The sequence below is a fragment of the Rubrobacter calidifluminis genome (genome assembly GCF_028617075.1).
Lineage (GTDB): Bacteria > Actinomycetota > Rubrobacteria > Rubrobacterales > Rubrobacteraceae > Rubrobacter_E > Rubrobacter_E calidifluminis.
The window spans coordinates 1-56,995 of sequence record NZ_JAQKGV010000008.1; the positions used below are offsets into that span (position 1 = coordinate 1).

56 protein-coding genes, 2 pseudogenes and 2 riboswitches (1 of these 60 cut by a window edge) are annotated in these 56,995 nt (G+C 68.1%); of the genes and pseudogenes, 41 read left to right on the top strand and 17 right to left on the bottom strand.

All coding sequences use genetic code 11. From position 1 onward, the window contains the following. Positions 1-4: 4 nt before the first annotated feature. The 3 genes and pseudogenes from PJB24_RS07780 (at position 5) to PJB24_RS07790 (ending at position 3,005) form a co-directional block, all read left to right on the top strand. A pseudogene (locus PJB24_RS07780) lies at positions 5-847 on the top strand (ABC transporter ATP-binding protein). Then, positions 844-1,677, top strand: a complete 834-nt coding sequence (locus PJB24_RS07785; protein ID WP_273844510.1) for an ABC transporter permease subunit — start codon at positions 844-846, stop codon at positions 1,675-1,677. Before PJB24_RS07780 ends, PJB24_RS07785 begins: the two are co-directional and overlap by 4 nt. A gap of 35 nt (positions 1,678-1,712) precedes the next feature. Further along, positions 1,713-3,005 carry an ATP-binding protein gene (locus tag PJB24_RS07790; protein ID WP_273844512.1) on the top strand — a complete coding sequence of 431 codons (1,293 nt, stop codon included), beginning with the start codon at positions 1,713-1,715 and terminating at the stop codon, positions 3,003-3,005. Here PJB24_RS07790 and dapF read toward each other — a convergent pair. After that, complete coding sequence (gene dapF / locus PJB24_RS07795) at positions 3,002-3,784, bottom strand: diaminopimelate epimerase (RefSeq protein WP_273844514.1); 783 nt, start codon at positions 3,782-3,784, stop codon at positions 3,002-3,004. The two genes, PJB24_RS07790 and dapF, sit on opposite strands and share 4 nt — an antisense overlap. A gap of 46 nt (positions 3,785-3,830) precedes the next feature. On the opposite strand from dapF, the gene PJB24_RS07800 reads away from it, so the two are divergent. After that, a complete protein-coding gene (locus PJB24_RS07800) occupies positions 3,831-3,992 on the top strand; it encodes a hypothetical protein (protein ID WP_273844518.1) in 162 nt (53 codons plus the stop codon). Here the strand turns inward: PJB24_RS07800 and PJB24_RS07805 are convergent. The 3 genes from PJB24_RS07805 to PJB24_RS07815 form a co-directional block, all read right to left on the bottom strand. Continuing rightward, positions 3,980-5,842: a S9 family peptidase gene (locus tag PJB24_RS07805; RefSeq protein WP_273844520.1), complete on the bottom strand. Its 1,863-nt coding sequence runs from the start codon at positions 5,840-5,842 to the stop codon at positions 3,980-3,982. The two genes, PJB24_RS07800 and PJB24_RS07805, sit on opposite strands and share 13 nt — an antisense overlap. A gap of 36 nt (positions 5,843-5,878) precedes the next feature. Beyond that, positions 5,879-7,285, bottom strand: coding sequence for an MFS transporter (locus PJB24_RS07810; RefSeq protein WP_273844523.1), 1,407 nt, complete (start codon positions 7,283-7,285; stop codon positions 5,879-5,881). Between the two features lie 109 nt (positions 7,286-7,394). Further along, complete coding sequence (locus PJB24_RS07815) at positions 7,395-7,982, bottom strand: TetR/AcrR family transcriptional regulator (RefSeq protein ID WP_273844524.1); 588 nt, start codon at positions 7,980-7,982, stop codon at positions 7,395-7,397. An 86-nt stretch (positions 7,983-8,068) separates the two neighbouring features. Between PJB24_RS07815 and PJB24_RS07820 the strand changes: the two genes are divergently transcribed. Together PJB24_RS07820 and PJB24_RS07825 are read left to right on the top strand one after the other, a co-directional pair. Further along, positions 8,069-8,323, top strand: a complete 255-nt coding sequence (locus PJB24_RS07820; RefSeq protein ID WP_273844526.1) for a DMT family transporter — start codon at positions 8,069-8,071, stop codon at positions 8,321-8,323. Continuing rightward, positions 8,323-8,649 (top strand): DMT family transporter, encoded by a 327-nt coding sequence (locus PJB24_RS07825; RefSeq protein WP_273844528.1) that lies wholly within the window; start codon positions 8,323-8,325, stop codon positions 8,647-8,649. The genes PJB24_RS07820 and PJB24_RS07825 overlap by 1 nt, the downstream gene beginning before the upstream one ends. Here the strand turns inward: PJB24_RS07825 and dapB are convergent. The 6 genes and pseudogenes from dapB to PJB24_RS07855 all read right to left on the bottom strand — a co-directional run bounded on the left by dapB (position 8,624) and on the right by PJB24_RS07855 (position 13,303). Continuing rightward, positions 8,624-9,415 carry a 4-hydroxy-tetrahydrodipicolinate reductase gene (dapB, locus tag PJB24_RS07830; RefSeq protein WP_273844530.1) on the bottom strand — a complete coding sequence of 264 codons (792 nt, stop codon included), beginning with the start codon at positions 9,413-9,415 and terminating at the stop codon, positions 8,624-8,626. The two genes, PJB24_RS07825 and dapB, sit on opposite strands and share 26 nt — an antisense overlap. Then, complete coding sequence (gene dapA, locus PJB24_RS07835; protein WP_273844532.1) at positions 9,412-10,305, bottom strand: 4-hydroxy-tetrahydrodipicolinate synthase; 894 nt, start codon at positions 10,303-10,305, stop codon at positions 9,412-9,414. Before dapA ends, dapB begins: the two co-directional genes overlap by 4 nt. Next, complete coding sequence (locus PJB24_RS07840) at positions 10,298-11,527, bottom strand: aspartate kinase (protein ID WP_273844535.1); 1,230 nt, start codon at positions 11,525-11,527, stop codon at positions 10,298-10,300. Before PJB24_RS07840 ends, dapA begins: the two co-directional genes overlap by 8 nt. 45 nt (positions 11,528-11,572) lie before the next feature. Next, entirely contained in the window at positions 11,573-12,559 is a 987-nt protein-coding gene (locus PJB24_RS07845) for a CPBP family intramembrane glutamic endopeptidase (protein WP_273844537.1), read from the bottom strand. 6 nt (positions 12,560-12,565) lie between these two features. Beyond that, positions 12,566-13,159, bottom strand: a pseudogene (locus PJB24_RS07850) (redoxin domain-containing protein); the annotation flags it as partial. Between the two features lie 12 nt (positions 13,160-13,171). Continuing rightward, positions 13,172-13,303 carry a thioredoxin domain-containing protein gene (locus PJB24_RS07855; RefSeq protein WP_273844539.1) on the bottom strand — a complete coding sequence of 44 codons (132 nt, stop codon included), beginning with the start codon at positions 13,301-13,303 and terminating at the stop codon, positions 13,172-13,174. Between the two features lie 83 nt (positions 13,304-13,386). On the opposite strand from PJB24_RS07855, the gene PJB24_RS07860 reads away from it, so the two are divergent. Continuing rightward, positions 13,387-14,106, top strand: a complete 720-nt coding sequence (locus tag PJB24_RS07860) for a class I SAM-dependent methyltransferase (RefSeq protein WP_273844540.1) — start codon at positions 13,387-13,389, stop codon at positions 14,104-14,106. 216 nt (positions 14,107-14,322) lie between these two features. Here PJB24_RS07860 and PJB24_RS07865 read toward each other — a convergent pair whose 3' ends face one another. Further along, on the bottom strand, positions 14,323-14,559 hold the full coding sequence (locus PJB24_RS07865; RefSeq protein WP_273844543.1) for a hypothetical protein: 237 nt from the start codon (positions 14,557-14,559) through the stop codon (positions 14,323-14,325). A 357-nt stretch (positions 14,560-14,916) separates the two neighbouring features. Here PJB24_RS07865 and modA point away from each other — a divergent pair, with 357 nt between their 5' ends. Then, positions 14,917-15,732 (top strand): molybdate ABC transporter substrate-binding protein, encoded by an 816-nt coding sequence (modA, locus tag PJB24_RS07870; RefSeq protein ID WP_273844545.1) that lies wholly within the window; start codon positions 14,917-14,919, stop codon positions 15,730-15,732. Further along, positions 15,732-16,565: an ABC transporter permease gene (locus PJB24_RS07875; protein ID WP_273844547.1), complete on the top strand. Its 834-nt coding sequence runs from the start codon at positions 15,732-15,734 to the stop codon at positions 16,563-16,565. Before modA ends, PJB24_RS07875 begins: the two co-directional genes overlap by 1 nt. Here the strand turns inward: PJB24_RS07875 and PJB24_RS07880 are convergent. Next, positions 16,522-18,858, bottom strand: coding sequence for an acyltransferase family protein (locus PJB24_RS07880; protein WP_273844549.1), 2,337 nt, complete (start codon positions 18,856-18,858; stop codon positions 16,522-16,524). The genes PJB24_RS07875 and PJB24_RS07880 overlap by 44 nt on opposite strands. Positions 18,859-19,094: 236 nt before the next feature. Here PJB24_RS07880 and PJB24_RS07885 point away from each other — a divergent pair, with 236 nt between their 5' ends. Beyond that, a complete protein-coding gene (locus PJB24_RS07885) occupies positions 19,095-19,433 on the top strand; it encodes a tetratricopeptide repeat protein (protein ID WP_273844551.1) in 339 nt (112 codons plus the stop codon). A 15-nt stretch (positions 19,434-19,448) separates the two neighbouring features. Then, positions 19,449-19,904, top strand: a complete 456-nt coding sequence (locus PJB24_RS07890; RefSeq protein WP_273844553.1) for a hypothetical protein — start codon at positions 19,449-19,451, stop codon at positions 19,902-19,904. Position 19,905: 1 nt separating this feature from the next. Here the strand turns inward: PJB24_RS07890 and PJB24_RS07895 are convergent, their stop codons facing one another. Further along, the gene (locus PJB24_RS07895) at positions 19,906-20,103 is read right to left on the bottom strand and encodes a hypothetical protein (protein WP_273844555.1); all 198 of its coding nucleotides are present in this window, start codon (positions 20,101-20,103) and stop codon (positions 19,906-19,908) included. Positions 20,104-20,282: 179 nt separating this feature from the next. On the opposite strand from PJB24_RS07895, the gene PJB24_RS07900 reads away from it, so the two are divergent. The 25 genes from PJB24_RS07900 to PJB24_RS08020 all read left to right on the top strand — a co-directional run bounded on the left by PJB24_RS07900 (position 20,283) and on the right by PJB24_RS08020 (position 49,143). Continuing rightward, on the top strand, positions 20,283-20,990 hold the full coding sequence (locus tag PJB24_RS07900; RefSeq protein ID WP_273844557.1) for a DUF92 domain-containing protein: 708 nt from the start codon (positions 20,283-20,285) through the stop codon (positions 20,988-20,990). Between the two features lie 150 nt (positions 20,991-21,140). After that, the gene (gene leuS, locus PJB24_RS07905; RefSeq protein ID WP_420541915.1) at positions 21,141-23,573 is read left to right on the top strand and encodes a leucine--tRNA ligase; all 2,433 of its coding nucleotides are present in this window, start codon (positions 21,141-21,143) and stop codon (positions 23,571-23,573) included. A gap of 114 nt (positions 23,574-23,687) precedes the next feature. Further along, positions 23,688-25,514: an adenine deaminase gene (locus PJB24_RS07910; RefSeq protein WP_273844564.1), complete on the top strand. Its 1,827-nt coding sequence runs from the start codon at positions 23,688-23,690 to the stop codon at positions 25,512-25,514. A gap of 4 nt (positions 25,515-25,518) precedes the next feature. After that, positions 25,519-26,058, top strand: coding sequence for a hypoxanthine phosphoribosyltransferase (gene hpt / locus PJB24_RS07915; RefSeq protein ID WP_273844566.1), 540 nt, complete (start codon positions 25,519-25,521; stop codon positions 26,056-26,058). A gap of 137 nt (positions 26,059-26,195) precedes the next feature. Continuing rightward, positions 26,196-27,071 carry an FAD binding domain-containing protein gene (locus tag PJB24_RS07920; protein ID WP_273844569.1) on the top strand — a complete coding sequence of 292 codons (876 nt, stop codon included), beginning with the start codon at positions 26,196-26,198 and terminating at the stop codon, positions 27,069-27,071. After that, positions 27,068-27,535 carry a (2Fe-2S)-binding protein gene (locus PJB24_RS07925; RefSeq protein ID WP_273844570.1) on the top strand — a complete coding sequence of 156 codons (468 nt, stop codon included), beginning with the start codon at positions 27,068-27,070 and terminating at the stop codon, positions 27,533-27,535. The genes PJB24_RS07920 and PJB24_RS07925 overlap by 4 nt, the downstream gene beginning before the upstream one ends. Further along, the gene (locus tag PJB24_RS07930; protein ID WP_273844571.1) at positions 27,535-28,914 is read left to right on the top strand and encodes an 8-oxoguanine deaminase; all 1,380 of its coding nucleotides are present in this window, start codon (positions 27,535-27,537) and stop codon (positions 28,912-28,914) included. Before PJB24_RS07925 ends, PJB24_RS07930 begins: the two co-directional genes overlap by 1 nt. Continuing rightward, entirely contained in the window at positions 28,911-31,253 is a 2,343-nt protein-coding gene (pucD, locus tag PJB24_RS07935; RefSeq protein ID WP_273844573.1) for a xanthine dehydrogenase subunit D, read from the top strand. Before PJB24_RS07930 ends, pucD begins: the two co-directional genes overlap by 4 nt. A 113-nt stretch (positions 31,254-31,366) precedes the next feature. Further along, complete coding sequence (locus PJB24_RS07940; RefSeq protein ID WP_273844575.1) at positions 31,367-33,343, top strand: solute carrier family 23 protein; 1,977 nt, start codon at positions 31,367-31,369, stop codon at positions 33,341-33,343. Further along, positions 33,340-33,909, top strand: a complete 570-nt coding sequence (locus tag PJB24_RS07945; RefSeq protein WP_273844578.1) for a nucleoside deaminase — start codon at positions 33,340-33,342, stop codon at positions 33,907-33,909. Before PJB24_RS07940 ends, PJB24_RS07945 begins: the two co-directional genes overlap by 4 nt. 95 nt (positions 33,910-34,004) lie before the next feature. Then, complete coding sequence (locus PJB24_RS07950; RefSeq protein WP_273844580.1) at positions 34,005-35,387, top strand: nucleobase:cation symporter-2 family protein; 1,383 nt, start codon at positions 34,005-34,007, stop codon at positions 35,385-35,387. Then, complete coding sequence (uraD, locus tag PJB24_RS07955; protein WP_273844583.1) at positions 35,387-35,908, top strand: 2-oxo-4-hydroxy-4-carboxy-5-ureidoimidazoline decarboxylase; 522 nt, start codon at positions 35,387-35,389, stop codon at positions 35,906-35,908. The genes PJB24_RS07950 and uraD overlap by 1 nt, the downstream gene beginning before the upstream one ends. Further along, positions 35,905-36,777, top strand: a complete 873-nt coding sequence (gene pucL / locus PJB24_RS07960) for a factor-independent urate hydroxylase (RefSeq protein ID WP_273844585.1) — start codon at positions 35,905-35,907, stop codon at positions 36,775-36,777. The genes uraD and pucL overlap by 4 nt, the downstream gene beginning before the upstream one ends. Next, entirely contained in the window at positions 36,774-37,109 is a 336-nt protein-coding gene (uraH, locus tag PJB24_RS07965; RefSeq protein WP_273844588.1) for a hydroxyisourate hydrolase, read from the top strand. Before pucL ends, uraH begins: the two co-directional genes overlap by 4 nt. Positions 37,110-37,111: 2 nt before the next feature. Further along, complete coding sequence (gene allB / locus PJB24_RS07970; protein WP_273844589.1) at positions 37,112-38,479, top strand: allantoinase AllB; 1,368 nt, start codon at positions 37,112-37,114, stop codon at positions 38,477-38,479. Beyond that, entirely contained in the window at positions 38,476-38,889 is a 414-nt protein-coding gene (locus tag PJB24_RS07975) for a DUF3830 family protein (RefSeq protein WP_273844591.1), read from the top strand. Before allB ends, PJB24_RS07975 begins: the two co-directional genes overlap by 4 nt. A 21-nt stretch (positions 38,890-38,910) precedes the next feature. After that, entirely contained in the window at positions 38,911-39,930 is a 1,020-nt protein-coding gene (locus PJB24_RS07980) for an aspartate/ornithine carbamoyltransferase family protein (protein ID WP_273844592.1), read from the top strand. Positions 39,931-39,934: 4 nt separating this feature from the next. After that, the gene (gene arcC, locus PJB24_RS07985) at positions 39,935-40,876 is read left to right on the top strand and encodes a carbamate kinase (protein ID WP_273844594.1); all 942 of its coding nucleotides are present in this window, start codon (positions 39,935-39,937) and stop codon (positions 40,874-40,876) included. Next, positions 40,873-41,859 carry an asparaginase gene (locus tag PJB24_RS07990; protein WP_273844595.1) on the top strand — a complete coding sequence of 329 codons (987 nt, stop codon included), beginning with the start codon at positions 40,873-40,875 and terminating at the stop codon, positions 41,857-41,859. The genes arcC and PJB24_RS07990 overlap by 4 nt, the downstream gene beginning before the upstream one ends. A 67-nt stretch (positions 41,860-41,926) precedes the next feature. Next, positions 41,927-42,700 carry an IclR family transcriptional regulator gene (locus PJB24_RS07995; RefSeq protein WP_273844597.1) on the top strand — a complete coding sequence of 258 codons (774 nt, stop codon included), beginning with the start codon at positions 41,927-41,929 and terminating at the stop codon, positions 42,698-42,700. A gap of 174 nt (positions 42,701-42,874) precedes the next feature. Continuing rightward, complete coding sequence (locus tag PJB24_RS08000) at positions 42,875-43,687, top strand: hydroxypyruvate isomerase family protein (protein WP_273844599.1); 813 nt, start codon at positions 42,875-42,877, stop codon at positions 43,685-43,687. A 16-nt stretch (positions 43,688-43,703) separates the two neighbouring features. Continuing rightward, positions 43,704-44,597, top strand: a complete 894-nt coding sequence (locus PJB24_RS08005; protein WP_273844601.1) for a 2-hydroxy-3-oxopropionate reductase — start codon at positions 43,704-43,706, stop codon at positions 44,595-44,597. Between the two features lie 11 nt (positions 44,598-44,608). Further along, positions 44,609-46,363 carry a glyoxylate carboligase gene (gene gcl, locus PJB24_RS08010; protein ID WP_273844603.1) on the top strand — a complete coding sequence of 585 codons (1,755 nt, stop codon included), beginning with the start codon at positions 44,609-44,611 and terminating at the stop codon, positions 46,361-46,363. Then, entirely contained in the window at positions 46,363-47,655 is a 1,293-nt protein-coding gene (locus PJB24_RS08015; protein WP_273844604.1) for a glycerate kinase type-2 family protein, read from the top strand. The genes gcl and PJB24_RS08015 overlap by 1 nt, the downstream gene beginning before the upstream one ends. 66 nt (positions 47,656-47,721) lie before the next feature. Next, positions 47,722-49,143: an NCS1 family nucleobase:cation symporter-1 gene (locus tag PJB24_RS08020; protein WP_273844607.1), complete on the top strand. Its 1,422-nt coding sequence runs from the start codon at positions 47,722-47,724 to the stop codon at positions 49,141-49,143. Positions 49,144-49,146: 3 nt separating this feature from the next. On the opposite strand, the gene PJB24_RS08025 is transcribed toward PJB24_RS08020, so the two are convergent. From PJB24_RS08025 to PJB24_RS08035, 3 genes are all read right to left on the bottom strand, one after another. After that, positions 49,147-49,857 carry an AIM24 family protein gene (locus PJB24_RS08025; RefSeq protein WP_273844609.1) on the bottom strand — a complete coding sequence of 237 codons (711 nt, stop codon included), beginning with the start codon at positions 49,855-49,857 and terminating at the stop codon, positions 49,147-49,149. Positions 49,858-49,927: 70 nt separating this feature from the next. Next, positions 49,928-50,269: a tRNA-binding protein gene (locus tag PJB24_RS08030; protein WP_420541910.1), complete on the bottom strand. Its 342-nt coding sequence runs from the start codon at positions 50,267-50,269 to the stop codon at positions 49,928-49,930. Between the two features lie 85 nt (positions 50,270-50,354). Then, a complete protein-coding gene (locus PJB24_RS08035; protein ID WP_273844610.1) occupies positions 50,355-50,975 on the bottom strand; it encodes a hypothetical protein in 621 nt (206 codons plus the stop codon). Between the two features lie 143 nt (positions 50,976-51,118). Beyond that, a riboswitch (glycine riboswitch) is annotated at positions 51,119-51,221 on the top strand. A 1-nt stretch (position 51,222) separates the two neighbouring features. Next, positions 51,223-51,294: riboswitch (glycine riboswitch) on the top strand. Positions 51,295-51,339: 45 nt separating this feature from the next. Between PJB24_RS08035 and gcvPA the strand changes: the two genes are divergently transcribed. From gcvPA to gcvH, 4 genes are read left to right on the top strand one after another with little or no spacing between them, the layout of a single operon-like run. Beyond that, positions 51,340-52,629 carry an aminomethyl-transferring glycine dehydrogenase subunit GcvPA gene (gene gcvPA, locus PJB24_RS08040; RefSeq protein WP_273844612.1) on the top strand — a complete coding sequence of 430 codons (1,290 nt, stop codon included), beginning with the start codon at positions 51,340-51,342 and terminating at the stop codon, positions 52,627-52,629. Further along, entirely contained in the window at positions 52,619-54,028 is a 1,410-nt protein-coding gene (gcvPB, locus tag PJB24_RS08045; RefSeq protein ID WP_273844613.1) for an aminomethyl-transferring glycine dehydrogenase subunit GcvPB, read from the top strand. Before gcvPA ends, gcvPB begins: the two co-directional genes overlap by 11 nt. Beyond that, a complete protein-coding gene (gene gcvT / locus PJB24_RS08050) occupies positions 54,028-55,107 on the top strand; it encodes a glycine cleavage system aminomethyltransferase GcvT (RefSeq protein ID WP_420541916.1) in 1,080 nt (359 codons plus the stop codon). The genes gcvPB and gcvT overlap by 1 nt, the downstream gene beginning before the upstream one ends. Before the next feature lie 12 nt (positions 55,108-55,119). Then, positions 55,120-55,497, top strand: coding sequence for a glycine cleavage system protein GcvH (gene gcvH / locus PJB24_RS08055; RefSeq protein WP_273844617.1), 378 nt, complete (start codon positions 55,120-55,122; stop codon positions 55,495-55,497). Between the two features lie 477 nt (positions 55,498-55,974). On the opposite strand, the gene PJB24_RS08060 is transcribed toward gcvH, so the two are convergent. Next, on the bottom strand, positions 55,975-56,610 hold the full coding sequence (locus tag PJB24_RS08060) for a redox-sensing transcriptional repressor Rex (RefSeq protein ID WP_273844619.1): 636 nt from the start codon (positions 56,608-56,610) through the stop codon (positions 55,975-55,977). Between the two features lie 193 nt (positions 56,611-56,803). Here PJB24_RS08060 and PJB24_RS08065 point away from each other — a divergent pair, with 193 nt between their 5' ends. After that, positions 56,804-56,995, top strand: the beginning of a protein-coding gene (locus PJB24_RS08065; RefSeq protein WP_420541911.1) for an aldo/keto reductase family protein. The gene runs 777 nt beyond the window's last position; only the first 192 of its 969 coding nucleotides appear in the window; the start codon lies at positions 56,804-56,806; its stop codon lies off the right edge, out of view.

Here is a 56,995-nt window from a genome sequence, read left to right on the forward strand (position 1 = left end):
GGGGATAGCGGGGCTCGATCTCGAGGTCGAGGAGGGGGAAGTCTTCGGCTTTCTCGGGCCCAACGGGGCCGGGAAGACCACCACCATCCGCACGCTCATGGGGTTTCTGCGACCGGATGGGGGGCGGGCCGAGGTCTTCGGGTTCGACGTGTGGCGGGAGAGCGTCGAGGTGAGGTTGCGGGTCGGGAACCTGCCCGGGGAGCTCGCCTTCTAGGACCGGATGAAGGGTGAGCAGATCATCCGGCTCTCCGCCCGGCTGCGTGGGGTGGATGATCTCTCCTACGCCCGTGCGCTCGCCCACAGGCTTGACGCCGACCTCACCCGTCCCGTGCGCAGGCTCAGCCGGGGAAACAGGCAGAAGGTCGGGATCGTACAGGCGATGTTCCACCGGCCGCCGCTCCTGATCCTGGACGAGCCGACCGGCGGGCTCGACCCCCTGGTGCAGGAGGAATTCCTGCGGATGATGTGGGAGGTGAAGGAGGAAGGACGCACGGTCTTCTTCTCTTCGCACAACCTGGCCGAGGTCGAGCGCGTCTGCGACCGGGTGGGGATCATCCGGGAGGGCACGCTCGCCGCCGTCGAGGAAGTTGGGAGGCTGCCCGGAAGGACTCTCCGGCTCGTGAGGCTGACCTTCGATTCGCCCGCCGACCCGGCCCCCTTCGCCGCGCTCCCCGGGGTCACTGACCTGAGGCAGGATGGAGTTGCGCTTTCGTTCTGGGTCCACGGCGATCTCGACTCGGTCGTCAAGCTCGCCGCGAGGCACACGGTCGTGGACATCGAGGTCGAGCGCCCCTCGCTCGAGGAGGTCTTCCTGGCGTACTACGGCGAGGGCGGGGAGGAGAGATGAGGGGGGCGAAGGTTCCTTCTGCCTCGACCCGGATCGTCGTGCTGGCCGGAAGCTCCCTCAGGCTTCGGTACAGGGGTGCGCTCGTCTGGGGAGTGTATCTGGCGGCGCTCGGCATCGCGTACGTCGCGCTCTACCCCTCGCTGGCGGACCAGCGGGAGCTTCTGAACGGCCTCGTGGGGAGGCTGCCGCGTGCGGCGCGGAGCCTCTTCGGTTTCGGTGCGGGCGCCGGGTTCGGCTCCATAGAGGCTCTTCTCGCCACCGAGCTGCTCGGCTTCATAGCGCCGCTCGCGCTCGCCTTCTTCGCCATCCTCGCCTCCGCCTCCGCGCTCTCCGGGGCGGAGGAGGACGGGAAGATCGACGTGGTGATGAGCAACCCGATAGCACGGTGGCAGCTCGTCGTCGGCAGCTTCGTAGCCAGCATGCTCTCGCTGGCGATCATCCTGGCCGTCATGGGGGTGCTGATGGAATTCGCCGCCCTCGTGGTGGGCGTGGACCTCTCCCCGGCCCGGCTGGTGGAGGCGCTTCTGAACCTTTGGCCGATGTCGGCCCTTTTCGGGGGCTTCGCGATGCTGTGTTCCGCGCTCACGCACCGGCGGGCCCCGGCGGTGGGCATCCCCGGGGCCGTGCTCGTCTTCATGTATGTCCTCAACGCGCTCGCCGGGAGCGTCGGGAGCATCGAGGGCCTGCGCCGCTTCTCGGCCTTCCACTACTACGGCGCCGCCATCCGGCAGGGGATCGACTGGTCGAACTTCGCCCTGCTCTCTGCCTCCGCCCTGCTTCTCGTGGTGCTGGCGGCCCTGGCGTTCGGCAGGAGGGATGTCTACACGTAGACGAGCGGTCCGGGGCGGTGCTAGAGTTCGTTTCCATGCGGAACGAAGAACTCGCCGGGCTCGTGGTCCGGGCGCGGGGTCTCGCGCTCTTCCGGGGCGTGCTCGGCACCCGGCCCGTCCGGGATCTGCTGTCCCTGCTCGGCCTGCTGGCGCGGGAGAGGCCGGACGCCGGGGAGGTGGCCGGGGTAGTGGGAGGGCTCTGGGCGGGTCTCGCCGCCTCCCGCGATCCCCTGCTCCCCGACGCCTGGCAGGCGCACTTTCTCGGGAGCATCCTCGACGACGAGAACCCCTTCAGCCTCGGTGCCGAGACGGGGGATCTTCCCCCGGCTCTCCTGGGGCAGGCCCGGCGCGAGCTCCCGGTGCTGCAGGGGCTCTTCGGGCTCAGGACAGAGTCTCTGCTCGCGCTCGTCGAGGAGCGCCTCCCGGAGCTCGGAGGGCTCTGGGAGCCGCTGGTCTACCCCGGGGCCGGCGGGGACGGCTCTCCGAGGCAGGAGATCGCGCGCAAGCTCGCCGCCGCGCCCGACTGGGGCGGGTGCGCGGAGCTTCTCGCCGGGCACTTCGCCCGCCAGGGGGCGGGGGCGCTCGGGCGCTACAGGGCCTTCCGCTGGCGGGAGGGGGGGCTCGTCCCGGTCGAGAGCCCGGACCCGGTGTGCCTGGAGGATCTCGTCGCCTACGAGGAGGAGCGGCGGCCCCTGATCGAGAACACCGAGCGGCTGCTCGCCGGGCTGCCCTCCCACCACGCGCTGCTCTACGGTCCTCCGGGGACCGGGAAGTCGTCCACCGTCAAGGCGCTCGCCAACGCCTACGCCGCGGACGGGCTGAGGCTGGTCGAGCTGCCCAAGGAGGATCTCGGCCGGCTTCCCGAGCTCATGCAGACGCTGCGCCGGAGGGGGGCCTGCTTCATCGTCTTCGTCGACGACCTCTCCTTCGAGGAGGACGAGGTCTCGTACAAGACGCTCAAGGCGCTGCTCGAGGGGAGCGTCGCCCCGCCGCCGCAGAGCGTCCGGCTCTACGCGACCTCCAACCGGCGCAACCTGGTGCGCGAGCGCTTCTCCGACCGGGAGGAGGACGACGTGCACGCCCACGATACCATGCAGGAGAAGCTCTCCCTGGCCGCCCGATTCGGGCTGCGCGTCACGTTCCCGCCGCCGGACCAGAGGCGCTACCTCGAGATAGTCTTCGGGCTCGCGCGGGCGCGGGGCCTGGCGATGCCGGAGGAGGAGCTGCGCGAGAGGGCGCTGCTCTGGGAGCGCTGGCACCCCGGACGCTCGGGGCGCACCGCCCGGCAGTTCGTCGACGGGCTCGAGACCGGGTTGAAGGAGCGCTAGAAGAGAAGCCTGCCCTCGCAGACGTACTCCGCCGGGCCGGACATGTAGAGAGGGCCTTCCCCGCCGTCCCACTCGACGACGACCATCCCGCCGTCCAGCTGCACCCGGACCGGACTCCGGGCGAGACCCTCCCGCAGGGCGGCCGCCGCCGTCGCGCACGAGCCCGAACCCGAGGCGAGGGTCTCGCCCGCGCCGCGTTCCCAGATCCTCATCCGCACGGAGCCTCCGCCGCCGCCGGCGGAGGCGAACTCGACGTTGGTGCCCCCGGAAAAGAGCGGGTCCCGCTCCACCTTCGGGCCGATCCGGCGCAGTTCGATCTCCTCGACGTCCTCCGCCGAGGGCAGGAAGGCGACCGCGTGCGGGTTGCCCATGGAGACGCGGAGGAAGGTGTAGCCGTGCAGATGCACCTCGCCGCCGAAGGACGGGCGCCCCATCTCTACGCGCGAGGATCCGTCGGGGTTCAGCACGACCTTCTTTATGCCCGAGGCCGTCTCTACCAGGAGCGCGTCGCGGGAGACCAGGCCCCGGTCGCGGGCGTAGCGGGCGAGACAGCGGATGCCGTTGCCGCACATCTCGGCGAGAGAGCCGTCGGAGTTCAGGTAGACCATCCTGACGTCCGCCCGCTCCGAACGGGCGGCGACGAGGATCCCGTCGGCCCCGACCCCGAAGTGCCGCTCGCAGGCCCGGCGGGCGAGGGCGGGAAGGTCCACGCCCTCGACCTCTTCCGGATCGAAGATGAGGAAGTCGTTCCCGGCCCCGTGCATCTTGGTGAAGCGCATGCTATGAAGCAGTATACAGGCGAGAGACGGGAAGCGAGGTGAGAGCGTGGAGGGCGGAGAAGGGGTTTGCCTCGAGGCCGAGGCCGAGCGGCTGTGGCGCTCGGGGATGGACCCGCAGGAGATAGCCGAGAGGATGGGTGTCGATCCCGGCTGGGTCGAGGCGCTCGTCTCGATGTGGGAGCCCGAGGAGGAAGACTACTCCTCGTAGCGGCCGCCGAGGTGGCGGGCCAGGAAGCGCTCGGCCGCGGCGTAGAACTTCAGGCGGTTCTCCGGCCGGGCGAAGCCGTGCCCCTCGTCCTCGAAGAGCAGGTACTCGTGCTCGACGCCGTTCTCTTTCAGGGCCGAGACGATCTGCTCGCTCTCGGCCCGCTTGACCCGCGGGTCGTTCGCGCCCTGAGCGATGAGGAGCGGGATCTTTATGTCCTGCGCCCGGAAGAGCGGCGAACGGCTCTTCAGGAACTCCTCCTCGGTCTTCGGGTTGCCAACCCGCTCGGTGAACGTGGAGATCAAAGGCTTCCAGTACGGCGGGATCGTGTTTATGAGCGTGATGAGGTTCGAAGGACCGACTATGTCCACCGCGCAGCGGAAGAGGTCGGGGGTGAAGGCCGCCCCGACCAGGGCGGCGTACCCGCCGTAGGATCCACCGTAGATCGCGACCCTCTCCGGGTCGGCGATCCCCTCTTCGACGGCCCAGCGCACGGCGTCGACCAGGTCGTCGTGCATCCTGCCGCCCCACTCCTTGTTGCCGGCGTTGAGGAAACGCTTGCCGTATCCGGTCGAGCCCCGGTAGTTGACCTGCAGGCAGGCGTAGCCGCGGTTTGCGAGCCACTGGGCCTCCGGGTCGTAGCCCCACTCGTCGCGGGCCCAGGGCCCGCCGTGGACGTCGAGGACCATCGGGAGCGGCTTCCGAGCCCCCGGCGGGAGGGTGAGGTACCCCTCGATCCGGAGCCCGTCGCGGGAGGTGAACGAGATGGGCTCCATCTTCGCCAGAGTGTAATCCGCGAGCGCCGGACGGTCGTGGAAGAGTAGCGTGCCCTCTCTACTCTTCCGGTCGTAGGAGTAGAAGGAGCCCGGGCCGTCGTCGGCGGTGAAGGCGACGATCCACCGCCGGTCCTCCCGGTCGCGGCTCACGACGGAGAAGTCCCCGGGGTGCAGCGAACGTATCGCCTCGAAGTCCTCCCGGATCTCCTCGTCGATCACCTCCCACTCGGTGCGGGCGCGGGCGAAGGCGACGGCCTGCACCTCGCGCGTCTCGGGGTGGACGAGCACCTCGGAGACGTCGTAGCGGGGGTCTTCGGCCAGGACTTGGATCTCATCCGTCTCTGTGTCGAGCTCCACCAGCCGGGCGGCGTCGGCGCCACGGGAGTCGCGCAGGAAGATCCTCCGTCCGTCGCCGGAGAAACCCACGGGGCCGCTCGAGAGCCCGTCCTCGGCGCTCCAGCGGAGTATCTCACGCCACTCTGCATGCTCGTCCTCGCGGAAGAGGAGCCCGAGGGAGCCGTCGGGGTAGACCGTGGCCGCGCCGCGCACCCGCAGGTCGGCGTCGGCGAGCCAGCCGGCTACGTTGCCCGGGTTCTCGGCGAGGAGCTCGAGCTCACCGCTCTTAAGGTCGAGGGCGCAGGCGTCGTGCAGCTCGGGGTTGCGGCGGTTGAGTTCGATCAGGATCTTTTCCGGATGGCGGCGGCTCTTCTCGAGCGGGCGGACCTGCACGTTCTCGAAGGGTGTCAGGGAGCGGGCGGCCACCTCGCCCGCCTTCGGCCTCACGGCGTACATCCGCCAGTTCTCGTCTCCGTCCTCGTCCTGCAGATAGAGGAGGTGCTCTCCGTCCTCGGCCCAGAAGTAGACGCGGATGCCCCGCTTCTCGTCATCTGTCACCGGCCGGAAATCTTCGCCGCCCGGCTTCGATCCGGCCGGACCGACCCAGACGTTGAGGACCCCGTCCTTCGGGGCGAGGTAGGAGAGGAGGGTGCCGTCGGGGGAGAGGCGTGGGGAGGTCATCTCGGGGTTGCCGAAGAGGACTTCTCGGGGGATGAGCGAGACGTGTTCTTCGTGCGGCATCTTCTTCCTCCTCTCGCCGGGAAACCGGGTGAGAGTTTAACGCGCTTCGGTACCGGAGTGATCCTCCGTGCTCTTCTGGGACGAGACGATCGCGGCGGCGACGTCCCGCCGGTAGGTGCGTAGCGCGAGCAACAGGATCAGACCGTTCAATACGAGCAGGGGGAGGAGTACGAGGAAGACCCTCTCCAACCCGAGCGAGCCGCCGCCGAGCGCGGCGGAGAGGGCCCCGAAGGAGACCGGGGCGAGCCCCTCGGCCCCGGAGCGCAGGACCTGCCGGATCGACTCAGCCCTCCCCCTCAGACGACCCACCAGCACGTCGACCCGGATCGCGTCGAGCGACGGCCTCGCCCCCGCGAGGAAGAACGCCCCGGCGGCGAAGAAGGGGATGGAGACGGAGAGCGAGCGCGAGATGAACGCCGGGTAGAGCGCGACCACCGAGAGCACGTAGCCCACCGAACCCACCAGTATCCTGCTGTTCACCACCCCGCGCCGCAGCAGCGCGTCGCTCAGTCGGCTGAGCGCCACCACCCCTGCCACCGCGCCGATGCCCACGACGAGGATCGCGAGGTTGGCCTCGCCCTGCGAGATGCCGTACCAGCCGGTGGCAAACACTATGGCGAAGGTGGCGATGGCCTGGAAGAAGAAGTCTCCCACCGACCGGGCTGCGAGTGCGATGAGGTCGGTGCGTACCTCGACCGTGTACTTCGCCGCCTCCCACATGGACATCTCGGAGGGGTCGTGCTCCAGCAGCCCGTGCGGGCTCGGCTCGACGCCGCGCTCGCGCACGAGCCTGCGCACCAGGCTCTCCTCGCCCCCTTCCTCCGGACCTCCGGCCCCGACCCGCTCCGGCTCCCCGACCTTCCAGAGGGCGAGCGCGAGAGACGCCCCGCCCGCGGCGAGCAGCCAGAAGTTCCACCGCCAGGAGGCCGCCCGCGAGAGGATGGGCGGGAGCACGTATCCTATGCCCAGCCCGATAAGGACGCCCGCGTTGACGATGCCGAGCGCCCGCGACCGCCTTGCCGCCGGGACGATGTCCCCGATCAGGGAAGGTATCACGGGGCCGGAGGTCGCGGCGGCCATCCCGAGGGCGAAGCTCGTCCCGAAGAACATCCAGAAGCCGGTCGAGGCTCCGAGCGTACCCATGGCCGCCGCCCATACCACGAAGCTCCCCGCCAGCAGCAGCGTGCGCCGGGCCCTGTCGGCGAGCATCCCGAGCGGTACGGCGGCCACGGCGCTGACGAAGAGCAGCGCCGTGGAGAGCATTCCGAGCCGGAAGTTTCCTATCCCGAAGGCGTGCTTGAGCGTGGGGCCTGTGGCCCCTATGAGCCCGCGCTCGGCGTAGTCGAGGGCGACCACGAAGAATAGCAGCAACAGCACCCGCCGGCGGTTGCTCGCGAGCAGTCCGTGCACGGCTCGCTGCAGCCTGCGGACACCCTGAACCACCCGGCCGAACCTCCCGGTCAGGGCCGGCGGGATGCCGCCGGCCGAACTTCGGCCGCACCCGCGCGGCCCCCAAAATCATCCTACCAGCGCGCCCTGCCCCGCGGGGATTTTATTTCGCCGCCCCACGCAGCCTCTCCAGATGTGCGTCCAGCAGCGCCCTCTGCTCCTCCGGCGGCCACTTCCCGGGTTCGAAGACGGCCTGCATCCCAACCCCGTCCACCAGCGCGACGAGCGAGTTGGTCTCCCGCACGGGATCCAGCGCGGAGTCGAGATCCCCCCGCCGCTGAGATTCCTCCACCAGCGCCCGCACCACGCCGCGCCACAGCGAGTACAGGTGGTTCTGCTCGGCCCTCAGCGCCTCGTCCCGCGCCGCACGCCCCCAGAACTCGAGCCAGACGCGCATCTCCTCGGCCCTCTCCTCGTCCAGCGGCAGCGCCTCCAGCAACACGGTCCTGAGCGCCTCGATGCCCTCCTTCTCTCGAGCTTCTCGCTCGAATCGCCCGACTGCCCGCTCGATCGAGAGATGCAGAGCATGCAGGAGCACCGCATCCTTGTCCTCGAAGTAGTGCGCCAGAACCCCCGTGGAATACCCGGCCTCGGAGGCGATCTCGCGCACCGTCGCAGCCTCCAAACCGCTCCTCGCCACGGCCCGCCACGCCGCCTCCGCTATCTCTCTCCTCCGCCTCTCGTGATCCACCACCCTCGGCAATTCGAACCCCCAGCCTGTCTCCCCGCTGAAATATATTATAACGACCGTCCGAAATAAAACGTAAAGGAGGGGCAATGGCCTGGTTGCTTCTGGTGGTGGCGGGATTTTTCGAGGTTGGGTTTGCGCTGGGGCTCAAGCTCTCGCAGGGGTTCACGCGGCCTTGGCCGGTGGTCGGGATGGTGTTTTCGGGAGCGCTGAGCTTCTCTTTGCTGGCGTGGGCGATGCGGGGGTTACCGGTGGGGACGGCGTATGCGGTATGGACCGGGATCGGGGTGATAGCCCTCGTCCTGGCCGGGGTCGTCGTGTTGAGGCTGACGGAGGTCGGGTAGTGATCTTCTGGTTCTATCTGGTCGTGGCGATAGTGCTCGAGGTCGCGGGGACGAGTGCTATGAAGCTTTCGGAGGGTTTTACGCGGCCGGGCCCTTCGGCGGCGATCCTCCTACTGTATGGGGCGAGCCTCTATCTGTTCACGCTCGCGCTCAGGAAGATAGACGTGAGCGTGGCGTACGCGGTGTGGAGCGGGGTTGGGACGGCGATGATCGCGCTGGTCGGGGTGCTGTGGTTCCGGGAACCGGTGACGGCGTTGAAGATGGTCTCGCTTCTGCTGATAATCGCCGGGGTCGTCGGGCTCAACCTCGGCGGGGTGCACCGCTGAGGACGTCGCGCATCGAGTAGAGCCCGGGAGGAGCCGAGACGACGAACCTCGCGGCCCTGAGGGCGCCTGCGGCGAAGACCCGGCGGGAGAGGGCGCGGTGGGTCACCTCCACCTCCTCGTCGTCCCCGAGGAAGAGGAGGCGGTGCTCCCCGACGACCGCCCCGCCGCGGACGGCGTGCACCCCGATCTCGCCCTTCTTCCGCGGGGTCACACCCTCGCGGCCGAAGGTGGCGACCTCCTCCAGCTTCACGCCTCTCCCTTCCGCGGCGGCGCGCGCCAGGAGCAGCGCCGTCCCCGAGGGAGCGTCCCGCTTGTTCCTGTGGTGGGCCTCGACGAGCTCGATGTCGTAATCTTCACCGAGTCGCTCCGAGAGGAGGTGTACCACCTCGCGCAGGAGGTTCACCCCGACGCTCGTGTTCGGGGCGAGCACGATGGGCACCCTCCCGGCGGCCTCCCTCACCTGCTCCGTCTGCTCCCCGGAGAGCCCGGTCGTCCCGATCACGGCGGGCTTCGCGCAGGCGAGGTGCTCCACGGTCGCCTCCGGTGTCGTGAACTCGATCAGGACCTCCGCGTCCTCCGGAGGGACCTCCGTGGCGGCGACGCCGGCCCGGCCCCACCCGCACAGCTCGCCCAGGTCCTCGCCCAGGTGCTCCGAGCCGGACCGGACCACCCCTCCGGCGAGCTCGAGGTCCTCGCTCTCGAGCACGGCCCGACAGAGCTCGCGGCCCATCCGGCCCGCCGCCCCGATGATCGCTGCTCTTGTCACACTTCTTCGGGGGTGGGGAGCAGGTGGGAGTGGCGCTCGAGTACCTCCTGCAGTCTGCGGAGGTTCTCCCCCTCCATCGGCGAGAGCGGCAGCCGCATCTCGTCCGAGCAGAGCCCCAGCAGCGAGGCCGCGGTCTTCACGGGGATGGGGTTCGTCTCGATGAAGAGCGCCCGGAAGAGGGGCAGGAGCTCGTAGTGCATCTCGCGTCCGCGCGCGAAGTCGCCCGAGAGGAGCGTGCGGACCATCCGCGAGACGGCCGCCGGGGCGACGTTCGAAGCCACCGAGATCACGCCGTCGCCGCCGAGCGCGATGATCGGGAGCGTCAGCGAGTCGTCCCCGGAGAGGATGACGAACTCCTCCCCGCACGTCCGGCGGATGTCGGCGGCGAGGTCCATCGAGTGGGTCGCCTCCTTCGTTCCGACGACGTTCGGGATCTCCGCCAGGCGCGCGGTTGTCTCCGCCGAGAGCGCGACCCCCGTGCGGGAGGGGATGTTGTAGAGGATCAGGGGGAGCGAGGTGCTCTCCGCGATCGCGGCGAAGTGGCGGTAGAGCCCCTCCTGGGTCGGCTTGTTGTAGTAGGGGGTGACCTGCAGCGAGCCGTCGGCGCCCGCCTCCTCGGCCATCTTCGTGTAGCGGATCGCCATGTCGGTGCTGTTCGAGCCGGTGCCCGCGATCACCGGGACCCGACCGTTCGCCACCCGGACCACGGTCTCGACGACGAGCCGGTCCTCCTCTTCGGAGAGGGTCGGGCTCTCCCCCGTCGTGCCGCAGGGGACCAGGCCGTCGACGCCCTGGTTGATCTGGAACTCCACCAGCCCCTCGAGCGCCTCGACGTCGACCTCGCCGTTTCTGAACGGTGTGACGAGCGCGGTGAAGGTGCCTCTAAACATCTCTCTCCTCCAGCTCGAAGTCCCTGTGGAGGCTTCTTACCGCCTCCTCCACCCTCTCCACGGGTATAACACATGTTACCTGTATCTCCGAGGTCGAGACCATCCGGATCGGGATGCCCGCCCGACCCAAAGAGGCGAACATCCTGGCCGCGTATCCGGGGCGGTTGAGCATGCCGGTCCCGACCACCGAGACCTTCGCCAGGCCCAGCTCGCCCTCGGCCTCGCCGCCCAGGGAGGAGGCGACCTCCCCGGCGAGCTCCCTGGCCTCCTCGTAGTCGCCGCGCCGCACGGTGAACGCCACGTCGGAGATGCCCGCGCGGTTCGCGCTCTCGACGATGACGTCGACCGAGATGCCGCGCCCGGCGAGCGGTTCGAAGACCTTGCTGAGCGTCCCCGGGCCCGTGCGGATCCCACGCAGCGTGATGCGCGAGACGTCCAGGTCGTGGACTATCCCGGCGACCGTCTCCCGCGTCTCCAGGTGTTCCAAGACGTCACCTCCCCTTATCACCGTGCCCGGACCCTCTTCGAAGGAGCTCTTCACGTGCACCTCTATCCCGTAGAGCGCGGCGAGCTCGACCGCCCGCGGGTGCATGACCTTCGCCCCCCGCCAGGCCATCTCCGCCATCTCGGCGGTGGAGATCTCGGGTATCCTGCGCGCTGCGGGGACGATCCTCGGGTCCGCGGTGTAGACGCCGTCTACGTCGGTGTAGATCTCGCAACGGCTGGCCCCGAGCGCCGCGGCGAGCGCGACCGCGGTCGTGTCCGAGCCGCCCCGCCCGAGCGTCATCACGTCGCCCAAAGAGTTCATCCCCTGAAAGCCCGCGACGATCACGACCTTTCCCTCGCCGAGCAGTTTCTTTATTCGATCCGGGCGCACCTCGGAGATGATCCCCGAGCCGTAGCGGCCGGTCGTCCTCATCCCGGCCTGCGGGCCGGTCAGGGAGACGGCCTCGATCCCCCGGTCGGAGAGCGCCATCGCCAGGAGCGCTACCGATTGCTCTTCACCGGTCGCCAGCAGCTGGTCTATCTCGCGCGGGGAGGGGTTCTCGCTCACCTCGGAGGCGAGGCGCAGCAGGTTGTCGGTCGTCTTGCCCATCGCCGAGACCGTCACCACGAGGTCCACCCCCGACCTTCTCGTCCGGGCGACGCGCCCGGCCACGGCTTTTATGTGTTCGGCGGTCGCGACCGAGCTTCCGCCGTACTTCTGGACGATGATCCCCAAGGCTGTCTCTTCCTCCCGACGCGGGATGCTCTTCCGGCGGATAGCCTAGCGCATGCGGTCGGATTTCGCACCATCTTCCCCCGGCCTCCGGGCGAGTTCTTCTCGGATCCCGAGCCGTCCCCGGCTGAGCTTCACCCACCCGGCGGTGATCACCATCCCGACGAGCACCGCGGCGGTCACGAGCAGCCCACCCTCCGGGCCGAACGCCCCGCCGGTCCAGACGTCCGGCCCGCGCTCGCGGCTGGCGAAGAAGACCGCCCCGACCGGAGAGGTGCCGCTCACCGGTAGTCCGTAGACCACGCCCTCGAAGATGTTCCAGGTTATGTGGATGCCGATCGGGATAGCGAGCTCCCCGGTGAGGACGTACCCGGTTCCCAGCAGGAGCCCGGCGAGCGCCACGTTCGCCGCGCTGACGGCGGTGGCGTTGGGGTTGAACAGATGCAGGAGACCGAAGAAGGCCGAGGATAGCACCCAGGCTGCCACCACCGCCCCGCGCTCTCCGATGAAGGGGAGGTTGAGCCCTTCGGCCAGGTTTCTGAGCTGGTATCCGCGGGAGAAGGTCTCTTCGTAGATCCCGACACACAGGTAGAGCACGAGGACCGGAAGGAGCGCGGTGGCGAAGGGGAGGCCGGGGAGCAGCGATTCGAGGGTTCCCCGTACCTTCACCCAGCCGAGTGCGTCCTCGACCGCGAATACGCCGCTGATGAGCGCGGCGCCGAGCACGAGCCCGAAGAGGAGGTCGTAGAACCACCTGCGCCCCAGGTGGAATCCGAAGTCCTCGAAGCGCCTGCGGTCGAAGAACCGCCCGGCTAGCCACACGCTCACGAGCACCGCCGGCAGGTTGGCGACGAAGCCGACGAGCGAGAGGCCTATCCCCCCGCCCCCGGCGGCCCTCCAGGAGACGAAGAGTATCCCGGCGAAGATTCCCGCCAGGATCTGCCAGAGGACGAACTGCAGCAGGAGACGCCACAGCGCGCGCGGTCGGGAGGTTTCGCCTCCACCCTCCAGAAAGATCCACACCAGCGTCCGCACGACCGGCTACCCCGTCTTCTTCATCTCCAGCGTCTTCCGGATCGCGCCCCTGTACTCCCGGACCATCCGCTGGTAGCGGTCCACCTCTCTGAACGCCTCCTTGCCTGCAGGGCCCCACCTCCCGAACCGGCGCTTGAGCGCGACGGTGGCGAAGTGGAGGGCGCGGTAGTAGATCGAAAGCTCTTCCAGGCTCATCGCGGGACGGTCCGGGCGGACGCTCTGCTCGTGGGCCTCCTTCGGCGTGAGGTGGACCCGGGGCTCCGTCTCCCCGTAGCTGCCGCCTCCGACGAGGCCGTCCAGCGTCGCGAAGACCTCCTCATCCTCCGGACGGTCGGCGAAGTCCTCCCCGGCGTAGAGGTAGCGGACCGTTCCGGAAGCATCGAGCGCCACGACGGCGGGGACGGCGACGTGCTCCTCCTCGTTCCAGAGTCCCCAGAGCCTCGCCAGCTCCCCCCGCGCGTCGCTGAGCAGCGGGAACGGAAGGATGAGTCTGGAAGCCATCCCGGCGCCCCGCTCCGGGGGATCGACGCTTATACCGGCGAGCTGTACCCCGCGCCGCTCGAACTCCCCGAACTTCCTGGCGAAGCTGACCAGCTGCCCGTTGCAGTACGGTCACCAGTCGCCCCGGTAGAAGACGAGCACCACAGGTCCCCGCTCGAGCTGTCCCGAGAGGTTCCACGGTTCGCCTCGCTGATCCGGAAGCTCGAAGCAGAACGCCCTCTCCCCGACCTCCAGCCTCGCCATCCTTCTCCTCTCCCGCGCTTGCCTTACCGTGAGCGCGTCTATGCTACAACACGAACACTTTTTACCGCACCGGAGGTTAGAGCGTGGAGCGCTGGAACGACGAGGACTCGAAGCTGTTCATGGACCTCGGCCGCTACTTCGTGCCCGAGAGGGAGTACCAGATCGGGGCGATCTGCGCCCTGATCCCGGTCTCTACGTACGAGCCCTTCGAGGTTCTGGACCTCTGCTGCGGCGAGGGTCTCCTCGCGGAGGCCATCCTCGAAGCGTTTCCAAGATGCTCGGTGCGCGGCCTCGACGGCTCTCCAGCCATGCTTGAGGCAGCGACGAAGCGTCTCGCCCGTTTCGGGGACCGCTTCGCCGCAGGGGAGTTCGACCTCACCTCCTCCTCCTGGCGCGGCGCTTACGGGCCGGTGCGCGCCGCCGTCTCCTCGCTCGCCTTCCACCACCTCGACGGCGCACAGAAGCGCGCTCTCTTCCGAGACGTGTACCACATGGTCCAACCCGGCGGGGCCTTTATCATCGCCGACCTGGTGATGCCCGTCTCCGAAGCGGGCGTGAGGCTTGCCGCCCGCTCCTGGGACGAGGCGGTCCGCGAGCGCTCTCTCAAACTCCTCGGGGACGAGCGGGCCTTCGAGCGCTTCGAGGAGGAGAGGTGGAACCTCTACCGCTACCCCGACCCGGAGGTAGATAAGCCCTCTGCCCTCTACGAGCAGCTCCGCTGGCTGGATGACGCCGGATTCGAGGGGGTGGACGTATTCTTGATGTATGCCGGCCACGCGGTATTCGGCGGGATGCGCCCGTGACGGAGACTCGGAACGTCAGCGACTACGGGTGCCCGGTGCTCTGAGCTCACCTTCGGAGGTGAGGGCGGGGCGCCCCGCGAGGAACGCGCGATGATACTGGCTGAGGGGCGAAGACCTCCACGATCTCGTCCGCCGGCAGAAAAGCCCGGGCTACGGAAAAAGGACCGGGGCGGAAGACCCCGGTCCTCGAAATTTCTCTTATCCGTAAACTTCGGATCAGGAGCTGCTCGAAGAGCTGCTCATCATCGAGGAGCTGCTCATGGAGCTGCTGCTCATGGAGCTGCTGCTCATGGAGCTGCTGCTGGCTGGGCTGCTGCTCGCGGCGCTGCTGGCCGCGCTGCTCGCCCCACCACCCCCGCCACCCCCGCAGGCGGCGAGTACCATGGCGGAGAGCACCAGCGCCCCGATCAAAAGAACCACCTTCCTTATCCCTGTTGACGCGGCGCGTCTCACCAAACGACCTCCCTCTTGTTTCGTTTTCACGTCCGTTCGCAACGCCCGTCTGCTGGCTCAGTATCCTATCGCATCTCGGCGCAGATATCTTAGCGTAGTCGGGATCATAGTACAAAAATATAAAAAATTAATAAGGAAACGCAATAAAGACCATCTCCCCCGAAATTCCCCGGAGCGGTTTTTCTGTGCAGGGTGCCCGAAGAATGACCCCCGACCCGGGGCATAACATGTTCGATGATGATGTCACGTGAGGGGTGTGGAGCCGGGAAGGTCCGGCGGGGCGCTCCTGAAGGGGTTCTGATCCACGGGAGGTGGGCTCTGAAAGCTGGCCGGGTTCGATTTGTGTTTTTCGCTGTGTTGGCGCTCGTTTTCTCTCTTCTGGCCGGAGGCTGCGGCGGGGGGCAGGCCTCTGGCGGGGGGTCCTCCTCGTCCTCTCCGGCGGCTGAGGGGAGCAGGACGCTCACGGTTTTTGCGGCGGCTTCGCTCACGAACGCCTTCGGTCAGCTTGCGGGTGATTTCCAGAAGGAGCATCCCGGAGTGCGGGTACGCAACAACTTCGACGCCAGTTCGACGCTCGCCACCCAGATCGAGCAGGGAGCTCCGGCGGACGTATTCGCCTCGGCCGACACCCAGCAGATGCGGATCCTGCAGAAGAAGGGGCTCATAGAGGGGGCACCCCGGGTGTTCGCGAAGAACCGCGAGGTGGTGATCGTGCCGAGATCCAACCCTGCGCACATCCGGAGCTTCAGGGATCTGGCGAAGCCCGGCGTGAAGCTCGTGCTCGCCGCGAAGGACGTCCCGGCGGCGGTCTACGCGATGCAGATACTGGGCAAGGCGGCCAGGGACCCCTCCTACGGGTCTTCCTTCAAAAAAGGAGTGCTCTCGAACATCGTCTCGCGGGAGCAGGACGTGCGGGCGGCTGCGAACCGGGTCGCCGTCGGTGACGCGGACGCCACCTTCTGCTACGCGAGCGACGTCACTCCGGACATCCGGAACAAGGTGAAGGTCGTCGAGATCCCGAGGACCCTCAACGTCGTCGCTACATACCCGATAGCGGTCGTCAAGGGATCCAAGAACGCCAGGCTGGCCCGGGAGTGGGTCGATCTCGTGACGAGCCAGAAGGGACAGCGGGTGCTCAAGAAGTGGGGTTTCATGCTGGTCTCCTCCGGCTGATGGTGTGGAAGAAGGAACCCCACAAGACGCGGCGCAAGCCCTCTGCGGGCTCGGACTGGTTCACCTCCGGGCTCGCGGTCGCCGCACTGGGGCTCCTCGCCGGGTTCATAAGCGTCCCGCTCGTGAGCCTCCTGGTGTGGACCTTCGACCAGAAGGCCTGGTCGGCGATGGCCTCGCCGGTCGCCCGGCAGGCTCTCGCGCTCAGTGCCCGCACGACGTCGACGACGATGGCGATCCTGATCCTGTTGGGCACCCCGGCTGCGTACATCCTCTCCCGGGCGCGCTTCCGGGGGATGCGGGCGCTCAACACCCTGATGGAGCTTCCCGTCGTCCTGCCGCCCTCGGCCGCAGGGATAGCGTTGCTTCTGGCGTTCGGGCGGATGGGGCTCCTCGGGAGCGGGCTCGACGCCTTCGGGATAGAGCTGAGCTTCACGACGGCGGCCGTGGTGATGGCCGAGGTTTTCGTTGCCGCACCGTTCTACGTCCGGCAGGTCGCCACCGGTTTCGCGGGCGTCGAGCGCAGCGTCGAAGAGGCGGCGCTCGTGGACGGGGCGACGAAGACCGGGGCGTTCTTCAGGGTGAGCGTGCCGCTGGCCTTCCCCGCGCTCGTCTCCGGCGCGATTCTGGCGTGGGCGCGGGCGCTCGGGGAGTTCGGGGCGACGATCATCTTCGCCGGAAACTTCCGCGGGGTTACCCAGACGGTGCCGCTCGCGATCTACACGGTCTTCCAGAGTGACATGAACGCGGCGGTGGCCCTCTCTGTGCTGGTCCTGGGGTTCGCGTTCGCCGTCATCCTGAGCGTGCGCTACCTGACGAGCCGCTCCTCAGGCTAGCTCTGCCGTAGACCTCCCGCGCGATGAGGCGGGCGTAGGCCCGGGCCCCCGCCGGCCTGAGGTGTATCCCGTCGCTCCAGAAGAGGGCGGGCCGGTTCTCGCTGTAGGAGCGCCAGTCGACCACCGAGGCGTTACCGTAGCGGGAGGCGCCCTGGGAGATTACCTGGTCGTTGGGCTCCTCCCAGGGGCGGGGAACCTTGTCGTTCACGAAGACGACCCGCCTGGAGGGTCCGGCGATGCGCATGATCTGGTCGAACTGCTCCGGCGTGATGGGGCCGTTGTTCCCGATGGCGACTATCACGACGCGGCCCAGGGTGCCCGAGGCGCGCTCGCGCTGCAGGATCGAGATCGCCCGCTGCACCTGGAGCCCCTCGATCGCGTCTATGCGTATCCCGCGTCCGAGCTGCAGCTGCAGCTCGCGGGCGGCGCCGAGCATCACCGAGTCGCCGACGGCGCTTATCTGGGAGGGACTTATCCTGTGGGGGTGCCCCGGATGCTTCGCTGGCTGGCGGACTGCTCTGCGACCATCCTGTGCGCCGGACGGTCGGGCGCGCTCCGAGCCCGCCGGGGTGTCAGGGCCGGTGTGTACCGACCGGACGGCCAGGTAAGAGGGCGCCTTCGGCTCCCTCGCGTTTACGGCGGCTACCACCAGCACGAGGCAGCAGCCGAGAAAGAGCGAGCAGGCCGTCGCGTAGCCGGTGGCGAGGCGGCGGCGTCTCGAACCACCAGACTCGCGCAGACGGGCCAGCGCCCGCCCGAGAGCCCCACGCCTTATCGGGGTCTCGACGAACCGGTAGGAGAGGTCTGCGAGCAGCACGGTTACCCCGAGGCGCAGTGCCAGCAGCGGCCATCCTCCCATCGGGACGTCGAGGGCGGGGCGTGTCATGTCGAAGACCGGCCAGTGCCAGAGGTAGATGCTGTAGGAGCGCAGCCCGACCCATCGCAGGGGCTCCCAACCGAGCATCCTGGTCCCGAATCGGGACCTGGGTTCGACCGCGACGGCTATGACCCCGAGCGTGAGCAGGGAGACGAGGGCGAAGCCTCCCCGGTAGAGAAACGGTTCGAACTCCCCGATCAGTAGCATCGAGACGATCGTGGCGCCCAGGAACGCGAGCCCGGTGAGGTCCAGTGCGAGAGGTGGGAGGGTGAGACGCCGGCGCCAGGCCGGAATGCTGAGGAACCCTCCCGGCTCGTGGAGCCTGCCCGGTGGGCGCACGAAGGCCAGCGCAGCCCCGAAGAGGAGCTCCGCCGCGCGGGTGTCGGTGCCGTAGTAGACCCTCGAGGGGTCCGCGTCCGGGCTGTAGAGGAGCCCCATCCACACGCTGGAGGCCACGGCCAGGAGCAGGGCCAGGAAACCCATCCCCCGTCTTCCCGCGAGCCTCATCCCGACGAAGAACAGGACGGGCCACACCAGGTAGAACTGCTCCTCCACCGCCAGCGACCACAGGTGCTCGAAGAGCGAGGGTCTTCCCACGGACTGGAAGTAGGACTGGTGGCTGAAGACGAAGTACCAGTTGGTCACGTAGAAGAAGGCCGCCAGAGCATCGTAGCGTAACCGGGACAGCTCGTCCGGGAGGAAGACCGCTGCGAAGGCCAGCGTCACGAACAGCAGCGTGTACAGGGCGGGGAGCAGCCTCCTCGCCCGCCGCGCCCAGAACGAACCGAGGCTTATCCGCCCCTGCCTGCCCCACTCGGAGAGCAGCAGGGAGGTTATGAGGTACCCGCTCAGCACGAAGAAGACTGTGACCCCGAGAAACCCTCCGGGTATCCAGGAGAGGTTCGCGTGATAGAGGAGGACCGCCGCCACAGCGATGGCCCTCAGGCCGTCGAGGCCCGGCAGGTAGGGGAGCGTCCCGCTCTTGCCGCTCGTGCGCCCGGGATGGTCGGCGGGAGGCCGGCCATCCCGGGGCCTGGCGGGCGCCTCCGCTTGCGTGGTGAAGCGTGCCCGGCTGCGGCCGAAGGAGAGCTCGTCGCCGTTTCTCAGGGGCTCCCGGTCTATGTGGATACCGTTGAGGAGCGTGCCGTTGGACGAGCCGAGGTCTTCCAGGTAGAAGGAACCGTCGCGGCGCGAGATCCAGGCGTGGTGCCGCGAGACGTAGGGGTCTGGGATCACCACGGTGTTGCTCTTTGAGCGGCCTATCGTCCAGGGCCCCCTCCCCTCCAGCCGGTGGATGCGGCCGTCGACCTCCAGCCGGACCGCCTCCCCGGCGCCGCCCCCCTGGTTCAAGAGCCTGGTGAGACGCCCGTCGCCTATCCTTTGCCGGAAGTTGATGGGACCGGGCGTACGGGACACGCTCGCTCCTTCAGGCTCTGGACCGGATCATCCACGACCTCGCCGGGAGGCTGGGAACGACGCGTTGTGCTGGCGGGAAAGCCTGCCTGTGCATGCGCTGCGTATTCCGCGTTCCACTGCCGCTACATCCTCCCTCGTCGCGCAGGCGATGGGAAAAGCTTACCAGAGCGAGCAGGGTTCGGCCACGCGAATCGGCTGGTCCGGCGATATCGTGGGTTTCGTGCTAAAAACACACCATGGAAGGTAGAGAGAGCCGCGCCGAGACCTTTCGCAGGCTGCTCGAGCGTGACCCGGAGAACCCGATGGTCCTCTGCTCGCTCGGCATAGAGCTCTTCAAGGAGGAGAACTATCCGGAGGCGAGGGAGTGCTTCCGGAGGGCGATCGAGAGCAAGCCGGACTACTCGGTGGCCTACAGGATGCTGGGCCGTACGCTCTACGAGCTGCACCAGGATGCCGAGGCGAGGGAGGTCTTCGAGAGAGGCCGCGAGGTGGCCGAGAGAAACCGCGACCTACAGACCGTGAGGGAGATAGACGTCTTCCTGCGCCGCCTCCGGAAGAGGCTGGAGGGGCCCTGAGCGGCTGACCTTCCGATGTCTGACCTCGAGGTGACGATCTTCGTGGACTACGAGAGCCCGCTGGCCCGCCGGGTGGCCGGGGACGTGTGGTCCGGGCTGGCGCGGGCCGCCGGGGAGGGGGGAGCCAGCACGAGGGGTTTCTGGGAGAGCCTGCGCGGCCACGATGGCCCGGGATCCTCCAGGGGAGCGCGGGTGAGGATCTTCGTGATCGGGCAGGACGAACCGGAGACGGTGGAGGAGGTGGCAGGGACTGTCTCCCCCGGGGCGGAGCTCTACGGCGTCGTCGTGGCGGTGCCCGACCGGCCGAGCCCGCTCGCGGGGCCGCTCCTCTACCAGGCGGTCGGGAGGCTCGAGGAGGCGGGCGTGAGGCCCGGGTCGGTCGAGCCCGCGCTGTTGCATGCGGTCCCCGAGGAGGGGGAATCCTACGCCCGGCGTCTGCTGGAACGGCTGCGGAGCCCGAAGCTCCGGTAGATCAGAGACCCCTCTCGATGACCTTCACCTCGGAGAGGGCGGTCTTGAGCCGGGCCCCGGTGCTCCTCCGGTATTCCCTTACGGCCTCGGTTCCCTTCCCCTCTTCCAGCAGCCGTAGCACGCGGGCCCGGGCGGCCTCATCCAGCGGCGCCTGCTCCCTCCCGCCGAGATAGACGCTGAGCGTCTTCCAGAACCCCACGTGCCGTCCCCTTTCTCAGACGATGTTCCGGGCGCGAAAGCCATTGTAGCGTTCGTTTCCCGGGGGGGGTTAAACCTTCGTAACCGGAGCGTCAGGCTCGTGTGACGCCTGCGGGTACCCGGCCGCGGATTGTGCGAGACTCTCGGGCTGCAGGCCCACCATGGAGCAGGAGCGTCGCGTTGTTCGGAGAGCTGTTCGCCGGACTTTTGGTGACGGCATTCTTTGCCGGCATGGCCTACGCGCTCGGGATGATAAGCACCTCGGGAGCCGTGGGAGGCTTCGTCGTCGGGGTTCTGGTCTACGCGTCCTTGGGCTGGCGGGGTTTCGCCGTCCTCGCGCTCTTCGTCGTCGGGGGGTCGGCGCTGACCAGGGTCGGCTACCGGGTGAAGCAGATACGCGGTACGGCCGAGGGCCGCGGCGGGAGGCGCGGGGCGCGGAACGCCTTCGCCAACAGCGTTGTCGCGGTCGTCTGTGCAGGGCTCGCCGCCGCGACCTCGCGTCAGGAGCTCTTCGCGGCGGCGTTCGTCGCCTCGCTGGGGGCGGCCTTCGCCGACACCGCGGCCTCCGAGGTCGGACCGCTCTTCAGCGCCACGCCGCGCAGGATAACCACCCTCGAGCGGGTCCCGGCCGGGACCGACGGCGCCGTCTCGCTGCCGGGAACTTTAGCCGGGGCGGGTGCGGCACTGCTCACCGCCGCGTTCGGGCTTTCGCTCGGGCTCCTCGGCTCCCCCTCCGAGGCGGCCGGCGTCGCGCTGGCCTCCTTCGCCGGGATGCTCGCGGACAGCCTCGTCGGGGCGACCCTCCCCGGGCTCGGCAACGAGCTGACGAACGTCGCGTGCACCCTCGTGGGGGCTCTGGTGGGGCTTTCTCTGGTCGCAGCCGGGTGATATATTTTGCCTGTATGGGAAGCAGGAGCTTCAGAGGGCATCGCGAGGTCGAAGACCGACTATAACACCTGCGCGCCTGTCCCCCGTTTCGAGCCCGCAGAACGACCACGCACGAGCATCGTCCCCGAAGGAGTTTCGACCGTGAGCGAGGTGTCGGTAAAGAAAGAATACGATCCCGGCGCGATAGAGAGCCGCTGGCGCAGGAGGTGGGCCGAGAGCGGCCTCTACAAGACCGACGAGGATCCGGGTAAGCCCAAGCACTATGCGTTGACCATGCTTCCCTACCCGAGCGGGGATCTGCACGTCGGGCACTGGTACGCGATGACCCCCTCCGACACCCGGGCGCGCTTCATGCGGATGCGCGGCTACCGGGTCTTCTTCCCGATAGGCTTCGACGCCTTCGGGCTGCCGGCGGAGAACGCGGCGATAAAGCGCGGCATCCACCCCCGGAAGTGGACCTACTCGAACATCGAGAACATGCGGGGGCAGCTGCGGCAGATGGGCACGATGTTCGACTTCGACGCCGAGGTCGTGACCTGCGAGCCGGAGTACTACCGCTGGAACCAGTGGTTCTTCCTCAAGTTCTACGAGCGGGGGCTCGCCTACCGCAAGAAGGCGCCGGTGGACTGGTGCCCCTCGTGCAACACCACGCTCGCCCGCGAGCAGGTGGTGGGCCCCGACCGGCGGTGCGAGCGCTGCGGCACCCCGGTCATAAAGCGCAACCTCACCCAGTGGCTTTTCAGGATCACCGAGTACGCCGACGAGCTTCTCGACTTCTCGAAGATAGACTGGCCCGAGCGCGTGAAGACGCTGCAGACTAACTGGATCGGGCGTTCCGAGGGGGCGGAGATAGAGTTCGAGATAGAGGGCTACGGCCCCATCACGGTCTTCACCACCCGTCCGGACACCGTCTTCGGGGCGACGTTCATGGTGCTCGCCCCGGAGCACGAGGCGGTCGAGAGGATAACCGCGCCCGAGCGCGCCGCGGAGGTGCGCGCCTACGTCGAGGAGGCCGCCCGGATGAGCGAGATAGATCGCACCGACATCACGCGCGAGAAGACCGGCGTCTTCACCGGGGCCTGCGCGACGAACCCGGCCACCGGGGAGAGGATCCCGGTCTACATCGCCGACTACGTGCTCCTCGGCTACGGTACGGGCGCGATCATGGCCGTCCCCGCCCACGACGAGCGGGACTTCGAGTTCGCTACGAAGTACGGGCTGGAGATACGCCCGGTCATAGCCCCGCCCGAGTGGGATGGATCTCCTCTCGAGGAGGCCTACGCCGGTGAGGGGACGATGGTCAACTCAGGGCCCTTCGACGGCACCCCGAGCGGGGAGGGCCGGGAGAAGGTCACCCGCTGGCTCGAGGAGCGGGGGGCGGGGAGGCAGGCAGTCAGCTACCGTCTGAGGGACTGGCTCATTTCCCGCCAGCGCTACTGGGGCACCCCGATCCCGATCGTCTACTGCGAGGGGTGCGGGACGGTGCCGGTGCCCGAGGAGGACCTGCCCGTCCTGCTGCCGGAGGACGCGGAGTTCACCCCGACCGGGGAGTCGCCGCTCAAGCGCGACCCGGACTTCTACAACACCACCTGCCCCCGCTGTGGCGGCCCCGCCACGCGCGAGACCGACACGATGGACACCTTCGTCGACTCCTCGTGGTACCAGTACCGCTACCTCTCGCCCCACTACGACGAGGGGCCCTTCGATCCCGAGCAGGGGAGGAAGTGGCTGCCGGTCGACCAGTACACCGGTGGTGTCGAGCACGCGGTGATGCACCTGCTCTACACGCGCTTTTTCACCAAGGTGATGCGCGACATGGGGCTCGTGGACTTCGACGAGCCGATGGTGAGGCTCTTCAACCAGGGTGAGATCCTCGGCCCCGACGGCAACCGGATGAGCAAGAGCAAGGGCAACGTCGTGAACCCGCAGGAGTGGGTGGACCGCTACGGATCTGACGTGCTGCGGTGCTTCTTGATGTTCATCGGGCCCTGGAACGAGGGCGGTCCCTGGGACGGGCAGGGGATCGAAGGCGTCGCCCGCTGGCTGCGCCGGGCGCACTCGCTGGTGGTCGAGGGCGAGCCCTCCGGGGCGGAGGCGGACCCGAAGGAGCTTCCCCGCCGCACGAGCCGGCTCGTCAAGCGGGTCACCGAGAACCTGGAGACCTTCCGGTTCAACACCGCGATCGCGGCGCTCATGGAGCACACCAACTACCTGCTCGCGGTGCGCGGGCGGGTGGATGAGGAGGAGTGGGCCTCCGCCCTGCGCGACTTCGTGCTGGTCCTGGCGCCCTTCGCACCGCACCACGCCGAGGAGATGTGGGCGGAGCTGGGCCAGCCGTACTCGGTGCACCAGCAGAGCTGGCCGCAGTGGGACGAGGAGCTGGTCGCAGAGGAGGAGATCACGCTCGTCGTCCAGGTCAACGGCAAGCTGCGCGACCGCATCCGGGTCCCGGTCGACGTCTCCGAAGAGGACGCCCGCCGGCTCGCGCTCGAGAGCCCGAAGGTGCGCCAGCACGTCGAGGGACGTGAGATCAGAAAGTGCGTCTACGTGCCGGGGCGCGTGGTGAATCTGGTGGTGGGTTAGCCTCTACGGTCGCAGGCGGCCCTTTCCACGTCTGATCCCGGCGCCGGACGCGATTTTGTCCCGCCGTACCGTGGTGTAGTATGCTGCCGGGCCTGACGGAAGGAGAGTGGAGCGATGGAGGAGTCCGGCAGGAGAAGGCCTCTCTACGAGATGACCCGGGAGCTGGCGGCGACCGCGATGGGCGAGCTTCCCGCGACGCTCGTCGTCCGCGGTGGCACCCTCGTCAGCGTGACCTCGGGCGAGGTCGTCCCGGGGATGGACGTCGCCGTGCAGGGGCCGCGCATCGCCTACGTCGGCCCCGACGCGGGGCACACCATCGGGCCGGACACCCGGGTGATAGAGGCGGAGGGGCGCTACGTCGCGCCGGGGTTCCTCGACGGGCACTGCCACATCGAGAGCAGCCAGCTCACCGTCGCCCGGTTCGCGGAGGCGGTGCTCCCTCTGGGCACCACCGGCGGTTTCTTCGACGCGCACGAGATCTCTAACGTGCTCGGCCTCGAGGGCCTGAGGCTGATGCTGGAGGAGGCGCGCACCACGCCGCTGGCGGCCTACCTTGAGGTCGCCTCCTGCGTTCCCTCGACCTCGACGGACCTGGAGACGCCCGGAGCGGTCCTCGGCCCGGAGGAGGTCGCCGAGGCGATGGGCTGGGGGGAGGACGTGATCGCGCTCGGAGAGGTCATGAACTTCCCCGGGGTCGTCTTCGGCGACGAGAAGATGCACGGTGAGATAGCGGAGGCCCTGAAGGCCGGGCGGGCCGCCGACGGGCACTTCTGCTGGCCGCCGGACGACCGACGCCTCGCCGCTTACGCGGCGAGCGGCGTGAGCGGGTGCCACGAGGGGACGACCCCGGAGGACACCCTCTGGCGCCTCAGGCAGGGGATGTACGCCAAGCTGCGGCGCGGCTCGGCCTGGCACGACGTCGCCGCCACGATAAAGGCGCACACGGAGATGGGGCTCGACCCGAGGCGCATCCTGCTCGTCACCGACGACCGCAGCCCGGAGTCGATCCTGGACGAGGGGCACATGGACTTCGTCGTGCGCCACGCCATATCCCAGGGGGTGAGGCCGGTCGTCGCTTTCCAGATGGCCACCCTGAACACCGCCGAACGCTTCGGCGTCTCACACGACGTCGGCAGCGTGACCCCGGGCCGCCGCGCGGACATCATCCTGCTCGACGGCGACCTCGCCGACGTGAGGATCTGCCTCACGGTGGCGGCCGGCGAGGTCGTCGCGGAGGATGGGAGGATGGTCGCGGAGATCCCGCGGTTCGAATACCCCTCTTTCGCGCTCGACTCGGTGCGGGTCTCCGGTCCCGTCACGGAGGAGACGTTCGCCGTGGAGGCGCCCGTCGAGAGCGGCCGGGTGCCGGTGCGGGCTTTCCGGGTGGTCGAGAACCACGTGGAGACACGGGAGGAGCGCGTGGAGCTCCCGGTCTCCGGAGGGCTCGTGCGCCTCGATCCGGAGCAGGACGTGTGCAGGGCCGCCGTGATCGAACGACATGGGAAGGGCGGCTGGAAGGCCGTCGGGTTCGTCTGCGGGGTCGGCTTCCGGGAGCCGGCGGCCATCGCGAGCACCGTCGCCCACGACAGCCACAACCTGCTCGTGATCGGGAGCTCCGAGGAGCAGATGGCCCGCGCCGCGAGGGCGGTCGTCGGGGCGGGGGGAGGCGTCGCGGTCGCCCGCGGGGAGGAGCTGGTGGTGCATCCGCTGCCGGTCGCCGGGCTTATGTCGCCCGACCCCTTCGAGGCGGTGGCGGAGCGCTCGCGAGCGGTCGGCCGGGCGCTCGCCGCGGCCGGCTGCACGCTCAACTACGCCTTCATGACGCTCTCGCTCCTGGCGCTCGTGGTTCTCCCGGAGCTGCACCTCTCCGACAGGGGGCTCGTCAGGGTGGACGAGGGCGGGTTCCGACTCGTGCCGCTGTTTACCGGGAAGGAGGCGTAGGACGATGGACGGCGTTCCGAAGCCGGGCCGGATCCTCGTCTCCTCCGAAGCGATAGACCGCAGGCTCGGGGAGCTCGGCGCCCGCATCACCGCTGACTACCGCGAGAGGAACCCCCTGCTCCTCGTCGGCATCCTGCGCGGGGCGTTCGTGGTGCTGAGCGACCTGATCCGACGCCTCGAGATCCCCTGCGAGGTGGACTTCATGGAGGTCTCCTCCTACGGGACCGGAACCTCCTCGAGCGGGGTGGTTCGCATCCTCAAAGACCTCGAAGAGGACATAACCGGCCGGCACGTGCTCATCGTGGAGGACATAATCGACACGGGGCTGACCCTCTCCTACCTGAAAAGATCGCTGCTTGCGCGCAACCCGGCGTCTTTGGAGATCTTTGCGCTTCTGAGCAAGCCGAGTCGCAGGAGGGTTGAGATAGAGGTGAAGTACCTGGGTTTTGAGGTGCCGGACGAGTTCGTCGTCGGGTACGGCATAGACTACGCCGGCTACCACCGCAACCTCCCCGACATCCACGCCCTTCTTGACAGCCCCTGAGAACGGGCTGTACAATCCACGAATTAAAATTTACAGTCCGCTTTGCGGAAAGTGAGGAGAGAGGAAAAGGCGCGCCGCGCAGGCGATCACCTAGCCTTATCTCCCTGAAGTAGCGAGAGACGTGAAAGGGGAGAGGGTTGGAGTTTCTGCAACCGGCTACCTGGCACGAGGCTCTGGAGGCCAGGGCTGAACACCCCGAGGCGAGGCCCATCTTCGGTGGCACGGACGTGATGGTCGAGCTCAACTTCGACCGGGACCGGCCCGGGGCGCTCCTGGATCTCACGCGCGTACCGGAGCTTTCTGAGTGGGGTGAGGAGGATGGCATGGTGAGGATCGGGGCGGGGGTCAGCTACGCCCGGATCATAGAGGAGGTGGGGGGCAGGCTCCCCGCCCTGGCCATGGCTTCCAGGACGGTCGGCTCGCCCCAGATCCGCAACCGGGGCACCGTCGGGGGGAACCTGGGGACGTCTTCTCCGGCGGGCGACTCTCTGCCGCCGCTGTATGCGGCCGGTGCGGAGGTGGAAGTCTGCTCGGTGAGGGGGGTGCGGCGGGTTTCGGTCGAGGAGTTCGTGAGGGGCCCCAAGCGCAACGCGCTCGCGGGGGACGAGCTGATCTCTGCGGTCGTGGTCCCGGTGGCCCGGGGGCCGGAGCAGTTCTCCAAGATCGGGACGAGGAACGCGATGGTCATCGCGGTCTGCTCGCTCGCCGTCTCGCTCGACGTGGAGCGCAGGAAGGTGCGGGCGTGCATCGGCTCTGCGGGCCCCACCCCCATCCGGGCACGCGAAGCCGAGGGCTTCATCGAGGGGGTGCTCGACGAGGAAGGACTCTGGGAGAGCCGGGGCGAGATAGGGGAGGAGACACTCGGCCGGTTCGCGGAGCTCGTGCGAGAAGCGGCGCGGCCCATAGACGACGTCCGCTCGACGGCGGAGTACCGCCGGCACGCGGTCGGGGTTCTGGCCCGCAGGGAGCTAGTGTGGGTCTGGCAGGAGTACCGGGGAGGTGAGGCCAGGTGAGGCTGCGTCTGGAGGTCAACGGGGAGGTGCGCGAGGTCGAGGGCGTCTGGGAGGGGGAGAGCCTTCTGTACGTCCTGCGCGAGCGCCTCGGGCTCTACGGTTCCAAGAACGCCTGCGAGCAGGGCGAGTGCGGCTCGTGCTCGGTCTACCTCGACGGGGTGCTGGTGTGCTCGTGCCTGGTCGCTGCCGGTCAGGCCGAAGGCAGGGAGGTCGTCACCGTCGAGGGGCTCGCGGAGGGGGAGGGGCTGCACCCCGTGCAGGAAGCCTTCGTCGAGGCCGGGGCGGTACAGTGCGGGTTCTGCACGCCCGGGTTCGTCGTGGCCACCCACGACCTGCTCTCGCGCAACCCCGAGCCCACGGATGCCGAGATCCGGGAGGCCCTGGCGGGCAACCTCTGCCGCTGCACCGGCTACGAGAAGATCCTCGACGCCGTCCACCGCGCCGCGGAGAGAGTCCGGGTGTGATGGCCGGAAGGCTTCTCATCGAGGGGTGCGCCATCGCCGCGGTGGGCGCGGAGGGGGCCGAGCACGCCCGCGGGCACCTCGTGATAGAGGACGGACGCATCGCCGCGGTCGGCGAGGGGCCCGTCCCCGGGAGGTTGCGGGAGGGGGCGCGGGTGGTGGATGGTCGGGGTCGTCTGGCCACACCAGCGCTCGTCAACTGCCACCACCACCTCTACCAGTGGGCGACGCGTGGGATGGCCCAGCAGGAGGGCCTCTTCGGGTGGCTCTCAGGGCTCTATCCCCTCTGGGCCTGCATCGACGAGGAGGTGGAGCACGCGGCCGCTTCGGCCGGGCTTACGGCGCTCGCGCTCTCCGGGTGCGCGACCACGACCGACCACCACTACGTCTTCCCGCACGGGGCGGGTGATCTCTTCGCCGCCGAGGTGGAGGCGGCGAGGGAGGTGGGATTGCGCTTCCATCCCACGCGGGGATCGATGGACCTCGGGGAGTCGCGGGGCGGGCTGCCCCCGGACGGGGTGGTGGAGGATCTGGAGGAGATCCTCGCGGCGAGCGAGGAGGCGGTGGACCGCTACCACGATCCCTCGCCGGGTTCGATGCTGCGCGTCGCGCTCGCCCCCTGCTCGCCCTTCTCCGTCACGCGTGAGCTCATGGCCGAGAGCGCCAGGCTCGCGCGCGAGAAAGGGGTCAGGCTGCACACCCACCTCGCCGAGACCGTCGACGAAGAAGAGTACTGCCGGGAGCGCTACGGCGTGCGGCCCGCGGAGTATCTGGAGGAACTCGGCTGGATCTCCGACGACGTCTGGCTCGCCCACTGCGTCCACCTCGATGGCGGGGAGGTGCGGCGCTTCGGGCGGGCGGGGACCGGCGTCGCGCACTGCCCCTCGTCCAACGGCAGGCTCGGGGCCGGGATAGCGCCGGTCGCGGAGATGCTCGGGGCCGGGGTGCCGGTCGGTCTCGGGGTGGACGGGGCTGCCTCCAACGAGGCCGGGGAACTCGCGGGCGAGATGCGGCAGGCGCTCCTTCTGGCGCGGCTCGAGGGAGGTCCCGGGGCGCTCACGGCCCGTCAGGCGCTCGAGCTCGCCACGCTGGGCGGGGCGCGTTGCCTGGGGAGGGAGGACGAGATCGGCTCGCTCGAGCCCGGCAAGCTCGCCGACGTCGCGCTCTGGAGGCTCGACGATCTGTGGCACGCCGGGGTCGAGGATCCCGTCGCCGCGCTCGTCTTCGGACGCACCCCGCGCGTCGAGACGCTCTTCGTCGGCGGGCGGGCGGTGGTCGAGGGCGGGGAGATCACGACCGTCGATGAAGAAGAGGTGGCGAATGAGCTCTCCGCGGCGGGCCGCAGGCTCGCCGCGAGGTTCGAGGAGGTTCGAGGGAGATGACGCTTCAGAGTGCAGTTCCGGTCCGGACGCGTCCTCAGGTTCCCGGGAAGATCGGGCAGAGCACCACCCGCTCCGACGGCGTCCCGAAGGTGAAGGGGGAGTTCGAGTACTCCTCGGATCTGTGGATGGAGGGGATGCTGTGGGGTGCGACGCTGAGGAGCCCGCACCCCTCCGCCATCATCCGCTCGCTGGACACCTCCGCGGCCGAGGCGGTGCCGGGCGTCTACGCCGTTCTGACCCACGAGGACGTACCCGGCAGGAAGGTCTACGGGATGGAGGTTCCCGACCAGCCGGTCCTCGCCTGGGAGAGGGTGCGGTATGTCGGGGAGCCGGTCGCGCTCGTCGCCGCCGACCACCCCGAGACCGCCCGGAGGGCGCTGGAGAAGATAGAGGTCGACTACGAGGTCCTCGAGCCCCTCACCGACGCGGAGGAGGCGCTGCGGGAGGACGCGCCGAAGCTTCATCCCTCGGGCAATCTGCTCAAGCACGTCCACATCGTCCACGGCGACGTCGAGAAGGCCGCCTCCGAGGCCGAGGTCGTGGTCGAGGGGGAGTACGAGGTCGGGATGCAGGACCAGGCGTTCCTGGGGCCCGAGTCCGGGCTCGCGGTCCCCGACGGACAGGGAGGGGTGGACCTCTACGTCTCGACCCAGTGGCTGCACATAGACCAGAAGCAGATCTGCGAGTCGCTCGGGCTCCCGCCGGAGCGGGTGCGCCTGACGCTCTCGGGGGTCGGCGGGGCGTTCGGGGGCCGGGAGGACCTCTCGATGCAGATCCACGCGTGTCTGCTCGCGCTCGAGACCGGGCGCCCGGTGAAGATGGTCTACAACCGGGAGGAGTCCTTCTACGGACACGTCCACCGCCATCCCTGCCGGATGCGCTACGAGCACGGGGCGAAGAAGGACGGCACCCTCCTCTACGTGAAGGCCCGCATCGTCCTCGACGGCGGGGCCTATGCCTCGAGCTCGAACGCGGTGTGCCTGAACGCCGGCACCTTCGCCTGCGGCCCCTACCGGGTGCCGAACGCCCTGGTCGACAGCTACATGCTCTACACCAACAACCCGCCGTGCGGCGCTATGCGGGGCTTCGGGGCCGTGCAGGTCTGCTTCGCCTACGAGGCGCAGATGGACAGGCTCGCCAAAAAACTCGGCATGGACCCGGTCGAGCTCAGGATCAAGAACGCCATCGAGCCCGGAGACCGCTTCCCGTTCGGGCAGGAGGTCCCCTACCCGGCGCCGGTCGCGGAGATCCTCAGGCGGGTGAAGGAGATGCCCCTGCCGGAGGAGAAGGAGTTTGCGGGCCGGGATGTACGCGAGCTCCCCGGCGGGGTCTCGAACGTCACCCACGGGGAGGGCGTCGTTCGAGGCGTGGGGTACGCGGTCGGGTTCAAGAACATCGGGTTCTCGGCGGGCTTCGACGACTACTCCACGGCGCGCGTCACCCTCGCCGCGGAGGACGGAGAGCCGCTGGCGCGGGTGCACACCGCCGCGGCCGAGGTCGGACAGGGGCTCGTGACGGTGGAGGCCCAGATCGCGCGCACCGAGCTCGGGGTGGAGCGGGTGGAGGTCATGAACGCCGACACGAGCGTGGGCTCGGCGGGCTCCTCTTCGGCCTCCCGGCAGACCTACGTGACGGGATCTGCGGTGAAGCTGGCGTGCGAGGCGGTCAGAAAACGCCTCTTCGAGCGGGCGGCGGCGGAGCTCGGGGAGGATCCGGAGTGCCTTGCGCTCGAGGACGGCTGGGTCGTGCGCGACGGGGAGGCGCTCGTCCCGGTCGCAGACCTCCTCGAGGGAGAGGAGATCGAGGAGACCGTCGAGTACCACCACCGTCCGACCGAGCCGCTGGACGAGCGGGGGCAGGGGGATGCCCACCTGCAGTTCGCCTTCGCCGCCCACCGGGCGGTCGTGGAGGTCGACGCCGAGCTCGGGCTGGTGCGGGTCGTCGAGATCGCGACCGCCCAGGACGTGGGTAAGGCCATAAACCCGCAGGCGGTCGAGGGTCAGATCGAGGGCGGGGTGGCCCAGGGGCTGGGGCTCGCGCTCCTGGAGGAGATCCAGGTGAAGGAGGGAAGGATCCAGAACGCCTCCTTCACCGACTACCTGCTCCCGACGATCCTGGACATGCCTCCGGTACGCTCGGAGATCCTCGAGCTCGCGGACCCGGAGGCTCCCTACGGCCTCAAAGGCGTCGGCGAGCCGCCGACGATCTCCTCGACCGCGGCGATAGTCGCCGCGCTGCGCGACGCGACCGGGCGGGAGCTCACCCGCGTGCCGGTGCGCCCGGAGCACATCGTCGGGGAAGGGGCAGGACGTGGCGTCGGAGATGTGGTGGGGAGGTGATAGGGGCGTCGCACGACACCGGCAGGAGATCCATCGCAGGGAGGCAGGGGGAGGGCTGGGGTCCTCCTGAGGATACCCCGGAAGAAGGGTAAGAGAGGGAAAGGGAGACAGAGATGTCTGAGACTACGGCCGGGCGCACCCGCGTCCGCCATCCCGTGGACGAGGTACTGCCCGCGGGCAAGCTCGCGGTCTACGGTTTTCAGCACGTGCTGGCGTTCTACGCCGGGGCGGTCATCGTCCCGATACTGCTCGCCGGGGCGATAGGGCTGAGCAAGGAGCACCTCGTCTACCTGATAAGCGCCGACCTCTTCACGTGCGGGATAGCCTCGATCATCCAGTCGGTCGGGTTCTGGGAGGTCGGGGTGCGGCTGCCGCTGCTGCAGGGGGTGACCTTCACCGCCGTCGCCCCGATGATCGCCATCGGCAAGGCCAACGGCGGCGGGGTGAAGGGGTTGCTGGTGATCTACGGTTCGATCATCGTCGCCGGCATCTTCACCTTCCTGCTCGCCCCGTACTTCAGCCGCATCATCCGCTTCTTCCCCCCGGTGGTGACGGGCACCGTGATCACCGTGATCGGGGTGACGCTCGTGCCGGTGGCGATCCAGGACGCCGGGGGCGGGGACCCGAGCGCCCCGAGCTTCGGGAGCCTGCAGAACATCACGCTCGCCCTCTTCGTGCTCGTCCTCATCCTCGTCCTCTACCGGGTCTTCCGGGACCGCTTCCTGAGCACGATAGCCGTCCTGATCGGGCTGGCGGTGGGCACCGCGGTCTCGGCGGCGCTCGGGGTGGCGGACTTCGGACAGGTCTCGAAGTCCGCCTGGCTCGGGGTGACGACCCCGTTCCACTACGGGCTGCCGCACTTCCAGATCGCCGCGATAATCTCGATGGTGATCGTCATGCTCATCACCATGATCGAGACGACCGGCGATACCTTCGCGACCGGCGAGATCGTCGGTAAGCGCCTCGGTCCCAGGGACATCGCCCGCGCGCTGCGGGCCGACGGGCTCTCGACGCTCATCGGCGGCATCCTGAACTCCTTCCCCTACACCTGCTTCGCGGAGAACATCGGGCTGGTCCGGCTGACGGCAGTCAAGAGCCGGTGGGTCGTGGCCTCGGCGGGGGGCATCATGATCCTGCTCGGGCTCTTCCCCAAGCTCGCCGCGATCGTCGCCTCGATCCCCACGCCGGTCATCGGCGGGGCGGCTCTCGCGCTCTTCGGCACCGTGGCGGCGATAGGCATCCAGACGCTGCAGCGGGTCGACTTCAGCCGCACCAGCAACGTGCTCATCGTCGCGGTGAGCATCGGCTTCGCCCTGACCCCGGTGGTCTTCCCCCAGTTCTTCCAGCACTTCCCCTCCTCGTTCCAGGTGGTGCTCGGGAGCGGCATCACGCTCGGGAGCATCTGCGCTTTCGTCCTGAACTTCGTCTTCAACGTGCTGGGCGGCGAGCGACGCGAAACCGCCGCGGGACTCCAGGGAAGGCTCACCCTCGACGAGATCAACCGGATGAGCCGGGAGGAGTTCGCCGGGCGTTTCGGCCGGCTCTTCGAGGGGGGGCGCTGGGTCGCGGAGGAGGCCTACGACCGCCGGCCGTTCGCGAGCGTCTACGAGCTGCGCAGCGCCTTCCAGGACGCCCTGCTCGAGGCCGACCCCGAGCGCCAGCTCGCCCTCATCCGCTCCTACCCGCCGCTCGGCGTAATAGACCTCTCCGACGAGGCGCTCGCCGGGGAGCTGGGTCTCACCCCATCGGAGTACGAGGCGCTCACCAGCGCCGCCTCCGGCGGGGTGCTCGGACCGGAGTCGCTGCGCGACCGCGCCGCGGCGGGCCTCGACACCCTCAGCCCGGAGGAGTACGATGAATTCCTGCGTCTCAACCGGGCCTACCGGGAGAAGTTCGGCTTCCCGCTCGTGATCGCGCTGCGCGAGCGCGAGAGCAAGCAGGAGGTGCTCGAGGCTGGCCGGGCGCGCCTGGCGAACTCCCCGGCGCAGGAGCGGATGGCGGCGATGGTCGAGATCGCCAAGATCGCCGGCTACCGGCTGGAGGATATCGTGGAGGAGTCCGGCGGCGTGACGGTCGGGAGCGAAAGTTGAGCCTGCCGGCGGTCACCATCGAGCTGCCGGACTGGATGGAGGAGGCCGCTCCCGGCGGCCTCCTCTGCCCGACCCGCGAGGACCGGATGCGCTTCGTCGTGGACCTCGCCCGGGAGAACGTCCGCCAGAAGACCGGCGGACCGTTCGGCGCGGCCGTCTTCGAGCCGGATTCCGGCCGGCTCATAGCCCCCGGTGTCAACCTGGTCTACACCACGAACCTCTCCTGCGCCCACGCGGAGATCGTCGCCCTCTCGGTCGCCCAGAGGATCCTCGGCAGCTTCGACCTGGGCGAGGGCGGCCCCCTCGAGCTCGTCACCAGCACCGAGCCGTGCGCCATGTGCTTCGGCGGCGTGATCTGGTCCGGCGTCAAGAGCCTCGTCTGCGGCGCCCGCGAACAAGACGCCCGCGCCATAGGCTTCGACGAAGGCCCCAAGGTCCCCGACTGGCCCGAAGAACTCTCCCGCCGCGGGATCTCCATCGCCCGCGACGTCTGCCGCGCGGAGGCCGCCTCCGTCCTTGAAGAGTACGCAGAGAACGGCGGCGTGATCTACAACGCCCGCCGGTGACCACCCCACCCTTGACAGCCTCCCACATCCCGCTGTATAGTCCGTTGATCAGAATTATTTGTCCGTATTACGAAATATCTGGGGAAGGAGGAGAGATGGATCGGGGAGTAGGCGGGGGCAGGGATCCGGTAGACGAGGTATTGCCGGTTGGGAAGATGGCGGTCTTCGGGCTGCAGCACGTTCTGGCGATGTACGCCGGGGTGATAGCGGTACCGTTGATCATCGCGTCGGCGATAGGGTTGCCGGAGCGGGAGGTGACGTACATAACGGCGGCGAGTTTCTTCGTGTGCGGGGTGGCGACCCTGATCCAGAGCGTCGGGTTCTGGAGGGTCGGGATACGGCTGCCGATCGTGCAGGGGACCTCGTTCGTGACGGTGAGCCCGATGATCGCGATCGGGGGGCACTATGGGTTGAAAGGGATCTACGGTTCTGTGATCGCGGCGGGGGTCTTCGGGTTTCTCATCAGCCCTTACTACTCGAAGCTCCTGCGGTTCTTCCCGCCGGTGGTGAGCGGGTCGGTGATCACGGTGATCGGGCTCTCCCTGACGCCGGTGGCGATAGGCTGGGCCGCCGGGGGACAGCCGGGGCAGAAGGGCTACGGCGCGCCGGAGAACATCCTGGTCGCGCTCATCACGCTGGTCCTGGTGCTCGCCATCACACGCTTCTTCGGCGGGTTCATAGGCAGGATAGCTGTTCTGCTCGGGCTGGTGATCGGGACGGTCATCGCCGCGTTCTTCGGGATGGTGGACATAAGCGGGGTCGGGAAGGCCGGCTGGTTCGGGGTGACGACCCCGTTCCACTACGGGCTTCCTGCCTTCCATCTCGTTCCCATCGTAACGATGATGCTCGCGATGCTCGTCATAATGGTCGAGACGACCTCCGACATGCTCGCGATCGGCGAGATCGTGGGCAAGCCGCTGCGGGAAGGAGAGGAGGAACGGCTCGCGGACGGCCTGAGGGCCGACAGCCTCTCGACGGTCATCGGGGGAGTTCTCAACACCTACCCGTTCAGCGCCTTCGCGCAGAACGTCGGCCTCGTCCGCTACACCAACCTCAAGAGCCGCTTCATCGTCGCCGCGGGCGGGGTCATCCTGGTGCTGCTCGGGCTCTTCCCCAAGTTCGCTGCGCTGGTCACCGCGATCCCGCTGCCGGTCCTCGGCGGGGCCGGGCTCGTGCTCTTCGGAACCGTGGCCGCCTCCGGGGTGCAGACGCTCTCGCGGGTGGACCTCTCGGACAACCGCAACATCACTATCGTGGCGGTGAGCCTCGCGCTCGGGATCCTGCCGGCAGTAGCGCCGACCTTCTACGACAGGCTCCCCGACTGGGTGCAGGTCGTCTTCGGCAGCGGGATCACCTCCGCGAGCATCGCGGCGATAGTCCTCAACGTCGGCTTCCACATCCTCGGGGGAGGGACTGGGAGACGGCCCGCCCCCGCGACCGAGGCCGTCGAGCACGCGCAGCAGGCGGAGGAGGTCTAGTGTCGGGGGGGACGACGCTCCGGGAGGTGAACGCGCTCTCACGCGAGGAGTTCGTGGAGAGGTTCGGATCCCTCTTCGAGCACTCGCCCTGGGTGGCCTGGCGGGCGTGGGAGGAGCGGCCGTTCGGGAGCGTGGCGGAGCTCGAGGCGGCGTTGCGCCGGGCGGTGCAGGAGGCTTCGCGGGAGGAGAAGCTCGCCCTGATCCGGGCGCACCCCGAGCTCGCCGTCCCCGAGGGCGATCTCACCCCCGAGTCGGAGCGCGAGCAGCGCTCGGCCGGGCTCGACGGGCTGGGGGAGGGAGAGCGCAAGGAGTTCCTCCGGCTCAACCGGGCCTACCGGGAGAGGTTCGGCTTCCCCTACGTGGTGTGCGTCAGGGAGCACACCAGGGATTCGATCCTCGAGGATGCCCGCCGGCGGCTCGCGGGCGAGAGAGAGGAGGAGATAGAGAACGCGCTCGGGGAGATCGCCAAGATCTCCTCGCTGCGGCTCAGGGACATGCTGGAAGGAGATGATGGAGAGTGACGCAGGCGAAGAAAGGCGGCAAGGTCGCGCCCGGCACCTGCAACTACGGCAAGTCGGACATCCGGCTCGTCAAGGTCTTCCGGAACGGCGAGAGGCACGACCTCACCGAGGTGCACGTCGACGTGATGCTCTTCGGCGATTTCGAGGGCATCTACCGCGACGGGGACAACACCGGGGCGCTCGCCACCGACACCATGCGCAATACCGTCTACGCGCTGGCGAAGGATCACCTGGAGAAGGACGAGATAGAGCGCTTCGGAATGAGGCTCGTCGAGCACTTCATAGAAGCCGGGCCGCTCGTGCGCCGCGCCCGGATAGAGTTCACCGAGCATCCCTGGGAGCGCATCGAGGTCGATGGCAGGCCGCACGAGCATTCCTTCGTCCGCGCCGCCGGGGTGCGCACGGCGCGGGTGGAGGGCGGCGAGGACGGACGGATGCACGTCGAGGCCGGGATCGACGACCTGCTCGTGCTAAAGACCACCAACTCCGGCTGGGAGGGGTACCTGCACGAGCGCTTCACCACGCTGCCGGAGACGAACGACAGGATCCTCTCGACCGTCGTCACCGCGAACTGGGAGTACAACACCACCGGGGCGGACTTCTCCGGCGTCTGGCGCGGGGTCAGAGAGCAGATCCTCGCTACGCTCACCGACCACTACAGCCCCTCGGTCCAGAACACCCTCTACCGCATGGGCGAGGCGGTGCTGGAGCGATTCCCGGAGATAGAGCGCATCCACTTCTCGCTCCCCAACCGCCACCACATCCTCTACGATCTCGGGCGCTTCGGGATCGAGAACGAGGGCGTCATCTTCCACGCCGACGCCGAGCCCTACGGCCTGATCGAAGGCACCGTGGAGAGGTCCTCTTGAGCGGCTACCTGACCACCCACGTCCTCGACACCGCCCGCGGCCGCCCGGCGCGGGGCCTCAAGGTGGAGCTCTTCCGCCTCGAGGGCGGAGCGCGGGAGCACGTGAAGACCCTCACGACCAACGCCGACGGGCGCACCGACGAGCCGCTCCTCGAGCCGGAGCGCTTCGGGCGCGGCACCTACGAGATCGTCTTCCACGTCGGGGAGTACTTCGGCGGGGCGGGCTTCCTGGGCGAGGTCCCGGTGCGCTTCTCGGTCGAGGAGCCGGAGGAGCACTACCACGTCCCCCTCCTCGTCTCCCCCTACTCGTACACCACCTACCGGGGGAGCTAGCCTTGGCGGCCTTCGACCTCATCGTGCGCGGCGGGACGGTGGTGCGTGGTGACGGCTGCAGGGTGGCGGACGTCGGTGTTGCCGACGGCGTCGTCTCCGCCGTGGGCCCGGAGCTCGAGGGCGGTGCCCGCGAGGAGATAGACGCCCGGGGCCTCCTCGTCCTCCCCGGCGCGATCGACGCCCACGTCCACTTCAACGAGCCCGGGCGCACCGGCTGGGAGGGGTTTGCGAGCGGTACCCGCGCGCTCGCCACCGGGGGGACGACCCTCGGCGTGGAGATGCCGCTCAACGCCTACCCGCCCACGACCGACGCGGAGGGCTTCGACCTCAAGCTCGCCGCGGCGAAGAGGGCGGCCTTCGTGGACTTCGCGCTGTGGGGCGGGATCGTGCCGGGCAAGGTGGACCGGATGGAGGAGCTCGCCGAACGCGGGGTCGCCGGGTTCAAGGCGTTCATGTCCGCGACCGGCACCCCGGACTTCGAGGCCGCAGACGATCTCACCCTCTACGAGGGGATGCGCGAGGCCGCGCGTCTCGGACTTCCCGTCCTCGTCCACGCGGAGAACCGCCGGATCACCGACGCCCTCTCACACCGGGCCGCCTCGACTTTGCGCACCACGATGCGCGACTATCTGGACTCCCGGCCCGTAATAGCCGAGCTCGAGGCCATAAGCCGCGCCATCCTCTTCGCCTCCGAGGTTGGCTGCTCGCTGCACGTCGTCCACGTGAGCACTGGGCGCGGGGTCGCGCTCGTGGCCGAGGCCCGCTCGCGCGGGGTCGATGTCACCTGCGAGACCTGCCCGCACTACCTCCTCCTCACCGACGAGGACGCCGAGAGGATCGGGGCCGCCGCCAAGTGCGCCCCGCCGCTGCGCCCGCGTGAGGAGCTGGAGTCCCTGTGGGAGGAAGTGCTCTCGGGCGACGTCTCGTTTGTCACCTCCGACCACTCACCCTGCCCACCCGACATGAAGGCCGGGGAGGACATGTTCCGGGTGTGGGGTGGGATCTCCGGCTGCCAGTCGCTGCTCGCGGCGATTCTCACCGAGGGGCATCACCGGCGGGGACTCTCCCTCGAGAGGGTCGCGGAGCTGCTCTCCGGGGCGGTGGCCCGGCGCTTCGGGTTCACGGGGAAGGGCGGGATCGGGGAGGGGAACGACGCCGACCTCGTGCTCGTGGACCCCGGGGAGGATTTCACCCTGCGGGAGGAAGACCTCCAGTACCGGCACCCGATCAGCCCGTACGTCGGGATGCGCTTCCGGGGGCGGGTGGTGAGGACCCTCGTGCGCGGGAGGACCGTCTTCGCGGAGGGGAAGGTCGCCCCGGAGCCCGCGGGGAGGTTCGTGAGACCACAGAGAGAGAAAGGAGAGCGATGAGCGACGTCAGGATCACGGTCGGGCCCTACGAGTTCCTCGCCCGCTGGGAGAGCGAGCGGTGCCCGAAGACCTGTGAGGCCTTCGAGAAGCTTTTGCCCTACCGGCAGAAGATCATCCACGTCCGGTGGAGCGGGGAGGCCTGCTGGATCCCCCTCGGGGACTACAACCTCGGGGTGGGCTTCGAGGACGCCACCAGCGTCCCGCAGGCCGGGGAGATCCTCTTCTACCCCGGCGGCTACTCGGAGACCGAGATCCTCTTCCCCTACTACGGGACGGTCTTCAAGAGCAAGCTCGGCGTGATCGCCGGCAACCACCTGCTCACCGTGACCGAGGGTCACGAGAACCTGCGCCCGATGGGAGAGAAGGTCCTCTGGGAGGGCGCGCAGGACATCGTCTTCGAGAAAGCCTAGAGAAACAGGAAAGGAGCTGGCATGCAGAAAGAGGCGTTGAGGGACACGGCGAAATTGCCCTCCATCCGCTCGCTCGTGCGAGCGGTGGACTTCGAGGGCAGGAGCCTCCACTCCATAAACGACCTGACGAACGACCAGATCTACGCGCTCTTCGAGCTCGCCCGGGCGCTCGAACCCTTCCACCGCTCATCGGTGGACCTCCTCAGGGGCAGCGTGATGGTCACGCTCTTCTTCCAGCCGAGCACCCGCACCCGGATGAGCTTCGAGACCGCGATGCACCGGCTCGGCGGGGCGGTGGTGACCGAGGCGAACCCGCTCGTCTCCTCCTCGGCGGCCAAGGAGGAGTCGCTCGCGGACACGATGCGCACGATCTCCAAGTACGCCAACGTGATCGTGCTCCGGCACCCGGACGACGTCGCCGCCCGCGAGGGGGCCTCCTACGCCGAAGCCCCGGTCATAAACGGCGGCTGGGGCGACTGGGAGCACCCCACCCAGGCGCTCCTGGACCTCTACACCCTCTGGCGCACCCACGGCAGCGTCGAGGGAGCGAAGGTCGTCGTCGCCACCCCGGACATGGTCCACGCCCGCACCGGCCACTCGATGGCCTACGGGCTCGCCCGGCTCGGCGCGGAGGTGACGCTCGCCTCCCGCAGGGACTACCGGGCCCCGGAGGAGGTCATCGAGGGACTGCGCCGGATTGAGGGAGCCAAGGTGCGGGAGGTCTTCGACCTCGACCAGGACGGCTTCAACGATCTCGTCTCGGAGATGGACCTCGTCTACCTGCCGGGCTGCAGCGCCCCCAAGGGCGAGGCCGCCGAGGAGTTCAAGAAGATGATGGACGAGTACTACGTCCGGCTCGAGACGCTGGAGAAGGTCCGGGAGAGCGAGGGGCGCATCATAAGGGTCACCCACACCCTCCCGCGCCGTCCGGGTGAGATGGACCTGCGCATCGACGACACCACGCACCAGCAGTACTTCGAGGCCATAGCCTACAGCGTCGCGATCCGGATGGCCCTCGTCGCCGCGATCGTGGGGGCGTAGGGAGATGGAGAAGGTCGCGGTAATCGCCGTAGGGGGCAACTCGCTCATAAAAGACGAGAGCCACCGGGCGATGCCCTACCAGGAGGAGGCCGCCGCCGAGACCATGCGCCACATCGCCGAGATGATCTCGGGCGGGTGGGAGGTCGTGATCACCCACGGCAACGGCCCCCAGGTGGGCTACCTCTTGCGCCGCTCGGAGCTCTCGCGCCACGAGCTGCACGAGATCCCGCTCGACTACTGCGGCGCGGATACCCAGGGCGCGACCGGCTACATGTTCAAGAAGGCCCTCCACAACGAGTTCGCCCTGCGGGGCATCGACAAGCAGGTCGCGGCGATCGTCACCCAGACGGTCGTCGACCGCGACGATCCGGCCTTCGAGAACCCTACCAAGCCGGTGGGCTCGTTCATGGACGAGAAGACCGCTAAAGAGCGGGCCGGGAAGGAGGGCTGGACGGTCGTCGAGGACGCGGGCCGCGGCTGGAGGAGGGTCGTCCCCTCCCCCGCCCCGGTCAGGATCGTCGAGGCGCCGGTCATAGAGGCGCTCCTTGGGGCGGGCATCGTGGTCGTGGGGGCCGGCGGCGGCGGTATCCCGGTCGTCGAGGACGAGCGGGGGCTGCTGCACGGCGTGGCCGCCGTCATAGACAAGGACCACTCCTCGGCGCTTCTGGCCAACACGATCGGCGCCGATCTCTTCCTCATCTCGACGGCCGTCGAGCGGGTGGCGCTGAACTTCGGCAAGCCGGACGAGAGGTGGCTGAGCAAGATGACGCTTGAGGAGGCGAGGCGCTACCGCGAGGAGGGACACTTCGCGAAAGGGAGCATGGAGCCGAAGATCTCCGCTGCGATAAGCTTCCTGGAGCGCGGCGGGAGGGAGGCGATCATCACCAGCCCCGAGAACATCCCCAGCGCCCTCGCCGGCGAGACCGGAACCCACATCGTCCCGTGAGCCTCCCGGAGATAGCGCTCATCACCACCGGAGGCACGATCGCCGCCCGTCCCCTCCCCTCCGGGGAGGTCGTGGTCGCAGACTCGGGCGAGGAGCTCCTCTCCTCGGTCCCGGAGCTCGGCGGGATCGCGCGCGTCCGCCTCATCGAGCTCTTCAACATCGACAGCAGCCTGATGACCCCGCAGAACATGCTCGAGATCGCGCGCCGGGTGCGCGCCCTCGACCGTGACGAGAACCTCGCCGGCTTCGTCGTCGCCCACGGGACGGACACGATGGAGGAGAGCGCCTACCTGGTCGACCTGCTCTACGCCGGCGAGAAGCCGGTGGTCTTCACCGGGGCCCAGCGCAACGCCTCGGAGAGGGACTTCGACGGCCCCCGCAACCTGCTCGACGCCGCCCGCGTCGCCACAAGCCCCGCCGCCCGCAACCTCGGGGCCGTGATCGCGATGGCCGGCCGCATCGACGCCGCCCGCGACGCCACCAAGGTCCACACCACCGCCCTCGAGGCGTTCTCCTCGCTCGACCGCGGCAAGCTCGGCGAGATCTTCGACGGGACGGTACGCATCTTCCGCTCCCGCCCCCGCCCCGCCAACCTCGCCTCCCTCGACGACATAGAACCCAACGTCGCCCTCGTGAAGCTCGCCGCCGGTACGGACGGCACCTTCCTGCGCGCCGCCCGCGAGTCCGGGGCCGCAGGCATCGTGCTGGAGGCCCTCGGCCTCGGCAACGCCAACCCCGACGTCGTGCGCGAGGTGGAGCGCTGCACCGCCTCCAACGTACCCGTCCTCGTCGTCTCCCGCATCCCGCTCGGCGGTGTCGCCCCGGTCTACGGCGCGGGCCACGACCTGGCGCGCGCCGGAGCTCTCTTCGGCGGAGACCTCAGCGGCCAGAAGGCCCGCATCCTGCTCATGGCCGCCCTCGCCGCCAGCAGGAAGACCAGAGAACCTCTCCCCGGCCTCCTAGCCCCACACCTGGAGCTCTGAGAGAGCGCAGGGGTAATGTGCTATATTTCGTGATACGAAAGTGTGTTTCTGGAAGGTGGGTGAGATCTTGGCGGTCAGGTCTTCGCGCAGCGGGGAGGTGCAGTCGCTGGCACGGGCGCTCGACATCCTTGAGCTTCTGGGCAGGGCGGAAGGGGAGCTGGGGGTCACGGAGATCGGGCCGGCGGTGGGGCTGCCGAACGGTACGGCGCACCGGCTGCTGGCGACGCTGACCCGCCGGGGGTATGCCCGGCAGGTGGGGGAGAGCCGCAAGTACACGCTGGGGCCGAAGGCGCTGGTTCTGGCTTCGGCGGCGCGGGAGCACCTGGGGACGCTGGCGCGACCTTTTCTGCGGGAGCTTATGGAGGTGAGCCAGGAGACCTCCAACCTGGCGGTGCTGGACAGAAACTCGGTCGTCTACATAGACCAGGTACCGGCCCGGCGCATGGTCCGGATGTTCACCGAACCCGGAAACCGCGTCCCGCCGCACGCCACGGGCACCGGAAAGGTGCTGCTCGCCTACCAGCCCGAGGAGGCGGTCGAAGCCATCCTCCGCCAGAGCGGCCTGCCCCGCTTCACCGCACACACCGTGACCGATCCGGAGCGTCTGCGGGCGGAGCTGGAGAAGATCCGCGAACAGGGTTACGCCGTCGACTCCGAGGAGATGGAGGAGGGTGTCCGCTGCCTCGCCGCCCCGGTCTTCGGACCTGACGACAGGATCCTCGCCGCCATGAGCGTCTCCGGACCCGCCGGAAGGCTCAGCCCCGAGAGAGTCCAGGAACTCGTCCCGCACATAAAGAGGATCTGCGCCGCCTTCTCCGCGAGCATAAGCTCGGATAATTAATCCCTCTTCCCCGGCTTCATCCGGGCACGAACAGCTTCTCGTGTCCGAATCTCGACATATATTTCGTCTGAAGGAATAAAAAATCCTGCCTGCGATACTTGACACGGGTCCCTGTTCATCTTTATACTGAATTCTGCAAAACGAAATTAGTCTTCTGCTATGTGAGGAGGAGTGGTGAGATTCTGCGCGAACGTCTCTATCCTGTTCAGGGAGGCACCGTTTCTGGAGCGGTTCGCCGCGGCGAGGGCGGCGGGGTTTTCGGCGGTGGAGTTCTGGTGGCCTTCCGGCGAGGATCTCGGGGAGGTTGAGGCGGCGGTCGAGGATGCGGGGCTTACGGTGGCGCTCTTCAACTTCGACGCCGGGGACATGCCGGCCGGGGAGAGGGGGCTCTTGAGCGACCCGGACCGGGCGGGGGAGTTCCGGGAGAACGTGCCGGTGGCGCTGGAGCTCGCAGGGAGGCTCGGGTGCCGGAGGCTGAACGCGCTGGCCGGGCACCGGCTGGAGGGGATGGATCGGGGGGAGCAGCTCCGGCTGGCGCGCGAGAACGTGGCGTGGGTGGCGGACCGGGCGGCCGAGCGGGGTGTCGAGATAATGATCGAGGCGGTCAACACCTTCGAGAACGGGCCGTACCTGCTCAGCAGGACCGGTGAGGCGGCAGAGTTCGTCCGGGGGGTGGGCCGGGAGAACGTCAGGCTGCAGTACGACTACTACCACATGCAGCGGATGGAGGGGAACCTCACCGCCACGGTGCGCGAGCACATCGGCATGATCGGGCACGTGCAGGTCGCCGACTCCCCCGGCCGGGGTGAGCCGGGGACCGGGGAGATCAACTACCGCTACGTGCTCGGGGAGCTGGAGCGGCTCGGCTACGACGGCTACGTGGGGCTGGAGTACAACCCGACCACCGGACGTACGGAGGAGAGCCTCGCCTGGCTTCCGAAAGAGCTGCGCGGCGGCGACGTCCGGGCGGAGGACTTCAGGCTCTAGAGAGAAAGGGGTAGAGATGCCGGAGAGGATAGGCTTCATAGGGCTCGGGATCATGGGGTGGCCCATGGCCGAAAACCTGGTGCAGGCCGGCTACGACCTCACCGTCCACAACCGCACCCACAGCAAGGCACAGCGGTTCGCCGAGAAGACCGGTGCACAGCTCGCACAGAGCCCCAGAGAGGTCGCAAACAACAGCGACGTCGTCATCACCATGCTCCCCGACTCCCCGGACGTCAGGCAGGTCGTCGAGGGAGAGGAGGGGGTGCTCGAGGGCATCCGGGAGGGCTCTCTCCTCATCGACATGTCCACCATCTCCCCCGTGGTCACCAGGGAGCTCGCCTCGGAAGTGAAGAAGAAGGGCGCCTCGATGCTGGATGCTCCGGTCTCAGGAGGGGATGTGGGCGCCAGGGAGGGGACCCTCTCGATCATGGTCGGAGGAGAACAGGAGGACTTCGAGCGCGCAAGGCCCCTCTTCGAGGCGATGGGCAGGACCATAACCCATGTTGGTCCCTCGGGGGCCGGGCAGGTCGTGAAGGCTGCGAACCAGATCGTGGTGGCGCTAACCATAGAGGCGGTCTCTGAGGCGCTGGTGCTCGGCTCCAAAGGTGGGGTCTCTGCGGAGAAGATCCTGGATGTTCTATCGGGGGGTCTTGCTGGCAACAGGGTGATGGAGGTCAAGAGGGAGAAGTTCCTATCTCACGTCTTCGAGCCGGGCTTCCGGGCGGAGCTGCACCACAAGGATCTCGGTATAGCGCTCGCGGCCGGCCGCGAGTACGGGGTGGCGCTCCCGGTCACGGCGATAGTGGATCAGATGCTCCTCTCGATGAAGAAGAAGGGCTGGGGCGGGGAGGACCACTCGGCGCTCCTGCGGGTGATAGAGGACCTCTCCGGCGACGGGACGACTGAATAGGAGGAGAGAAGATGGCCCGGATGGGCGTGATGGACGCGGTGGTGAAGGTTCTCGAGGACGAGGGGGTCGAGGTCGCGTTCGGGGTGCCGGGGGCGGCGATCCTGCCGCTGTACAAGGCGCTCAGCAAATCCAGGCAGATAAGGCACTACTCCGTGCGACATGAGGAGGGCGGAACGCACGCCGCCGACGGGTACGCCCGGGTGACCGGGAAGGTCGGGGTCAACATCGGGACCTCGGGGCCGGCGGGGACGAACATGATCACGGGCCTCTACACCGCGATGGCCGACTCGATACCCATGATCTGCATAACCGGCCAGGCCCCCACCGGCGTCCTGCACAAGGAGGCCTTCCAGGCGGTGGACATCGTCGAGATCGCGCGTCCGGTGACCAAGTGGGCCGTGCAGGTCAAAGAGCCCGCCCAGCTCGTCTGGACCTTTCGGGAGGCGTTCCGGGTCGCGCGCGAGGGCCGTCCGGGCCCGGTGCTCATAGACCTGCCGCTCGACGTGCAGAAGTCCTCCCTCGAGGTGGACTTCGACCCCCGGCGCGACGGCCCGCTCGGTTTCGAGCGCCCCGAGCCGAGCCCGGAGGCCATCCGCGAGGTCATCGAGATGATCCTCGCCGCCGAGCGGCCCGTGCTGATGCCCGGGGGCGGGGTCATCCTCGCCGACGCCTCCGAAGAGCTCGTCGAGCTCGCCGAGTACCTGCAAATTCCCGTGAGCCCCACGTACATGGGGAAGGGTGCGATCCCGGAGGACCACCCCCTCTACATGGGGATCGTCGGTATCCAGACCAGCCAGCGCTACGCCAACGCCCTCTTCCTGGAGAGCGACCTGGTCGTCGGGATCGGAAACCGCTGGGCCGAGCGGCACACCGGCGACCTCGACGTCTACCGGGGCGACAGGAAGTTCATCCACATAGACATAGACCCCCGCCAGATCGGACGGGTCTTCCCGCCCGACCTTGGCATCGTCTCCGACGCGAAGCTCGCCCTGCGCGCGATGCTCGAGACGGCCTGGGCCGTCACGCCCCAGCGCGAGCCGGGCGCGTGGGTCGAGCGGGTGGGGGAGCTGCGCTCCACCATGCTGCGCAAAACCGACTTCGACGACGTCCCCGTAAAGCCCCAGCGGGTCTACCGGGAGCTCAACGAGTTCTTCGACGAGGACACCATCTTCGTCACCGCGATCGGGCTCTACCAGATCTGGTCCGGTCAGTTCCAGAAGACCTACAAGCCCCGCCACTACCTGTGCTGCGGTCAGGCGGGACCTCTGGGCTGGGAGGTTCCGGCCTGCCTCGGGGCCAAGCTCGGCCGCCCCGACAACCTCGTCGTCGGCGTGGTGGGCGACTACTCCTTCCAGTTCCTCGTGGAGGAGGTGGCGGTCGCGGTGCAGTACCGGGTACCCTACGTGCTGGTGATGATCAACAACGCCTACATGGGCCTCATCCGCCAGTCGGAGCTCGGCTACGGTATGAACTTCGCGGTCGACCTCGGCTACGAAGGCCCCGAGAGCGAGTACGGCATCGACGGCGTCGGCATGATGGAGGCGATGGGCGCACTCGGCCGCAGAGTCCGGCGCCCTGGGGAGATAAGGGGAGCCCTGGAGTGGGCGGTGCGCGCGAGCGAGGAGCGCCGCGTCCCGGTGCTCGTGGAGATCATGTGCGAGCGCGAGACCAACGCCGCGATGGGCCTCTCGATAGACAGGATCAACGAGTACGAGCCGGTGGAGGACCGGCTCCCGGCGCTCGAGGCAGCAGCGGAAGGGAGCTAGTGGAGGAGGACCTCAGGGAGATCCTGCGCGCCGGCCTCGCCGCCGCCGACCCCGAAGACGCCGTGCGCCGCCACCTCGGACTGGAAGGGAACGAGGTGCTCGTCTCGGGAGAGCGACTCAGCCCCGGGCGGATCTTCGTCGTCGCCGCCGGGAAGGCCGCGGGCCCGATGGCCCGCGCCGCCGCGGGGATCCTCGGCGGGAAGATCGCCGGCGGGCTCGTCGTCACCAAAGACGGCCACGAGCCGGGACCGGAGGGGCTCGAGACCCTCTACGCCTCCCACCCGGAGCCTGACGAGCGCGGCCTCGAGGCCGCCCGCCGCGTCGCGGAGCTCGCCGCCCCCCTCGGCGAGGGCGACCTCCTCCTCGCCCTCGTCTCCGGCGGGGCCTCGGCGCTCCTCGCCGACCCCGCGGAGGGGATAGAGCTCGGGGACCTCAAGCAGCTCACCTCCGCCCTCCTGCGCAGCGGCGCCTCGATAGACGAGATCAACGCCGTGCGAAAGCACGTCTCGACCCTCAAAGGCGGCGGCCTCGCCCGGCTCGCCGCCCCCGCCCGCACCGTTGCCCTGCTGCTCTCCGACGTGGTCGGCGACGACCCCTCCTCCATCGCGAGCGGCCCCACCGTCCCAGACCCCACGACCCTGCAGGACGCCCGGGGCGTCCTCCGGCGCCACGGGATAGACCCGCCCGCGAGCATCGCCCGACGCCTGCGGGACGGCCCCGAGACCCCCAAGCCCGGCGACCCCGTCTTCGAGCGCGTCACGAACCTCGTCATCGGCGGAGGTCTCGCCACGGCGCAGGCTTCCTGCGAGGCGGCCCGCACCCTCGGCTACACCCCGCTCCTCCTCTCCACCTACGTGACCGGCGAATCCCGCGCCGCCGCCCTCCTGCACGCGGCGATCGTCCGGGAGGCGCTCGCGAGCGGAAACCCCGCCCCGCCACCCCTCGCGCTCGTCTCCGGCGGCGAGACCACCGTCACCGTCTCCGGTGAAGGAACCGGCGGCCCGAATCAGGAGTTCGCCCTCGCCCTCGCCCTCGCCCTCGAAGGCGTGGACGGCTGGGCCGCCCTGAGCGTCGATACCGACGGAGCCGACGGTCCCACCGATGCAGCCGGAGGCCTGGTGGACGGCGAAACCGCAGCCAGAATCCGCGCCGCCAGCCTCGACCCGCGCGACGCCCTCTCCCGCAACGACGTCCACCCGGCGCTCGAAGCCGCGGACGCCCTCCTCATCACCGGACCCACCGGCACCAACGTCAACGACCTGCGCATCGTCCTCGTCCGCCGGGGAATTTGACACACAGGATACCATCCTGTATCCTTGGTTTGTGAAATAAAGTTTTCATCTAACGAAAGGTGAGAGATGGAGAGCGGCTACAGCGAGCGGCTGTACAACGAGGATCTGGCACCGGCACAGGAGCGCAACTGGAGCACGTGGAGCCTGTTCTGCACGTGGATGGCCGACGTGCACAGCATCGGGGGTTATACGTTCGCGGCGGGGCTTTTCTTTCTGGGGCTCACGGGCTGGCAGGTGTTTCTTGCTCTGATCTGCGGGATAACGGTCGTATACTTCCTGATGAACCTCACGAGTGTGGCCGGGCAGCGGTACGGGATACCCTATCCCGTGCTCGCCCGGGTCAGCTTCGGGGTCTTCGGGGCCAACGTTCCGGCTCTGATCCGGGCGGCGGTCGCCATCGCCTGGTACGGTATCCAGACCTGGCTCGCCTCGGTGGCCGTCGTGATACTGGCGCTCAAGATATTCCCGGGCCTCGAGCCGCTTGCTCGGTCTTCGTTCCTCGGGCTCTCGTACCTCGGCTGGATCTGCTTCCTGCTTCTGTGGGCGGCGCAGCTCTTCGTCCTCGGCCGCGGGATGGAGTCGGTGCGCCGCCTCGTCGACTGGGCCGGTCCCGCCATCTACGTCGCGATGCTCGCGCTCGCGATCTGGATCTTCATCCAGGCCGGAGGCAGCATAGACTTCAACCTCGGCTCGAAGAGCCTCTCCTTCGGAGGGGCCACGCTGGCCTTCTTCACCGCCATCGCGCTGGTCGTCAACTACTTCTCCACCCTGCTTCTGAACTTCACCGACTTCTCCCGCTTCGCCCCCAGCGAGCGGATGGTGAGGTGGGGCAACTTCTGGGGGCTTCCGGTCAACTTCATCCTCTTCTCGGTCATCGTGGTCGTGGTGACGGCGGGATCGCGTGAGATCTACGGCTCCGCCATAACCGACCCCGTGGAGCTCGTCGGGAGGATCCCGAGCTTCGTCGCGCTCGCGCTCGGCGCGCTCACCTTCGCCGTCGCGACGGTGGGGATAAACATCGTCGCGAACTTCGTCTCACCCTGCTACGACCTGGCCAACGCCTTCCCGAAGCACATAGACTTCAGGCGGGGTGGGATCATCTCCGCCGTGCTCGCGCTCGTCGTGATGCCCTGGAAGCTCTACTCGAGCCCCATCGCCATAAACTACTTCCTCGGTGGGCTGGGCGCGCTCCTCGGCCCGATCTTCGGGATCATCGTCGCCGACTACTACCTGCTGAGGCGCGGCAGGGTCGACGTGGAGGGGCTCTACCGGGAAGGGGATGACTCCCCCTACTGGTACCGGGGAGGCCTCAATCGCCGGGCGCTCTGGGCGTTCGCGATCGCGGCCTTCGTCTCGCTCATCGTGGCGCTCGTCCCCGCCCTGAAGGTGGCCGCCCCGTTCTCCTGGTTCGTCGGAGCCGGGATAGGCGGCGCCTCCTACTACGCGCTCATGCGGAGCGCCCCGGCACCTCTGCCCGAGGCAGAGTGATCCTCAGTCGTTGCCGAAATCCAGGTCGAAGCCGCCCCCGCCCTGGTTGGAGTGGGTGTGCGGCGGCACGACCGGCCCCTCCGAAGGCTGTATCAAAACCCAGCCGGGACCTTCGAAGGAGATCTGGAACGTCTCCCCGCTCCCCCTCCCGAGGAAGGTCTTGAACGAGATGTCGCTCCGGATGCCGGTCCTCACGTCACCGCTCCAGGCGACCACCGAGTCGGGGTCGGCGAAGGTGGGGGTGCTCGCGTCGAGCAAGACCGGCTCCCCGTCGGAGGTCACGGCCACCTTGCCGCTCCCCTCCAGCACCACGTTGAACAGCCCGCCCGCGAGCCTCCCGGCCCCCTCGACCCGCCTTATGTCCCAGTCTATGCCGCTCTCGAAGGCCAGGATGTTGTCGCCGTTTACGGTCATCCGCTCGCCTTCTAGCTCCAGGACCATGATCTTGCGCTTGTCGTGCGCCAGAAACAGATCCCCCGTGCCCCGGCAGGACATCAGCTGCACGCCCTCACCGGTCAGCGCTTTCTTGAAGAAACGTCCCAGCCCACCGCTTCTGTGCTCGAAGCGGATGTCCCCCTGGTATGCCACCATCGATCCGAGCTTCGCCTGGATCTCATCCCCCTCGAGCCGTACCTTCAACATCGAGGAGTTCTGCAGGGTAAAGCGCCCTTCCGATGCAACCTCCCGGAACTGCTCGAGGTTGGTCTCGCTCATGCCCGAAGCCTCCTGTCTTATAGAGATGTGTGTGACATACTAATGTACGTGGCTCCCCCGGGCAAGTTTCTCAGAACATCCTGCCGCCGGGGGGAACCTCGCGGTCGGGGGAGAGCAGGACCACCTCGCCTCGCTCGTCGGGCACCCCGAGAACGAGCACCTCGCTCTCGAAGCCGGCGATCCTCTTGGGCGGGAAGTTGACGACCGCGACGACCTGCTTTCCCACCAGTACATCCGGGGTGTAGTTGCCGGTGAGCTGGGCGCTGGAGCGCTTCTTTCCCACCTCCGGGCCGAAGTCCACCGTGAGCTTTATGGCGGGTTTTCTGGCCTCCGGGAAGGGCTCGGCGGCGACGATCCTCCCGACCCGGACGTCCACCTTCTCGAAGTCTTCCCAGGAGATCACATCGGACAAAGCTCCTCCTTCCTCTCGCCTGCTGGATGGAAGGATACGAAAAAGGCGGCCCCCGTGAGGGAGCCGCCCCGGGAAAGGAGGGGCTTTACCCGAAGAGTCGCCGCATCAGGATCCCCCCGACGATCAGAAACCCTCCCCCGAGCAGGGCTACCGGTATCGTCCCGCCGGTGTTCGGTAGGACGTCCACCGCCGGAGAGGACGCGGAGGAGACCGGGGTAGCGCTCGAATACTGGTCGGCCGCCGCGCTCGTGCTCGCCGCGCTGGACGGAGCGCTGGCCGGCGGGTCCGATGAAGGGTCCGCGCCGGAGAAGCTGTAGCTCGTGCTCACCACCTCCCCGGGCGTGAAGACCTTGGAGTGGGACTCGATGGTCTGGAGCGGACCACCCGCAGGAGAGAGCACATAAGAGAAGGTCAGCGGCTCGCCGGCTGGCACCGGGATCTTCACCGTGTAGGTCCCCCCATCCCGGCACGTCGGGCCGACCGCCCCGGGCTTCGTCGAGCAGAAGAACCCCGCGGGTACCTCGCCTCCCGGGTCGGTGAACAGGTAGAAGCTCTCCCCTTGCGGCACCTGTCCGTGCACCGTCAGCTGGAAGACTATCGGGATCGTACCCCCACCCTGCCCCGAACCGGCGCTGCTCGCATGGGTAGGCGCCGCCGCGAACAACGCCGCACCCGCCACCGCTATGAGAGCCACGAACCGCTTCATACCGCCTCCTTCCTCCCACAACGGACATCTTGTTAAGGAATGTTAAGTGATCGGGATAACAACAGGGTTACAACGGAAAAAACGTTTGGTAACGACGAGGTAGAGGTTTCAGAGGGGTGATTATGCTAGGCTTATGTCGTCCGGTGAGGGTTGCGGGAGAGAGCCGTCCGGTGGGACGGCCGCCGAAGGTGAAAGGCTCTTTTGGGTGGGGCCGAATCTCTCAGGCGAAAGGACCGCGGCCGGAGGGCGTCCTGGAGAGACCGGCCCTCGTTGGGCTGGCGCCGACGGGGTAACACTCTCAGGCCTTTGGGACAGGACGGAAAGAAAAGACGTCCAACCCTGAAAGGATAGGGGGTGCAGCCGCGTGGCGCGCTACACACCGCACACTGAAGAGGATGTGAGGGAGATGCTCGAGGCGATCGGGGTCTCCTCCGTCGACGACCTCTTCTCCGATGTCGCCCCGAGGTTCGAGGGAGAGCTGGACCTGCCGCCGGCGGCGAGCGAGTACGAGGTCTTGAGCGAGGCCGAGGAGCTGGCGGCGAGGAACGCGACCGGGATGCCCGTCTTCCTCGGCGCGGGGGCCTACGACAGGATCGTGCCGGCCGCCATCGGCGCGGTAGTCTCCCGCGGGGAGTTCCTCAGCTCCTACACGCCCTACCAGCCGGAGGTCAGCCAGGGCACGCTCGCGGCGACCTTCGAGTTCCAGTCGGTCGTCTGCGAGCTCACCGGGATGGAGGTGGCGAACGCCTCGGTCTACGACGGGGCGAGCGCCTGCGCCGAGGCGGCGCTCATGACCGCGCGTCTGACGAAGCGGGACCCGAAGGTCGCGCTCTCGGCGAACCTGAACCCCCGCTACCGCGAGGTCATCGAGACCTACGGCGTAGAGACCGTGGATCTCCCCTTCAGGGAGGGGACCACCGACTTCTCGGGGCTTCCGGAGGACCTCTCCTGTGTCTTTGTCCAGAGCCCGGGGTTCTTCGGCACCATCGAGGACGTCGGGGCCGCCGCAGAGGCGGCGCACGGGATGGGGGCGCTCTGCGTCGCGGTCTGCGACCCGATAGCCCTCGCCGTCCTCGAGCCGCCGGGCGGCCTGGGGGCGGACGTGGCGGTGGGAGAGACCCAGCCTCTGGGGATGCCGCTCAGCTTCGGGGGCCCCTACGCCGGCTACATGGCCACCCGCGAGCGCTTCGTGCGCCAGCTCCCCGGACGCATCGTAGGGGAGACGGTGGACAGGGAGGGCCGGGTAGCCTACGTGCTCACCCTGAGGGCCCGCGAGCAAGACATCCGCCGGTCGCGGGCCACCTCCAACATCTGCACCAACCAGGCGCTCTCGGCCCTGACCGCGACCGTCTACGCCTCGCTGATGGGGCCGGAGGGGCTGCGGGAGGTGGCGCAGCTCTCGATCTCCAAGGCCCACTACCTGGCCGGGAGGCTGCAGGAAGCCGGCTTCTCGCTGCGGTATCCCGAAGCACCGTTTCTCTGGGAGTTCGCCGTCGAGATGCCGGACGTGGAGAAGGCCAACGAGGCGCTGCTCGAGGCCGGCATCGTCGGTGGGCTCGATCTTGGCGACGGGGCGATGCTCGTCGCGGTGACGGAGAAGAGGAGGAAGGAAGACCTCGACCGTTTCGTGGAGGTGGTGGTGGATGCCCGCTAGTCTGATCCGTGCGAAGAGCCGCCCCGGCAGGCGGGGATACACCCTCCCCGCCCCCGACGTGCCGGAGGTGCCGCCCGAAAAGATCCTGCCGGAGGGGGCGCTCCGCAAAGAGAGGCCCGATCTCCCCGAGGTCGACGAGCCCACCGTCGTCCGGCACTACACCAACCTCTCGCGCGAGAACTGGGGGATAGACACCAACTTCTACCCGCTGGGCTCGTGCACGATGAAGCACAACCCGCGTGCCAACGAGGCCGCCGCGGCGATCCCCGGCTTCGCCCGGCTCCATCCGCTGCAACCCGAGGAGCAGGTGCAGGGTGCGCTCGAGTTGATGCACCGGCTCGCAGCCTTCCTCTCCGAGGTCTCCGGGTTCCCCGCCGTCTCGCTCGCGCCGCTCGCCGGGGCGCAGGGCGAGCTCACCAGCATCCTCATGATAAGGAAGTACTTCGAGGACGCTGGGGACGAGGGGCGCACCACGGTCCTCATCCCCGCCACGGCGCACGGGACCAACCCGGCGACCGCGGCGATGGCCGGCTTTAAGGCCGTGGAGATAGGGCTCGACGAGCGAGGCTGCGTGGACGTCGGCGAGCTCGAAGAGAAAGTGGACGAGACGACCGCGGCGCTCATGATCACCAACCCCAACACCTGCGGGGTCTACGAGCGCAACATCGAGGAGATCGCCTCCATCCTGCACCGGTCCGGCGCGTTCCTCTACATGGACGGGGCGAACATGAACGCCAACCTCGGCCGCATGCGCCCATCCGACGCCGGGGCGGACATCATGCACTTCAATTTGCACAAGACCTTCTCCACCCCCCACGGCGGCGGCGGGCCGGGTTCGGGCGCGATCGCCTGCTCCGAGCGGCTCGCTCCCTTCCGTCCCGACCCGGTCGTCGAGGAGCGCGACGGCGCCTACCGCCTCGTGCGTCCGGAGAAGTCCATCGGCCGGGTCGGAGCCTTCCACGGTAACTTCGGCCAGATGGTCCGGGCCTGGAGCTACATCAGGATGCACGGCCCCGATCTCAAGGAGGTCTCCGACCTCGCCGTCCTGAACGCGAACTACGTCCGGGCCCGCCTGAAGGGCACCTACGATTCGCCCTACGAGGGCCCCTGCAAGCACGAGGTCGTCGTGCAGCCCCCGAAAGGGGTGAAGGCGCTGGACGTGGCCAAGGGCCTCATCGACCGCGGCTTCCACCCGCCGACGATCTACTTCCCCCTCGTCGTGAAGGAGGCGCTCCTGATCGAACCGACCGAGACAGAGTCGAAGGAGACCCTCGACGACTTCGTCGGCGCGATGCTCGAGATAGCGCAGGACGAGCGTCTCGAGGAGGCCCCCACCCGCGCACCGGTCCGCCGCCTGGACGAGGCCCGTGCCGCCCGCAAGTTGAAGGCGAGGTGGTAGTGATGTCTCTGAAACGTACCCCGCTCCACGGGGAGCACGAGAGGCTCGGGGCCCGGCTGGTCGAGTTCGCGGGCTGGGAGATGCCCGTGCAGTACGAGGGGATAAAGGCCGAGCACCAGGCGGTGCGCACCCGCACCGGGCTCTTCGACGTCTCGCACATGGGCGAGGTCGCCTTCCGCGGCCCGGACGCCGGGAGGGCGCTGCAGCGCCTCCTGACCCGCGACGTCTCCCGGCTCGAGGTCGGGCAGGCGGGCTATTCTGCGGTCTGCCTCGAGAGCGGCGGCACGGTGGACGACGTGATCGTCTACCGCCGCGAAGGGGACTTCCTCGTCGTCGTGAACGCCGCCAACCGCGAGAAGGACCTCGCCCACTTCCGTGGCAACACCTCGGATCTCGACGTCGAGATCTCCGACGAGACAGAGGACTGGGCCCTTCTCGCCCTGCAGGGCCCGGAGGCGGAGAGTATCCTCAAACCTCTCTGCGGGGGCGACCTCTCGACCCTCGGGCGCTACCGGTTCTCAGAGACGGCCGTGGACGGAAGGCCGGCCGTTATCGCCCGCACCGGCTACACCGGGGAGGACGGTTTCGAGATCTTCCTCCGCCCGGAGGACGCCGCGGGGATCTGGAGGAAGCTCATCGAAGCCGGGGCCACCCCCGCCGGGCTCGGGGCGCGCGACACGCTGCGCCTGGAGGCCGGGATGTGCCTCTACGGCAACGAGCTCGACGAAGAGACCACGCCGCTGGAGGCCGGGATCTCCTTCGCCGTCCACCTGGACAAACCTGAAGAGTTCATCGGGCAGCGGGCGCTGCGCCAGGAGAAGGAGAAGGGGCTGAAGAAAAAACTCGTCGGCTTCGAGCTCGAGGGCCGGGGCGTCGCCCGCCACGGCCACCCGGTGCGGGTCGTGGGCGAGGAACGGGGCGTCGTGACGAGCGGCACCGTCTCGCCGACCCTCGGCCGCCCGATAGGCCTCGCCTACGTCCCCCCGCAGACCGAAGGTGAGATCGAAGTCGTCATCCGCGGGAGGCCCGTCCCGGCCCGCATCGTCCCGCTGCCGTTCTATAGCCGCAAGCAGAGCTAGAGGAGGGAAGAGTTGAACGTACCGCAGGACCTCAAGTATACCCGCACCCACGAGTGGGTCCGCATCGAGGGGGATGCCGCCACCATCGGCATAACCGACCATGCCCAGGACGAGCTCGGAGACGTCGTCTTCGTTGACCTCCCCGAAGTCGGCACCAGCCTCTCCCCCGGAGATTCCTTCGGCTCCGTCGAGTCCGTCAAGGCCGTCTCCGACCTCTACTCCCCCCTCGGCGGCGAGATCACCGAGGTCAACTCCATCCTCGAAGAATCGCCCGAGAAGATCAACGAAGACCCCTACGGGGAAGGATGGATCATCCGCCTCCGCTACTCCGGAGAGGCCGACCTTCTCTCCCCGGAGGACTACCAGCGGCTCCTCGAGGAGGAACGATGACCCCGAAAAACACCTCTAGTGAAAAAAATCACAGAAGAATGAGCCCGCAGCCCGGCTGACGAGGAGCGTAAAAATGCTGGTTTTGCAGGTATTTTGTGTCATGACTATGTGCAGTGGGAAGATATTTTTAAAAAGTTTCTAGATTCTCTGTTCCAAGACCTTTACAAAGTGTGACTAGCGGGGTATCATTCCGGGTGTCGGTTGGTGCGTAAGCTAAACCGACACACAATTGAAGAGCCCGGGGTGACACTCCTCCTTTCCCTTTCCCCACCTATCACCCCTAAAGTTCACCTCGGGCTCTTCATTTGGGAGCCGGGGGGGTGACACTCCTCCTTTCCCTTTCCCCCACTCCTCCTTTCCCTTTCCCCACCTATCACCCCCACCCCCGGCTCCCCTTTCTCTTTGCGGGGCGATGGAAGAGGCCCGGCGGATGGTATCCGCCGGGCCTCTGTTGGCTTCGGGTGGGTCTGATTCCCTCTAGGAGGCCTCTCCCACCTGGGTGAGGTAGTAGAGGGTGTGCATGAGCTGGGCGGTCGGGTCTATGCGGTGGACGTCGACGTCCGGTGGGACGTGGAGCAGTACGTCGGTGTAGTTGAGGATGACCCTGATGCCGGCGTCGACCATCAGGTCGGCGACCTGCTGGGCGGAGGAGGAGGGGGTGGCGATGATGCCGATGATCTCGTCGGCCTCCTTGACGCTTTTCTTGAGCTCGTCTATGTGCTTGACGACGACGTTGCCGACGGTGCGTCCGATCTTCTCCGGGTCGTTGTCGAAGACGTCGTGGATGACGAAGCCCCGCTTGGGGAGCATCGTGCTGCTCGCGATGGCGCTCCCGAGGTTGCCCGCACCCACGAGCGCGATGTTGTAGGTCTGTTTGAGGCCGAGGATGCTGCGTACCGCCTCTACCAGGTCGTAGGCCTGGTAGCCCACACCCCGGGTGCCCGAAAACCCGATCGCGTTGAGGTCCCGCCTTACCTGTACCGGGTTGATGCCGGTGTAGTCGCCTAGCTCCTTGCTCGAGACCGCGTCCCGGTTCTCCTCTATGAGCTGCTGGGTGACCCTGAGATACTTGGTGAGCCTGTTCGTCAGACCTGGCTGCAACGTGGTTCGCACTTTGTCCAGCTCCTTTTCTTCCGACCCTCGTTGGTGAACTCATTGTAACAAAATGGTGCGCTCTTGCAATAAAGGTGCTCTTAGCAGCAGACAACTCAGCAAGCAAGCCGCATTACACGGCTTGAAAAGTCCGGTGGGAGGGTAACGTATGGGTGGGTTTCGTGTACACGGAGATTTCGGAAAGGAGATCTGGTTGGAGTACCGTCATCTTGGCAGAAGCGGTGTGAAGGTGAGCGAGATAGCTCTGGGGAGCTGGCTCACATATGGTGGGAGCGTGGAGGAGGAGCGGGCCCGGGAGTGCATCCACCGGGCCTACGAGCTCGGGATCAACTTCTTCGACACGGCCAACGTCTACGCGCAGGGGGCCGCTGAGGAGATCGTGGGC

Coding starts and splice junctions, on each gene's coding strand:
- dapF (WP_273844514.1), bottom strand. CDS start 3,784: ATGCGCTTCACCAAGATGCACGGGGCCGGGAACGACTTCCTCATCTTC.
- PJB24_RS07980 (WP_273844592.1), top strand. CDS start 38,911: ATGCAGAAAGAGGCGTTGAGGGACACGGCGAAATTGCCCTCCATCCGC.
- PJB24_RS08035 (WP_273844610.1), bottom strand. CDS start 50,975: ATGAAGCGGTTCGTGGCTCTCATAGCGGTGGCGGGTGCGGCGTTGTTC.
- PJB24_RS07975 (WP_273844591.1), top strand. CDS start 38,476: ATGAGCGACGTCAGGATCACGGTCGGGCCCTACGAGTTCCTCGCCCGC.
- arcC (WP_273844594.1), top strand. CDS start 39,935: ATGGAGAAGGTCGCGGTAATCGCCGTAGGGGGCAACTCGCTCATAAAA.
- gcl (WP_273844603.1), top strand. CDS start 44,609: ATGGCCCGGATGGGCGTGATGGACGCGGTGGTGAAGGTTCTCGAGGAC.
- PJB24_RS07790 (WP_273844512.1), top strand. CDS start 1,713: ATGCGGAACGAAGAACTCGCCGGGCTCGTGGTCCGGGCGCGGGGTCTC.
- gcvPB (WP_273844613.1), top strand. CDS start 52,619: ATGCCCGCTAGTCTGATCCGTGCGAAGAGCCGCCCCGGCAGGCGGGGA.
- PJB24_RS07805 (WP_273844520.1), bottom strand. CDS start 5,842: ATGCCGCACGAAGAACACGTCTCGCTCATCCCCCGAGAAGTCCTCTTC.
- PJB24_RS07785 (WP_273844510.1), top strand. CDS start 844: ATGAGGGGGGCGAAGGTTCCTTCTGCCTCGACCCGGATCGTCGTGCTG.
- PJB24_RS08020 (WP_273844607.1), top strand. CDS start 47,722: ATGGAGAGCGGCTACAGCGAGCGGCTGTACAACGAGGATCTGGCACCG.
- PJB24_RS07940 (WP_273844575.1), top strand. CDS start 31,367: ATGTCTGAGACTACGGCCGGGCGCACCCGCGTCCGCCATCCCGTGGAC.
- PJB24_RS08005 (WP_273844601.1), top strand. CDS start 43,704: ATGCCGGAGAGGATAGGCTTCATAGGGCTCGGGATCATGGGGTGGCCC.
- PJB24_RS07820 (WP_273844526.1), top strand. CDS start 8,069: ATGGCCTGGTTGCTTCTGGTGGTGGCGGGATTTTTCGAGGTTGGGTTT.
- hpt (WP_273844566.1), top strand. CDS start 25,519: ATGGACGGCGTTCCGAAGCCGGGCCGGATCCTCGTCTCCTCCGAAGCG.
- PJB24_RS07885 (WP_273844551.1), top strand. CDS start 19,095: ATGGAAGGTAGAGAGAGCCGCGCCGAGACCTTTCGCAGGCTGCTCGAG.
- PJB24_RS07950 (WP_273844580.1), top strand. CDS start 34,005: ATGGATCGGGGAGTAGGCGGGGGCAGGGATCCGGTAGACGAGGTATTG.
- PJB24_RS08025 (WP_273844609.1), bottom strand. CDS start 49,857: ATGAGCGAGACCAACCTCGAGCAGTTCCGGGAGGTTGCATCGGAAGGG.
- PJB24_RS07890 (WP_273844553.1), top strand. CDS start 19,449: ATGTCTGACCTCGAGGTGACGATCTTCGTGGACTACGAGAGCCCGCTG.
- PJB24_RS07875 (WP_273844547.1), top strand. CDS start 15,732: ATGGTGTGGAAGAAGGAACCCCACAAGACGCGGCGCAAGCCCTCTGCG.
- PJB24_RS07855 (WP_273844539.1), bottom strand. CDS start 13,303: ATGGCGAGGCTGGAGGTCGGGGAGAGGGCGTTCTGCTTCGAGCTTCCG.
- pucD (WP_273844573.1), top strand. CDS start 28,911: ATGACGCTTCAGAGTGCAGTTCCGGTCCGGACGCGTCCTCAGGTTCCC.
- PJB24_RS07910 (WP_273844564.1), top strand. CDS start 23,688: ATGGAGGAGTCCGGCAGGAGAAGGCCTCTCTACGAGATGACCCGGGAG.
- dapA (WP_273844532.1), bottom strand. CDS start 10,305: ATGTTTAGAGGCACCTTCACCGCGCTCGTCACACCGTTCAGAAACGGC.
- PJB24_RS07930 (WP_273844571.1), top strand. CDS start 27,535: ATGGCCGGAAGGCTTCTCATCGAGGGGTGCGCCATCGCCGCGGTGGGC.